At 71.7% G+C, this 56382-nt stretch carries 51 protein-coding genes (1 of these 51 running past the window's edge); 31 read left to right on the top strand and 20 right to left on the bottom strand.

Annotated features, from left to right (window positions below):
- Positions 1-350, top strand: the 3' end of a protein-coding gene (locus AB9M23_RS02535; RefSeq protein WP_372422194.1) for a hypothetical protein. 3478 nt of this gene lie to the left of the window's left edge; only the last 350 of its 3828 coding nucleotides appear in the window; its start codon lies beyond the left edge, outside the window; it ends in the stop codon at positions 348-350.
- Between the two features lie 6 nt (positions 351-356).
- Here the strand turns inward: AB9M23_RS02535 and AB9M23_RS02540 are convergent, their stop codons facing one another.
- Positions 357-1061 (bottom strand): glutathione S-transferase family protein, encoded by a 705-nt coding sequence (locus AB9M23_RS02540; protein ID WP_372422195.1) that lies wholly within the window; start codon positions 1059-1061, stop codon positions 357-359.
- 333 nt (positions 1062-1394) lie between these two features.
- Here AB9M23_RS02540 and glyA point away from each other — a divergent pair, with 333 nt between their 5' ends.
- Genes glyA through AB9M23_RS02570 form a run of 6 tightly spaced genes read left to right on the top strand, consistent with a single transcriptional unit; the run spans position 1395 to position 5751 of the window.
- Positions 1395-2699, top strand: a complete 1305-nt coding sequence (gene glyA / locus AB9M23_RS02545; protein ID WP_372422196.1) for a serine hydroxymethyltransferase — start codon at positions 1395-1397, stop codon at positions 2697-2699.
- A 16-nt stretch (positions 2700-2715) separates the two neighbouring features.
- Positions 2716-3261: a transcriptional regulator NrdR gene (gene nrdR / locus AB9M23_RS02550; RefSeq protein ID WP_372422197.1), complete on the top strand. Its 546-nt coding sequence runs from the start codon at positions 2716-2718 to the stop codon at positions 3259-3261.
- Positions 3258-4436, top strand: coding sequence for a bifunctional diaminohydroxyphosphoribosylaminopyrimidine deaminase/5-amino-6-(5-phosphoribosylamino)uracil reductase RibD (gene ribD, locus AB9M23_RS02555; protein ID WP_372422198.1), 1179 nt, complete (start codon positions 3258-3260; stop codon positions 4434-4436). The genes nrdR and ribD overlap by 4 nt, the downstream gene beginning before the upstream one ends.
- A 3-nt stretch (positions 4437-4439) precedes the next feature.
- Positions 4440-5066 (top strand): riboflavin synthase, encoded by a 627-nt coding sequence (locus AB9M23_RS02560; protein WP_372422199.1) that lies wholly within the window; start codon positions 4440-4442, stop codon positions 5064-5066.
- A gap of 54 nt (positions 5067-5120) precedes the next feature.
- Positions 5121-5363: a FitA-like ribbon-helix-helix domain-containing protein gene (locus AB9M23_RS02565; RefSeq protein ID WP_372422200.1), complete on the top strand. Its 243-nt coding sequence runs from the start codon at positions 5121-5123 to the stop codon at positions 5361-5363.
- On the top strand, positions 5347-5751 hold the full coding sequence (locus AB9M23_RS02570; RefSeq protein WP_372422202.1) for a type II toxin-antitoxin system VapC family toxin: 405 nt from the start codon (positions 5347-5349) through the stop codon (positions 5749-5751). Before AB9M23_RS02565 ends, AB9M23_RS02570 begins: the two co-directional genes overlap by 17 nt.
- On the opposite strand, the gene AB9M23_RS02575 is transcribed toward AB9M23_RS02570, so the two are convergent.
- The 6 genes from AB9M23_RS02575 to AB9M23_RS02600 all read right to left on the bottom strand — a co-directional run bounded on the left by AB9M23_RS02575 (position 5748) and on the right by AB9M23_RS02600 (position 10141).
- Entirely contained in the window at positions 5748-6800 is a 1053-nt protein-coding gene (locus tag AB9M23_RS02575) for a DUF2332 domain-containing protein (protein WP_372422203.1), read from the bottom strand. The genes AB9M23_RS02570 and AB9M23_RS02575 overlap by 4 nt on opposite strands.
- Before the next feature lie 31 nt (positions 6801-6831).
- The gene (locus AB9M23_RS02580) at positions 6832-7698 is read right to left on the bottom strand and encodes a tetratricopeptide repeat protein (protein WP_372422205.1); all 867 of its coding nucleotides are present in this window, start codon (positions 7696-7698) and stop codon (positions 6832-6834) included.
- Between the two features lie 148 nt (positions 7699-7846).
- Positions 7847-8077: a 30S ribosomal protein S21 gene (rpsU, locus tag AB9M23_RS02585; protein ID WP_029029311.1), complete on the bottom strand. Its 231-nt coding sequence runs from the start codon at positions 8075-8077 to the stop codon at positions 7847-7849.
- A 195-nt stretch (positions 8078-8272) separates the two neighbouring features.
- Complete coding sequence (locus AB9M23_RS02590) at positions 8273-9358, bottom strand: 5-(carboxyamino)imidazole ribonucleotide synthase (RefSeq protein WP_372422208.1); 1086 nt, start codon at positions 9356-9358, stop codon at positions 8273-8275.
- On the bottom strand, positions 9355-9897 hold the full coding sequence (gene purE / locus AB9M23_RS02595; protein WP_372422210.1) for a 5-(carboxyamino)imidazole ribonucleotide mutase: 543 nt from the start codon (positions 9895-9897) through the stop codon (positions 9355-9357). Before purE ends, AB9M23_RS02590 begins: the two co-directional genes overlap by 4 nt.
- Before the next feature lie 34 nt (positions 9898-9931).
- On the bottom strand, positions 9932-10141 hold the full coding sequence (locus AB9M23_RS02600) for a YdcH family protein (protein WP_372422211.1): 210 nt from the start codon (positions 10139-10141) through the stop codon (positions 9932-9934).
- Positions 10142-10359: 218 nt separating this feature from the next.
- On the opposite strand from AB9M23_RS02600, the gene AB9M23_RS02605 reads away from it, so the two are divergent.
- Complete coding sequence (locus tag AB9M23_RS02605; protein WP_372422213.1) at positions 10360-10551, top strand: YdcH family protein; 192 nt, start codon at positions 10360-10362, stop codon at positions 10549-10551.
- Positions 10552-10655: 104 nt separating this feature from the next.
- Here AB9M23_RS02605 and AB9M23_RS02610 read toward each other — a convergent pair whose 3' ends face one another.
- Positions 10656-12101 (bottom strand): protein adenylyltransferase SelO family protein, encoded by a 1446-nt coding sequence (locus tag AB9M23_RS02610; protein WP_372422215.1) that lies wholly within the window; start codon positions 12099-12101, stop codon positions 10656-10658.
- A gap of 69 nt (positions 12102-12170) precedes the next feature.
- The gene (locus AB9M23_RS02615; protein WP_372422216.1) at positions 12171-12470 is read right to left on the bottom strand and encodes a hypothetical protein; all 300 of its coding nucleotides are present in this window, start codon (positions 12468-12470) and stop codon (positions 12171-12173) included.
- Between the two features lie 231 nt (positions 12471-12701).
- Here AB9M23_RS02615 and AB9M23_RS02620 point away from each other — a divergent pair, with 231 nt between their 5' ends.
- Positions 12702-12908, top strand: coding sequence for a hypothetical protein (locus AB9M23_RS02620; protein ID WP_372422217.1), 207 nt, complete (start codon positions 12702-12704; stop codon positions 12906-12908).
- Positions 12909-12970: 62 nt separating this feature from the next.
- Positions 12971-13567: an SCO family protein gene (locus AB9M23_RS02625; RefSeq protein ID WP_372422219.1), complete on the top strand. Its 597-nt coding sequence runs from the start codon at positions 12971-12973 to the stop codon at positions 13565-13567.
- Positions 13568-13640: 73 nt separating this feature from the next.
- On the opposite strand, the gene AB9M23_RS02630 is transcribed toward AB9M23_RS02625, so the two are convergent.
- Together AB9M23_RS02630 and AB9M23_RS02635 are read right to left on the bottom strand one after the other, a co-directional pair.
- The gene (locus AB9M23_RS02630; RefSeq protein ID WP_372422221.1) at positions 13641-14273 is read right to left on the bottom strand and encodes a hypothetical protein; all 633 of its coding nucleotides are present in this window, start codon (positions 14271-14273) and stop codon (positions 13641-13643) included.
- A 116-nt stretch (positions 14274-14389) separates the two neighbouring features.
- Positions 14390-16297 (bottom strand): glycosyltransferase family 2 protein, encoded by a 1908-nt coding sequence (locus AB9M23_RS02635; RefSeq protein ID WP_372422223.1) that lies wholly within the window; start codon positions 16295-16297, stop codon positions 14390-14392.
- Between the two features lie 264 nt (positions 16298-16561).
- Between AB9M23_RS02635 and AB9M23_RS02640 the strand changes: the two genes are divergently transcribed.
- The 4 genes from AB9M23_RS02640 to AB9M23_RS02655 all read left to right on the top strand — a co-directional run bounded on the left by AB9M23_RS02640 (position 16562) and on the right by AB9M23_RS02655 (position 21270).
- Positions 16562-16870, top strand: a complete 309-nt coding sequence (locus tag AB9M23_RS02640; protein ID WP_372422225.1) for a helix-turn-helix domain-containing protein — start codon at positions 16562-16564, stop codon at positions 16868-16870.
- 55 nt (positions 16871-16925) lie between these two features.
- Entirely contained in the window at positions 16926-17792 is an 867-nt protein-coding gene (locus AB9M23_RS02645) for a transporter substrate-binding domain-containing protein (RefSeq protein WP_372422226.1), read from the top strand.
- 138 nt (positions 17793-17930) lie between these two features.
- On the top strand, positions 17931-18770 hold the full coding sequence (locus tag AB9M23_RS02650; RefSeq protein WP_372422228.1) for a PRC-barrel domain-containing protein: 840 nt from the start codon (positions 17931-17933) through the stop codon (positions 18768-18770).
- A 217-nt stretch (positions 18771-18987) separates the two neighbouring features.
- The gene (locus AB9M23_RS02655; RefSeq protein ID WP_372422229.1) at positions 18988-21270 is read left to right on the top strand and encodes an NADP-dependent malic enzyme; all 2283 of its coding nucleotides are present in this window, start codon (positions 18988-18990) and stop codon (positions 21268-21270) included.
- A 55-nt stretch (positions 21271-21325) separates the two neighbouring features.
- Here AB9M23_RS02655 and AB9M23_RS02660 read toward each other — a convergent pair whose 3' ends face one another.
- From AB9M23_RS02660 to AB9M23_RS02670, 3 genes are all read right to left on the bottom strand, one after another.
- Complete coding sequence (locus tag AB9M23_RS02660) at positions 21326-23566, bottom strand: TRAP transporter permease (RefSeq protein ID WP_372422230.1); 2241 nt, start codon at positions 23564-23566, stop codon at positions 21326-21328.
- Positions 23567-23696: 130 nt separating this feature from the next.
- Positions 23697-24677: a TAXI family TRAP transporter solute-binding subunit gene (locus tag AB9M23_RS02665; protein ID WP_372422231.1), complete on the bottom strand. Its 981-nt coding sequence runs from the start codon at positions 24675-24677 to the stop codon at positions 23697-23699.
- 370 nt (positions 24678-25047) lie between these two features.
- Positions 25048-25677: a CGNR zinc finger domain-containing protein gene (locus tag AB9M23_RS02670; RefSeq protein ID WP_372422233.1), complete on the bottom strand. Its 630-nt coding sequence runs from the start codon at positions 25675-25677 to the stop codon at positions 25048-25050.
- A gap of 306 nt (positions 25678-25983) precedes the next feature.
- On the opposite strand from AB9M23_RS02670, the gene AB9M23_RS02675 reads away from it, so the two are divergent.
- The 10 genes from AB9M23_RS02675 to AB9M23_RS02720 all read left to right on the top strand — a co-directional run bounded on the left by AB9M23_RS02675 (position 25984) and on the right by AB9M23_RS02720 (position 36274).
- Positions 25984-26682: an HAD family hydrolase gene (locus tag AB9M23_RS02675; protein ID WP_372422235.1), complete on the top strand. Its 699-nt coding sequence runs from the start codon at positions 25984-25986 to the stop codon at positions 26680-26682.
- Positions 26683-26707: 25 nt separating this feature from the next.
- The gene (locus AB9M23_RS02680) at positions 26708-27949 is read left to right on the top strand and encodes a transaldolase family protein (protein ID WP_372422237.1); all 1242 of its coding nucleotides are present in this window, start codon (positions 26708-26710) and stop codon (positions 27947-27949) included.
- A gap of 52 nt (positions 27950-28001) precedes the next feature.
- Complete coding sequence (locus tag AB9M23_RS02685; protein WP_372422239.1) at positions 28002-28754, top strand: sulfotransferase-like domain-containing protein; 753 nt, start codon at positions 28002-28004, stop codon at positions 28752-28754.
- Positions 28751-29482, top strand: a complete 732-nt coding sequence (locus tag AB9M23_RS02690) for an SDR family NAD(P)-dependent oxidoreductase (RefSeq protein ID WP_372422240.1) — start codon at positions 28751-28753, stop codon at positions 29480-29482. Before AB9M23_RS02685 ends, AB9M23_RS02690 begins: the two co-directional genes overlap by 4 nt.
- Before the next feature lie 45 nt (positions 29483-29527).
- Positions 29528-30676: a hypothetical protein gene (locus tag AB9M23_RS02695; protein WP_372422242.1), complete on the top strand. Its 1149-nt coding sequence runs from the start codon at positions 29528-29530 to the stop codon at positions 30674-30676.
- Positions 30677-30714: 38 nt separating this feature from the next.
- A complete protein-coding gene (locus tag AB9M23_RS02700) occupies positions 30715-31518 on the top strand; it encodes a class I SAM-dependent methyltransferase (protein WP_372422243.1) in 804 nt (267 codons plus the stop codon).
- Positions 31519-31575: 57 nt separating this feature from the next.
- Positions 31576-32862 (top strand): MFS transporter, encoded by a 1287-nt coding sequence (locus AB9M23_RS02705; RefSeq protein WP_372422244.1) that lies wholly within the window; start codon positions 31576-31578, stop codon positions 32860-32862.
- A 71-nt stretch (positions 32863-32933) separates the two neighbouring features.
- Positions 32934-33788: a sulfate adenylyltransferase subunit CysD gene (gene cysD / locus AB9M23_RS02710; protein ID WP_372422245.1), complete on the top strand. Its 855-nt coding sequence runs from the start codon at positions 32934-32936 to the stop codon at positions 33786-33788.
- A gap of 11 nt (positions 33789-33799) precedes the next feature.
- The gene (gene cysC, locus AB9M23_RS02715; RefSeq protein ID WP_372422247.1) at positions 33800-35680 is read left to right on the top strand and encodes an adenylyl-sulfate kinase; all 1881 of its coding nucleotides are present in this window, start codon (positions 33800-33802) and stop codon (positions 35678-35680) included.
- 99 nt (positions 35681-35779) lie between these two features.
- On the top strand, positions 35780-36274 hold the full coding sequence (locus tag AB9M23_RS02720) for a DUF1622 domain-containing protein (protein ID WP_372422249.1): 495 nt from the start codon (positions 35780-35782) through the stop codon (positions 36272-36274).
- 99 nt (positions 36275-36373) lie between these two features.
- On the opposite strand, the gene AB9M23_RS02725 is transcribed toward AB9M23_RS02720, so the two are convergent.
- Positions 36374-37054 (bottom strand): pyridoxamine 5'-phosphate oxidase family protein, encoded by a 681-nt coding sequence (locus tag AB9M23_RS02725; protein WP_372422251.1) that lies wholly within the window; start codon positions 37052-37054, stop codon positions 36374-36376.
- Positions 37055-37133: 79 nt separating this feature from the next.
- On the opposite strand from AB9M23_RS02725, the gene pdxR reads away from it, so the two are divergent.
- A complete protein-coding gene (pdxR, locus tag AB9M23_RS02730) occupies positions 37134-38579 on the top strand; it encodes a MocR-like pyridoxine biosynthesis transcription factor PdxR (RefSeq protein ID WP_372422253.1) in 1446 nt (481 codons plus the stop codon).
- 97 nt (positions 38580-38676) lie between these two features.
- Complete coding sequence (locus AB9M23_RS02735; protein ID WP_372422254.1) at positions 38677-40056, top strand: TIR domain-containing protein; 1380 nt, start codon at positions 38677-38679, stop codon at positions 40054-40056.
- A gap of 47 nt (positions 40057-40103) precedes the next feature.
- On the opposite strand, the gene AB9M23_RS02740 is transcribed toward AB9M23_RS02735, so the two are convergent.
- The 3 genes from AB9M23_RS02740 to AB9M23_RS02750 form a co-directional block, all read right to left on the bottom strand.
- The gene (locus AB9M23_RS02740; RefSeq protein WP_372422255.1) at positions 40104-43319 is read right to left on the bottom strand and encodes a PAS domain S-box protein; all 3216 of its coding nucleotides are present in this window, start codon (positions 43317-43319) and stop codon (positions 40104-40106) included.
- 82 nt (positions 43320-43401) lie between these two features.
- Positions 43402-44592, bottom strand: coding sequence for a hypothetical protein (locus AB9M23_RS02745; protein ID WP_372422256.1), 1191 nt, complete (start codon positions 44590-44592; stop codon positions 43402-43404).
- A 114-nt stretch (positions 44593-44706) separates the two neighbouring features.
- Positions 44707-46923 (bottom strand): VTT domain-containing protein, encoded by a 2217-nt coding sequence (locus AB9M23_RS02750; protein ID WP_372422257.1) that lies wholly within the window; start codon positions 46921-46923, stop codon positions 44707-44709.
- 165 nt (positions 46924-47088) lie between these two features.
- On the opposite strand from AB9M23_RS02750, the gene AB9M23_RS02755 reads away from it, so the two are divergent.
- The 4 genes from AB9M23_RS02755 (at position 47089) to AB9M23_RS02770 (ending at position 51337) form a co-directional block, all read left to right on the top strand.
- Entirely contained in the window at positions 47089-47613 is a 525-nt protein-coding gene (locus tag AB9M23_RS02755; protein WP_372422258.1) for a universal stress protein, read from the top strand.
- A gap of 939 nt (positions 47614-48552) precedes the next feature.
- Positions 48553-50715 carry a flagellar biosynthesis protein FlhA gene (gene flhA, locus AB9M23_RS02760; RefSeq protein ID WP_372422259.1) on the top strand — a complete coding sequence of 721 codons (2163 nt, stop codon included), beginning with the start codon at positions 48553-48555 and terminating at the stop codon, positions 50713-50715.
- 62 nt (positions 50716-50777) lie between these two features.
- Entirely contained in the window at positions 50778-51038 is a 261-nt protein-coding gene (locus AB9M23_RS02765) for a type II toxin-antitoxin system ParD family antitoxin (protein WP_372422260.1), read from the top strand.
- Entirely contained in the window at positions 51038-51337 is a 300-nt protein-coding gene (locus AB9M23_RS02770; RefSeq protein WP_372422261.1) for a type II toxin-antitoxin system RelE/ParE family toxin, read from the top strand. The genes AB9M23_RS02765 and AB9M23_RS02770 overlap by 1 nt, the downstream gene beginning before the upstream one ends.
- 15 nt (positions 51338-51352) lie before the next feature.
- Here AB9M23_RS02770 and AB9M23_RS02775 read toward each other — a convergent pair whose 3' ends face one another.
- Both AB9M23_RS02775 and hemN read right to left on the bottom strand, forming a co-directional pair.
- Entirely contained in the window at positions 51353-52405 is a 1053-nt protein-coding gene (locus AB9M23_RS02775; RefSeq protein ID WP_372422263.1) for an Acg family FMN-binding oxidoreductase, read from the bottom strand.
- A 40-nt stretch (positions 52406-52445) separates the two neighbouring features.
- On the bottom strand, positions 52446-53834 hold the full coding sequence (gene hemN / locus AB9M23_RS02780; protein WP_372422265.1) for an oxygen-independent coproporphyrinogen III oxidase: 1389 nt from the start codon (positions 53832-53834) through the stop codon (positions 52446-52448).
- 127 nt (positions 53835-53961) lie between these two features.
- Here hemN and gghA point away from each other — a divergent pair, with 127 nt between their 5' ends.
- The gene (gghA, locus tag AB9M23_RS02785) at positions 53962-56352 is read left to right on the top strand and encodes a glucosylglycerol hydrolase (protein ID WP_372422267.1); all 2391 of its coding nucleotides are present in this window, start codon (positions 53962-53964) and stop codon (positions 56350-56352) included.
- Positions 56353-56382 lie beyond the last annotated feature (30 nt).

Consider the following 56382-nt stretch of genomic DNA (forward strand, 5'->3'; position numbering starts at 1 on the left):
TCGATGCGCTGACGCAGGAGCGCGCCCGGCAGGCGGCGGAGGAGGAGGAGCGCCGCCGGCTCGCGGAGGAGGAAGCACGTCGGCGGGCCGAGGAAGAGGCGCGCCGCGCCGCGGAGGAAGAAGCGCGGCGGACCGCGGAGGAGGAAGCGCGCCGGGCCGCGGAGGACGAGGCGCGGCGTGCGGCCGAGGAGGCGGCGCGCGAGCCGCCGGCGCTCCCCAATCCGCAACCGCCGACGGGGGATGCGCGCCCGGAGCCGGCGACGTTCGACGCGGACGCGTTGCGACGCTTCCTGCGGGAGGGCGTGTTCGCGCCCTCGGCGTCCGAGGCGCCCTCGGTGGCGCCGCGCTGAGGCGGCTCAGCCCCGGGCGGGGATCGCGAGACCGCGCTGCACCGCCGGGCGGGCGAGGCCGCGCTCGAGCCAGGCGGGCGTGCGCGAGAGCGCGTCCCAGCCGACGATGTCGCCCGCCTCGTAGAACCCCACGAGGTTGCGCACCCAGCCCAGCAACGCGATGTCGGCGATCGTGTACTCCGCGCCCATGATCCAGTCGCGCCCCTCGAGCCGCGTCTCGATCACCTTCAGGAGCCGCTCGGCCTCGGCCCGGTAGCGCTCCTTGGGGCGCGGGTCCTCGATCTCGCGGCCCTTGAACTTGTGGAAGAAGCCGAGCTGGCCGAACAGCGGCCCCACCGCACCCATCTGCCACATCACCCATTGCACCGTCTGCCAGCGCGCGACTGGGTCGGCGGGCAGGAGGCGCCCGGTCTTCTCGGCGAGGTAGAGGAGGATCGCGCCCGATTCGAAGAGCGCGAGCGGCTCGCCCGCGGGGCCGTGCGGATCGATGATCGCGGGGATCTTGCCGTTGGGGTTCAGCGCCAGGAATTCCGGCGTCCAGGTCTCGTTCTCGCCGATGTTCACGAAATGCGGCTCGTAGGGCACCCCGGTCTCCTCGAGCATGATCGAGACCTTCACGCCGTTGGGCGTGGGCGTCGAGTAGAGCTGCAGGCGATCGGGGTGCTTCGGCGGGAAGCGGGTGGCGATCGGGTGGGTGGCGAAGTCGGTCATGGGGGGGGCTTTCCGTGCAAGCTGCGCCGTTTCGTCGCTTCGGCAGATGGTCGCGCCGCGGGCGGACGCAACGGACCGACGCGCCAGGGCGGGTTGGCGTGGGTGCAAGGTAGCGGGGGTAACGCCGCCCGAAATCCCGCACCCCCGTCGGTGCAACACCCGCTCCATGTCGCATCCATTCACGATTTGCCGGCCCTGTCCCCCCATGATAGACGCCCCATCTGAGACCCGACGGGCGCCGCAGCGCCCGCTCGCGCCCGCCGAGAGCGGCGGCCCCGGTGCGGGCGCGGGAGACACGGGACCACATTCGGGCCGACGAGAGCGAGGCGAAACATGAGCGCGAGCGAAGCGACCGGGACCCATCTGTCCAACTCCTTCTTCTCGGCCGGCCTCGCGGACGTCGATCCCGAGATCGCCGCCGCCATCGAGGCCGAACTCGGCCGCCAGCGCATGGAGATCGAGCTGATCGCCTCCGAGAACATCGTCTCCCAGGCGGTGCTCGAAGCGCAGGGCTCGGTGATGACCAACAAGTACGCCGAGGGCTATCCCGGCCGGCGCTACTACGGCGGCTGCCAGTTCGTCGACATCGCCGAGACGCTGGCGCAGGAGCGCGCCTGCCGGCTGTTCGACTGCGGATTCGCCAACGTCCAGCCGAACTCGGGCTCGCAGGCGAACCAGGCCGTGTTCATGGCGCTGATGCAGCCGGGCGACACGTTCATGGGCCTCGACCTCGCCGCCGGCGGGCACCTCACGCACGGCGCGCCGGTGAACGTGTCGGGCAAGTGGTTCGACGTCGTGAGCTACAACGTGCGGCCCGACGACAACCGGATCGACATGGACGAGGTCGCCCGCCTCGCCCGCGAGCACAAGCCGAAGATCATCATCGCCGGCGGCTCGGCCTACTCGCGCCATTGGGACTTCGCCCGCTTCCGCGAGATCGCGGACGAGGTCGGCGCCTGGTTCATGGTCGACATGGCGCATTTCGCGGGCCTCGTCGCCGGCGGCGCGCACCCCTCGCCGTTCCCCCACGCCCACGTCGCCACCACGACCACGCACAAGACCCTGCGCGGCCCGCGCGGCGGCATGATCCTGACGAACGACGAGGCGCTGGCGAAGAAGTTCAACTCCGCGGTGTTCCCCGGCATGCAGGGCGGCCCGCTGATGCACGTCATCGCGGCCAAGGCGGTCGCCTTCGGCGAGGCGCTGCGGCCGGAGTTCAAGATCTACGCCCGCGCCGTGGTCGACAACGCGCGCGCGCTCGCGGACACGATCAAGTCCGGCGGCTACGCCATCGTTTCCGGCGGCACCGACAACCACCTGATGCTCGTCGACCTGCGCCCGAAGGCGCTCACCGGCAAGGCCGCCGAGCAGGCGCTCGGGCGCGCGCACATCACCTGCAACAAGAACGGCGTGCCCTTCGACCCCGAGAAGCCGATGGTCACCTCCGGCATTCGGCTGGGCACCCCGGCCGCGACCTCGCGGGGCTTCGGCGTGGCCGAGTTCCAGGAGGTCGGCCGGCTGATCGTCGAGACGCTCGACGGGCTCGCGGCGAACGGCGAGGGCGGCAACGACGCCGTCGAGGCCTCGGTCAAGGCGCGGGTCCACGCGCTGACCGGCCGCTTCCCGATCTACGGCTGAGGAGACGCGGGCGCACATGCGCTGCCCCTATTGCGGAAGCCTCGACACGCAGGTGAAGGACTCGCGGCCGGCGGAAGACTCGGCCTCGATCCGGCGCAGGCGCGTGTGCCCCGATTGCGGTGGGCGCTTCACGACCTTCGAGCGCGTGCAGCTGCGCGAGCTCGTGGTGGTGAAGCGCTCGGGCAAGCGCGTGCCCTTCGACCGTGACAAGCTCCAGCGCTCGATCGACGTCGCCCTGCGCAAGCGCGAGGTCGATCCCGAGCGGGTGGAGCGCATGGTCAACGGCATCGTGCGCCAGCTCGAGTCCTCCGGCGAGAGCGAGGTCTCCTCCGAGCAGGTGGGCGATCTCGTCATGGAGGGGCTCAAGAACCTCGACGACGTCGCCTACGTGCGCTTCGCCTCGGTCTACAAGAGCTTCCGCGAGCCCAGGGACTTCGAGGAGCTGCTGATCGGGCTCGGACGCGCCGCGGGCGCCGGCACGGCCGCGGCCGCCGCCGCCCCCGCGCGGCCCGCAGAGGACGACGCCGCACCGGCGGATCCCGCCGTGGACGGCGTGCGATGAGCCCCGCCGCGGCGCGCGCGGCCGCCGCCGGCGGGACGCCCGCTGGCGATGCGCAGGCGCACCGAGACGTCGCCTACATGCGCAATGCGCTGGCGATCGGGCGGCGCAATCTCGGCCTCACCTGGCCCAATCCGAGCGTCGGCGCCGTGCTCGTCTCCTACGCCTCCGGCGCGCCGGTCGTCGTCGCACGCGGCGTCACCCAGCCCGGCGGGCGTCCCCATGCCGAGCGCGTCGCGCTGGACGCCGCCGGCCCGGCCGCGCGGGGTGCCACGCTCTACGTCACGCTGGAGCCCTGCTCGCACCACGGCAAGACGCCACCCTGCGCCGAGGCGGTGATCCATGCCGGCGTCGCCCGCGTCGTCTACGCGCTGGCCGATCCCGACCCGCGGGTGAGCGGGCGCGGCGCGGCGCTGCTGCGCCAGGCGGGCCTCGCCGTCACCGGCGGCGTCGCGGAGGCGGAGGCCGCGCGCAGCCATGTCGGGCACGTCACGCGGGTGACGAAGGGCCGCCCGGCGGTGCTGCTCAAGCTCGCCCGCACCGCCGACGGCTACGCCGCCGCCGCCTCCAACGAGCGGCTGATGATCACCGGCGCGCTGGCCAACGCCCGCGTCCACCTGATGCGCGCGCATGCGGACGCGATCATGGTCGGCCTCAACACGGTCGTCGCCGACGACCCGCGGCTGACGACGCGGCTGCCCGGCCTCGAGCACCGGTCGCCGGTGCGGGTCGTGGTCGATTCGCGCCTCGCCCTGCCGCTCGAGGCTGGGATCGTCCAGAGCGCGGGCGCGCCGCCGACCTGGGTGATCACCACGATCGATGCGCCCGCCGCCGCCGAGCGCCGGCTCGTCGACGCGGGCGTCGAGGTGATGCGGGTCGGCGCCGACGATCGTGGGCGGGTGCGGCTCGACGAGGGCCTGCGGCTGCTCGCCGTGCGCGGCATCACGCGCGTGTTCTGCGAGGGCGGGCCCGCGCTGGCCGAGGGGTTGGCGCAGGCCGATCTCGTCGACGCGCTGGCCATCGCGACGGGCCCGCGCCGGCTCGCTGCGCAGGACCCCTCGGCGCCCGGCCTCGCCGCCGTCGGCCCCGCGCTCGCGCGCCACGTCGAGACGCGCCTGCGGCTCGTCTCCGAGGAGCCGGCGGGCGCGGACGTGTTCCAGCACTTCGAGAGGGCGTGAGCCATGTTCACCGGCATCGTCACAACCATCGGCCGCGTCGTCGCGGTGGAGGACCGTACCGACCAGCGCCGGCTCACCATCGCCTGCGACGACGATCCCGGAACGATCGCCATCGGCGCCTCGATCGCCTGCTCCGGTCCCTGCCTCACCGTCGTGGCGCTGGGCGGCGTCGCGGGAGACATGTGGTTCTCCGTCGATGCGGCGGCGGAGACCCTGGCGCGTACCACGGTCGGCTCCTGGGGGGAGGGGACCCGCGTCAATCTCGAGCGCTCGCTGAAGATCGGCGACGAGCTGGGCGGCCACATCGTCACCGGCCACGTGGACGGGCTCGCAGAGATCGTCGCGCGCAGCGAGGTCACCGCCGAGGAGACCGGCTGGGGCGCCACCGCCCGCTTCGACCTGCGCGTGCCCGCCGTCCTCGCCCGCTTCGTCGCCGAGAAGGGATCGGTCGCGCTCGACGGCTGCTCGCTGACGGTCAATTCCGTGGAGGGCGACGTCTTCTCCGTCTTGCTCATACCCCACACGCTCGCGCACACGACCTTCGGCGACAAGGGCCCGGGCGAGCGGGTCAACCTCGAGGTCGACCTGATGGCGCGGTACGCGGCGCGGCTGGTGGAGGCGCGGGAGTGAGGATTGCAGCGGGAGGCGACCCGTGCTATCGTTTCGATATCAATGGAGCGATAGATGGTCGACATACTCGTGCGCAACGTGGATGACGAGCTGGCGGCGCGCCTCAAGGATCGAGCGCGCGCGCAAGGAACGTCGCTGAACGAGGTCGCACGAGAGGCGCTGCAGGCGTTCGCCAAGCCGTCACAAGCGGAATTCCTGAAGATCGCGGATCGCATCGCGTCCATGGGGCCCCGCTTTCCCGGGAGCAGCGTAGATCTGATCCGCGAGGACCGCGACAACGATGAGCCTTATCGTTGACGCGTCCGTCGCGGTTCCATGGCTGATCCGCGAGGACGGTTCGGATCGCGCGCGTTCGATTCTCGCTAGAGGGCACACCCTGATTGCGCCGGAGATGCTCTTGGCGGAAGCGGGCAACGCGTTCTTCAAGCGTGTCATCCGTAATGCGATGTCGGCGGAACACGCGGTCGAAGCGCTCCGAGCGGTCCGAATTCCCTTCTCCGATTTCGTTTCGACTTCGGTCCTGATCGAGACTGCGGCCCGGATCTCCTACGAATTCAGGCATCCCGTCTATGACTGCCTTTATGTCGCTTTGGCTCTGCGTACCGATTGCGGCCGTTTGGCCACCCTCGATCGAAGAATGATGGATGTTGCGGCGCGAGCCGGGGTTGTTTGCCACAATCTTTAGGCGTCTCGCCCCCACTCCACCCACCGCCCATGGAAATCCGCGCGCCCCAGCGCCCGCATCTCGCCGCCGGGCCACAGGCGGAGCGTGAGGGCGGCGGACCCGGGGGTGTCGTCCGCTTCCATGGCGACGTGGGCGAGGGGTGCGTCGGCGCGTGCGCGGCCCGCCGCGTCGGCGAGCGCCGCCTCGATGCGGGCTTTCACCGGGGCCGGCAGGTATTGCCAGACGATCGTGTGGAATACGACCGTGGTGACGCCGGCCCACGGCGCAGACGCGAGCCGCGCCTCGATCCAGTCGGCGGCATCGGCTCGTGCGACGCGCCAGGAAGCCGCGGCGGCGACGGCGAGGGCGGACGCGGTGGTCTCGAGCCGCTCGGGCTGGTCCGGCCAGATGTAGGAGAACAGCCGCTCGCGATCGGCGGGGTCGCCGGGGTCGAGCGGGTTGCGGTCGCAGCCCGCCCGGTCGATAACGGCGAGCGGCGTCGCGGGATCGGGATGGGCGCCGCGCCAGGCGCAGCGCACGAGGACCGGGCTCGCCCCCTCCCGCGTGCCCACGTCGAGCGCGTAGCCGTAGCGCTCGAGCCCGAGGTTGAGCCCGGCGCTCGCACCGATCTCGAGGAGCGACAGCGGCAGCCCGGTCTCCCGCGCCACGACGAGCAGCGCGCCCAGGATCGCGCCGGAGCGCTTGACCTCGTTGGTCTGCGGGGCTGAGTCGAGATAGCCGGCGAGGAAGGCGTCCTCCCGCGCGAGCGCCTGCGCGAGGGCGTCGCCGAGGCGGGCGGCGTCGAAGGCGGCGGGCGGGTAGGCGTTCGTCAGGGCCGGGACGCGGCGCGTGCGGGCGAGGGCGTGGAGCGCGCCGGCGGCGCGCAGGGCCAGCGCATCGGCCCGGGGATCGCCCTCCCAGGACCCGATCCGCCGCCCGAAGGCGCTCGCATCGTCCAGGCGCTCGGACAGGAGCATGCACAGGTCGGCGTTGAAGGACGAGCCGAGGCGGCGGCAGGCATCGGCCTGGCGCAGGAAGGCGGCGCGAATGGCGTCTACGAGCGCAGCCATGCCCGCGCCCTCCCGCCGTCACCGCGGGCGATCAGGCGCGCACGCGCCCGGCGCCCTCGCGGGCGATGGTGTTCGTCGCGTCGATGGAGAGCGCCCGGCGGTAGCTCTCGCGGGCCTCGTCCACCTGTCCGGAGCGCTCCAGCGCCACGCCGCGCCAGGCCCAGGCGTCGGCGTTCTGGGACTGCACGTTGAGCGAGGCGTTCAGATCCTCGATCGCCTTCGCGAAGTCGCCGAGCGCGATCAGGCTCTGGCCGCGGCCCTGGTAGGGGGCGGCGACGTAGGGGTTGCGGTCGATCGCGGCGTCGAAGTCGAGCACCGCTTCGCGGTGCTGGCCGAGGCGCTGGTAGACGAGCCCGCGGGCGTGGTGCGCCTCGGCGGATTCCGGGTAGACGCGCAGGGCCTCGTTGAGGTCGGTGAGGGCGGCGGCGGTGTTCCCGCGCGCGCGCAGCAGGTTGGCGCGGCCGATGCGCGCCGGCGCGTAGTCCGGGTTCGCCGCGAGCGCGCGGCTGAAGTCGGAGAGCGCGTCGTCGTCGCGCCCGGTCTGGCGCAGCGCCAGCGCGCGGTTGGTGTAGGCGGCGGGGTTCGACGGGTCGAGCTCGATCGCCCGCGTGAAATCCGCCAGCGCGTCGCGGAAGTCGCCGGCGCGCGCGTAGGCGGCACCGCGGGTGTTGTAGGCGGTGGCGTCGGTCGGGTTGTTGCGGATCACCTCGGTGAGCGAGGCGATGTTGGTGCCCGCGACCGCGCTGTCCTGGCGCTCGAGCACGGCGACCTGCTGAGCGGGGCCGCGCGTGGCCACGGTCTCGCAGCCCGCGAGCACGACGCCGGCCAGGAGGAGCCCCGTCAGCCGTACGCCGCGAAGCGTCCCGTCGATGCGCGTCCCCTCGATGGTCGTGATCATGGTCGCCTCTCCCCGGCGCGATGCGCGCCCGTCGTTCTGCGCCCGTGCCCGCTGCGCGCGACGTCGTACGGGTTCCCTGAGACACGAATGGGGCGATACCGGGCCCATTCGGAGCCGCGGATCGCCACAACGGTCCCGAAGGCGCGCCTCAGCGGGCCGGCTTGGGCTTCGACGGCAGCAGGCCCTCGCGCTGCATGCGCTTGCGCACGAGCTTGCGGGCGCGGCGGACGGCCTCGGCCTTCTCGCGCGCCTTCTTCTCGGAGGGCTTCTCGTAATGGCCGCGCAGCTTCATCTCGCGGAAGATGCCCTCGCGCTGCATCTTCTTCTTGAGCGCGCGGAGCGCCTGATCGACGTTGTTTTCACGGACGAGAACCTGCACGCGTCGAGTTCCTTCGGTTGATGCGCCGGCGATGTCGGATGCGGGGTATGCTACGGGAACCTGTACGGCCGAGCGCAGGCTCGCGCCTCTCGCGCGCCTCGACCGATCGACGCTGCGCTTAGCAGAATCGCCGGGGGCTGTCGAGGCCCGAGATCGGCCCGGACGCGGGCGGCGAGAACGCGCCCTCCCCCGGGTTCAACGCTCTCGCGAGAGCCGCGTCACGTGCCCCATCTTGCGCCCGGCCCGTGCCTCGCCCTTGCCGTAGAGCGTGAGCCGCGCGCCCTCGTCCGCGAGGAGGCCGCGCCAGGCGTCGGCGTCCGCGCCGATGAGGTTGTCCATCGTGACCACCGGCGCGCGACGCGTGGTCGGGCCGAGCGGCCAGCCGCAGACGGCGCGCACGTGCTGCTCGAATTGCGAGGTCGCCGCGCCGATGTCCGTCCAGTGCCCGGAATTGTGCACGCGGGGCGCCATCTCGTTGACGACCAGGTGCTCGCCGTCGGTGTCGCGCACGACGAACATCTCCACCGCGAAGACGCCGACGTAGTCGAGCGCCGCGGCGATGCGCGCTGCGACGTCCCGCGCCGCCGCCTCCGTCGCGGGCGAGATCGAGGCCGGAACGGTGGTGCGGGCGAGGATGCCGTTCTCGTGGCGGTTCTCGCACAGGTCGTAGACCGCGAGGCCACCGTCCGGCGCGCGGGCGGCGACGACGGAGACTTCCGCCGCGAAGGGCACGAAGCCCTCGAGGATCGCCGGTGCCGCGCCGATGGCGGCGATCGCGGCGGCGGGGTCGTCACCGTCGCGGATCACGACCTGGCCCTTGCCGTCGTAGCCGAAGCGTCGCGTCTTGAGGATCGCGGGCCGCCCGAGCTCCGCCAGCGCGGCGGCGAGGGAGGCCACGTCGTCGACGGCGCGGAACGGCGCCACCGGGATGCCGAGATCCGCGACGAAGCGCTTCTCGGCGAGCCGGTCCTGCGCGGTCGCGAGCGCCGCGAGTCCCGGCCGAAGCGGTGCCCAGCGCGCGACCGTCTCGGCGGCGGAGACGGGAACGTTCTCGAACTCGTAGGTGACCACCGCGCAATGGCGCGCGAACTCCGCGAGCGCCTCGCCGTCCGCGAAATCCGCGGTCGTGGTGCGGGCGGCGACGTCGAAGGCGGGGCTCGCCGGGGCGTCGTTGTAGACGTGGACGACGAGCCCGAGCCGCGCGGCCTCCGCCGCGATCATCCGCCCGAGCTGGCCGCCGCCGAGGATGCCGAGGACGTCGCCGGGCGCGACCGGGCTCATCGCACGCTCTCCACGAGCGGGGCGTCCACGATCGGCGCATCCACGGGATGCGCGGCCACGCCCTCGGACTGGCGGGCCCGCCACGCCTCCAGGCGCTGCGCGAGCGCGGGGTCGCCCAGCGCCAGGACGGCGGCGGCGAGCAATGCGGCGTTGATCGCGCCGGCCCGCCCGATCGCCAGCGTGCCGACGGGGATGCCGGCGGGCATCTGCACGATGGAATAGAGGCTGTCGACGCCCGCCAAGGCCTTCGATTCGACCGGCACGCCGAAGACCGGCAGCGGGGTCAACGCCGCCACCATGCCCGGCAGGTGCGCGGCCCCGCCCGCGCCGGCGACGACGACCTTCACGCCTTCGGCCTTCGCGCCCTTGGCGAAGGCGAAGAGCCGCTCTGGCGTGCGGTGGGCGGAGACGATCCGCGCCTCGTGGGCGACGCCGAGCGCCTCGAGCGTCTGCGCGGCGTGTCGCATGGTCGCCCAGTCCGACTGGCTGCCCATGACGATCGCGACGGGGGGCCGCGCGGGCGGGGTGGTGTTCGTCATGCGGATCCCTCGCGGGGGCGGGCGAGAACGCCCGTCAGGCGATGATGTCGGGGAGGATCTCGTCCTCGATCCGGCGGATGCGGTCGCGCAGGGTGAGCTTGCGCTTCTTGAGCCGCTGCAGCTGGAGGCGATCGTGCACCGGTGCCGATTCGAGCGCCTCGATCGCCCGGTCGAGATCGCGGTGCTCTTCCCTGAGCCGCGCGAGCTCGGCCTGCAGCTCGGCGGAATCGATCCCCTCGTCCACTCTCGCGCTCCACAGTGACCTGGCCGGCCACGACGAAACGGGCTGGCGCGTGTTCACGCATTCCACACCAAGAGCGACAAAACCCCGCCGCCGTCAAGGTCCGGCCCCTGCCATCTAACCCTTCAGGGTTGCGGCGCAGCACGAGAAAGCTTCGACAGGCGAATGATTCTGTGAGAGCATCGGGGCGTTCGAAGCGAACACTGGAAGGGAGACGACGCATGTCGCTGAATAGCCACTTGGCCGAGCTCGAGCGCAAGCACCAGGCCCTCGAGCAGGAGATCCAGAAGGCGGTGACGAGCCCTTCGTCGAGCGACGAGGAGATCGCCCGGCTCAAGCGCAAGAAGCTGGTCCTCAAGGACCAGATGACGCGCCTGCGCGACGGCGATCGCGGAGAGGAGACGCTCCACTGACGGAGCGGTCATCGCGTTTCGAGGCCGAGTAGACGGGGCGCGTCGCGCCCCGGGCAGCGTCGCCGCCGTTCGGGAGACCGAGCGGCGGTTTTTCGTTTCGCGGGTCAGGGAATCACGTCGCGCCGCATCGCCGAAAGCAGGGGCGCGTGAGCCCCCCGCATCTCCCCCACCTCATCAACCTTCCCCGCGAACACCCCCCAATCATCCCCCTCCGCGATCGCCGCCCACACCGCCTCCACGTCCTCGATCAGCATCGTCACCGGCGCCTCCCGCGAGAAATACGGGTGCGCGAGCGCCTCGTCGCGCCGCGGATGCGGGCGCGCTGCGCGCACCGCGGCCAGCGCCTCCTCCCATTCCGGGTCGCGATAGAGCGCGGCGTGGGGGCTCGCGGCGAGGCGGGCGGGGTCGGCGCCGCCGACGAGGTCGAACATCGCGCACTCGAAGGGCACCTCGGTGCGGGCCATGGCGCGGTAGACGAGCGCCGGCGCGTCCTCGCTTCCCGGGTCGTCGGGATCGAGCGCGAGCCGGGCGCGGGCGAGGCGGGAGAGGTGGGCGTCGAAGATCTCGCCGAAGGGGGTGAGCGCGGAGACGAGCGCGTCGTCGGGGGCGAGGTGGCGCAGGGAATCGGCCAGCCGGCACAGGTTCCAGTGCAGCGCCGCCGGCTGGCGGCCGAAGGCGTAGAGGCCGGTCTGGTCGAAATACGCGGCGGTGAACGCGGTGTCGAGGGTCGGCAGGAAGCGCCACGGCCCGTAGTCGAAGCTCTCGCCGGTGATCGTGGTGTTGTCGGTGTTGAGCACGCCGTGCACGAACCCCGCCTGAAACCACTCCGCCGCCATGCGCGCCACCGCGTCCGTCACCAGCGCGAGGAAGGCCACCGCGCGGTTCTCGGCCTGCGCCGCCTGCGGCCAGTAGGTCTCGATGCAGTAGTCGAGCAACCACTCGATGTTCTCGCCCTCGTTCAGGTAGAGGAAGCGCTGGAACGAGCCGATGCGCACGTGGCTGTGCGACAGCCGCACCAGCACCGAGGAGCGGGTGGGGGAGGGCTCGTCGTTGCGCGCGAGCGCCTCGCCGGTCTCGATCAGCGAGAACGACTTCGAGGTGTAGACGCCGAGCGCCTCCAGCATCTCGGTCGCCAGCACCTCGCGCACGCCGCCCTTGAGCGTCAGCCGCCCGTCGCCGAAGCGCGACCACGGCGTCCGGCCCGAGCCCTTGGTGCCGAGGTCGAGGAGCCGGCCGTCCTCCGCGTCGCGCATCTGCGCATAGAGAAAGCCGCGCCCGTCGCCGATCTCGGGGTTGTAGTTCTGGAACTGGTGGCCGTGGTAGCGCAACGCCAGCGGCTGCGGGATGTTGCCCGGCAGCGGCGCGAAGCGCGCCATTCGCTCGATCCACTCCACCTCGTCGAGCCCGTCGAGGCCGACCCGCGGCGCCCAGCGGTCGTTGCGCCAGCGCAGGACGGCGGCCGGGAAGGGAGCCGGCGAGACGGGATCGTAGAAGGCCCCGCCGAGGGCGAGGTGGCGCGGATCGGGATGGTAGCGTTCGGTGAGCGGCATCGCGCCATCGTGCCCGCCCGCGGCGCCCGGCGCAATGCGCCTGCGCCCGCCGGGCGCGAAGAGACGTCGTCAGGGTTTCCCGGGAGCGACTCCCGCCTGGTTCATCCAGCCCTCGAGCGCGTCGGCGCGCGAGGCGTCCTTCGCCGCGCGGCGCAGATGATCGAGGACGCGCTGCGCGATCTCGACGTCCGCCAGCGCCGGCGGTTCGGCCAGCACGATGTCGAGCGCCTCGTCGCGCTCGGCCTCGAGCCGCTCGACGAAGTCGCGCCTGCGGTCCGGACCGAGCCAGTCGAGGTCGGAATCGATCGTCTGCGCGATTTCGCGCAGGCGTAGTAGCATCTTTTGCTTCTGGGACAGGGCGCTCGACACGTCGACCTCGGTTCGATCAGGATGCCGATAAGATGCCATCGGGCAGATGATCCGTCATCTGCCGAAAAGTCGCAAGCACTACCATGATTACGGCGCGATGGGTGCTCGGAAACATTGCCGACGCATTCCTTAGCAGATGTAAAAATCCAGGGTTCGAGCGTGGTGTACTATCTCTTGCGACCAGTGCATCCTCGGTTGCTCACGCCTTCGGATGGCGGTAGGATCGTGCACATGATGAACCACGCGACCCATTCGACGCCCGGCGGAGAGGCGGGCGAGCGCCCGGTGCGGGAGACGGCCGCGTTCGGCCGCGCAGCCGCGGTTCTCGTCGCGCTCGGGGTCGTGGCGCTCGCGGGCGCGGGGCTGCTGATGTGGGCGTCGCAGGGGCCGGCGGTGTTCAACGAGGTCGTTCTCGCCGCATTGGCATGGTGCTTCTGAGGCCTTATCTCGGGAGCGTACCGGACGCGCACGTTCCGGAAGAGATGCCCGAGAGCCCCGTCATGACCGACCGCACCCGCCGCCTCGTCCTTCCGCTCGCCGCCTTCCTGTTCGGCGTCGTCGCGCTCGGCATCGCCGCGGTGCTGACGCTGACCCCTCAGGGCCGCGAGGTCGCGGCCTCGGACGTCGGCGGGCCGTTCACGCTCGTCGATCACTTCGGCACGCCCGTGACGGAGGCGAGTTTCCTGGGCGAGCCGCACCTCGTCTTCTTCGGCTTCACCCATTGCCCGGACGTGTGCCCGACGAAGCTCTTCGAGATCGCGCAGACGCTGGACGCGGTGAAGGAGCGCTCCGGCCGCGACATGCGCGCGCTCTTCATCACCGTCGACCCCGAGCGGGACACGCCCGAGCTCATGCAGGCCTACGTCTCGAGCTTCGACGACCGCATCCTCGGGCTGACCGGCACGCCCGAGCAGGTCGACGCGGCGGTCTCCGCCTACCGCGCCTTCGCCCGCAAGGTCCCCCTCGACGACGGCGACTACACGATGGAGCACACGGCGATCGTCTACATCATGGACGGGCAGGGCCGCTTCGTCGCCGGGCTCAACACGGCGAAGGCGCCGGAGGACGCGGCGCAGGAGCTGTTGGCGCGGATTTGAGGGGGCGGTGGACCACCGCCCTGGCTCGTCCGCACGTGGGTGCGGCACCAGAGGCGTTCCCGGAACGGCGCCTTCAACGGCAGTTGTCGACGAAGGCGCCGAGAGCGTCCCCCGACCCGGTCAGCGTGAAGACCTGCTCGCTCTCCATCCCGTACCAATGATGCAGCAGCACGCTTCGACCTCGCGCGAGCGCGCTCAGCAGCGGCGCATCCAAAGGCAGCACCTCGCGTGCGACGAAGACGTCCTCCGGCTCCCGGAGCTCGACAGGGAGGTCGTAGTTCTCGCCCGCGATCTCGAAGGAGGTCACGATGCCTTCGGCAGCCCAGTCCCTGACCCAGGAATCGACTCCTCCGCCGCCGCTCGACATCCACCCGGTCGTGAAGCCGATCCGCGCCGCTCCGTCGTCACATGCGATCCACAGCGCGATGCCGGAATCGGACACGGCCGCGAGCGGCACGGGTTCGACGGCGAATTGCCAGCGGCTGCCTCGAAACGCCGCGAGGTCTGGGACTTCGAAGCCGACCGCCGTGAGCGACGACGGTGGACCCGAACCCATCCCGCCGCGGTGGGGCGTCCCGCCCGCACCACCTCCGCCGACGTGGATGCCGCCCGAGGCGGCGACGGCATGTGCATCGGGGATTCCGACCCCGAGAACGCTCGACGCCGCGATGCACAGAACGATGGTGGACCCGAGCAGCGACGCCATCGTGCAGTCTCCGACGAACGTTGGAACGGATTCCAATTTCCAGTAGCTCACATCAATGAACTTCTCTCGAGCCGAGAACAACCTCGAATGTGCGACGCCGCATGGAGGTGTACCCTTCAGTCCGGCGCGCCCTCCCCCTCCCCTTGCCGCCCCGCACGCCTGCCCACCACCTGCCGCCACCGCGTCGCGATCCTCTCTCCGACCGTCGCGGGCGGGGGGAGGCCGTGGCTGGTCTTGTGCCAATGGTAGGGGCGGCGCACGAGGTCCTGGAGGCCGCGCCAGGCGGCGACGCTGACGAGGAAGAAGTAGAGCGGCATCGTCGGCACGAGCGCCAGCAGGTCGCGGCGGCGGCGACGGCGCAGGGCGAGGCCGGCGACCGCGAAGGTGGTGGCGAGGCCCCAGGCGCAGGTCGTCGTCGCGAGGATCGCGATCGGCAGCGGCAGCGGAGCGAGCGCCGCCTCGACCCAGGCCGGGTCCGGCCCCGGTGCCAGCGCCGCGCCGACCCCGCCCGCGGCGAGCGAGACGACGACGAACAGGGTCAGCGGATAGAGCAGCGCCGAGAGCACCGTGCCGCCGACGACGAGCCAGACGATCGCCACCCGCCGCGCCCCGAGCACGGCGATCGACCGGCGCGGCTCGCGGGTGTGGGTCAGCAGCGTCTGCATGAAGCCCTTCATCCAGCGCGAGCGCTGGTTCAGCCACTGCCGATGGCGCGTCGGCGCCTCCTCCCAGGTGGTGGACGGCAGGTCTCCCGTGCGCAGGCCGAGCGCCGCGAGGCGCAGGCCGATGTCGGCGTCCTCGGTCACGTTCCACGCGTCCCAGCCGCCGATCGCCCGCAAGGGCGCCGTGCGGAAATGGTTCGACGTCCCGCCGAGGGGGATCGGCAGGCCGAGCCGGATCAGGCCGGGGTTGATCACGTCGAAGAGGGCCGCGTACTCGACGGCGAAGGAGGCCGCGAGCCAGTTCTGCCGCGCGTTGTGGATCGACAGCCGCGCCTGCAGGCAGGCGAGGTCCGGGCCCTCCCGGTCGAAGGCCGCGACGGCGAGGCGCAGCTGGTCGGGCTCGGGCCGGTCCTCCGCGTCGAAGACGACGGTGAAGGCGCCGCGCGCCAGCGGCAGGGCGGCGTTGAGCGCGCGCGGCTTGGTGCGCGGCTCTCCGGCGGGGACGACGAACGCCTCGAAGGTGCCGGGCAGGGAGAGCGCGTCGATCGCCGCCGCGGTGGCGCCGTCGTCGGCCTCGACGAGGAGCTTGATGTCGAGCTTCTCCGGCGGGTAGTCGAGCGCGCGGAGCGCCTCGGTCAGGCGCGCAACGACCCGCGCCTCGTCGTAGAGCGGCACGAGGATCGTGTAGACCGGCAGGTCCGCGTCGGGGATGCGCGCAGACGGACGCGGCGGCGTCGTCGCGACGCTCTCGAGGCAGGTGGCGAAGCGGATCGTGGCGAGCACGATGAAGAGCAGGCAGGCGAGGGCGCCGAGGGCGACGACGACGCCGTCGAGCACCGCGGCCCCCGCGAGGACCGCCAGCGCGGCGAGGGCGAGGGTGCGCCGCTGGCCGAGGCTCGGGCCGTCGCGATAGGAGAAGTGCGGCGTGCGGTCCGCGAGGCCGTGGGCCGCGCGGCGGGCGACCGCCGCGCCGTGGAGCGCGAGCATCGCCTCGCGCAACGCCCGCGGCGTGGCGATGGCGAGGCCGTCCGGCGCGCGGCCCCGGGCGACGAGCGCGCCGACGGCGCCGCCGCGGGGCGCCGAGACGATCGTCGGCCCACCGGGCGGACCGGGAGCGAGCGGCGCGCGCCCGGCGAGCAGGCCCTCCGGCATGCGTGCGTGCGGGCCGAGGCGCGGCCGTGCCAGGAAGGGTGCGCGGACCTCCTCTGCCAGAGCGCGGTAGAAGCGCTCCTCGCCGATGAGGCCCCGGGCGAGGAGCACGTCGCAGGCGGGTACGGCGCTCCCCCGCGCCGCGGACGCTGCCGCGACCAGCATCGCATGCGGAACGCCGTGCCGCAGGAGGAACGCGATGTCACCGGGCAAGCCGTCCCCGTCCACGGCGCCGCCGGGCGTCGCGCTCCCCATTCCATGCATGATCGTCGCCCCAGCCTTCTTCGGTTGTGGTGCGATTATGAGAAACAGGCGACGTAATGCTACGCCTCTGAGCGTGCGGGGGGAGGGTGATTCGCGCCGGTGTATAGGTCGCCACCGGGCAATCCGACGATCCGATCGGCCGGAGACAATGAATTGCAATATCGTATATAAGGATTTCGCTTATGCGAGAATCGCATTCACAATGCCGCCGAAATGGTCCAGAAGAGCACCCATACGGCGGAATACGCGGCGATGCTTCGACTTCTCGTCGAGCGGCGCAAGAGCTTGCGGCTCCATCAGGCGGATGTCGCAGCAACGCTGCCGTTCAAGCAGCCGGAGATCAGCAAGATCGAGCGGGGCGAGCGGCGAATCGACGTCGTCGAGCTACGGATGATCTGCACGGCGCTGCACATGAGCTTGCCCGAGTTCGTCGCGAAGCTGGAGGAGCGCATCGCCGCGCTGCACGCCACCGAGAGCGCCGCTGATGCCCGCGCCGCGGAGCCCTCGGCGAAGGCCCGTTGACGGCGCGGGCACCCCCGCATTAGCTCGTACGCGCTTCACCGGAGGGCCCAGAGCCTTGCCTCGTCTCGTCGGCCGCGTCCTCGCCCGCCTCGCCCCTCTCCTGGCGACCCTCCTCCTCGCCTCCCCCGCGCCGGCGCAAGCCCCCGCGAGCACGCTCCCCGAGCCGTCGATCCCCAACTTCTGGGACCCGCGCGCTTCCCGCGAGCCGGTGGAGCTGCCCGCCGGGCGCACGATCCGCTTCCTCACGAGCCCGGACTTCCCGCCGCTGCACTTCCTCGGCGCGGACGGGGTGCCCACCGGCTTCGTGGTGGAGATCGCCCGGGCCGCCTGCGTCGAGGCGGGGGTCGCGTGCACCATCCAGTCCCGCCCGTTCGAGACGCTCCTGCCGGCGCTGGGGGCGGGGGAGGGGGACGCGGTCGCCGCCGCGCTGCGCGTGACGGCGGACCTGCGCGCGGGGCATGCGGTGACGGCCCCCTTCTTCCGCTTTCCGGCCCGGCTCGCCGCGCCGATTTCGGCGGCGGCGACCTTCGACGTGGTGACGGTGGAAGCGGCGCGGGTCGGCGTGGTCGCCGGCACCGCGCACGAGGCCTACGTCTCGACCTTCTGGCCCGGCGCAACGCGGGTGGCGGCCGAGACGCTCGCGGACGCGCAGGACGCGCTGCGCACGGGCGAGACGGATCTCCTCTTCGCCGACGGGCTCGCGCTCGCGCTGTGGGTCGGCGGGCGGGCGTCGGAGGGCTGCTGCACGCTCGTCTCGGGACCGTTTCTCGACAGCCGGTTCTTCGGCGAGGGGATCGGCTTCGTCTTCCGGCCCGGCGACGCGCGCCTGGCGGAGGCCTTCGACGCGGCGCTGGCGCGGCTGTGGGCGAAGGGAACGTACGCCGAGATCTACCTGCGCTTCTTTCCGGTCGGGCCGTTCTGAGGGCGCCGGAAGGTTCCCGCGCAATCCGGTCTGTTCATATGCGCAAGTGCGCACGGACCATCACGGAAACCGCGGCGGTTCGAAGATGTTGCCCGTGCGAGCTTCCACATCGTGGAGCATCCCCACAGGAGACGCTACATGTTCTCTAAGCACTTGGCTACCGCCTGCGCGCTCGGCGCGCTCCTCGCGGCCGCTCCTCTCGCCGCCCAGACGACCGATGGCCGGACCACCGAGGGCCAGGCCGCCCCCACGACCGCGCAGCCCCTCGACGGCCTGCAGCCCGCGCCGAACGGCGCCGCCATGCAGACCGCCGGTGCCTCGGAGCTCGAGCTCGAGGGCGGCTTCATCGCCCGCCAGGGCGAGAACCAGCTCATGGGTTCCGAACTGATGAACGCCAGCGTCATCACGATGGCCGACGAGTCGCTGGGCAGCGTCGAGGACGTGGTGATCGACGCCGACGGCCGCATCCGCGGCATCGTCGTGGGTGTCGGCGGCTTCCTCGGCATCGGCCAGAAGCAGGTCGCGATCCCGCTCGACTCGGTCCAGGTCCGCTTCGAGGCCGACATGCGGGCCGACGCCGCGGGCCGCATGGACGCGGACACCGCCGTCGTTCCGCAGGGCGGAATGGCAGCCACGCAGCCGGCGCCGGGCACCGCGACGCAGGCCGAGCGTACCGACATGGCGGCGACGACCATGGGGACGGACGGCGACGCCCGTCGCATGACCGGCGACAGCGGCTCCGGCCTCGCCATGACCGGCGGCGGCGACATCGAGCACATCGTGGTCGACTTCACCCGCGATCAGCTCGAGGCCGCCCCGGAGTTCGCCACGCTCGACGAGTGGCGCACCGAGACAGAGGCCACCGGCTCGATGCCCGCCACCGGTGAGCCGGCGCTCGGCACGCCCGGCGCGCGGCCGATGCCCGCGCCCGGCGCGACGGACGCCCCCGCCGACCCGGCCGCCCAGCCGCGTCAGTGACGGACGCACGCACGCGCCCGATGGGCGGGCGCGTGCCGTGGCCCCGATGGACCAGGAGAGCCGGACGGCGCACGCGCCGCCCGGCTCTTCGCGTGCGTGGCGGCGTCGAGCCCGGGCGGTGGCCTCCCCGGCTCCACCGAAGGCCTACCTTGCCCCCCACCGCCCCCCCGCGTAAGGTCCCGCTCCCCGTCGAACCCGAGCAAAAGCCGCCATCGCCATGACCACCCCGCCTCGCCGCCCGCGCCCCACCTTCACGGACCAGGAGGCGCTCGCGTTCCACAGCCAGGGGCGGCCGGGCAAGCTCGAGGTCGTGCCGACCAAGCCCATGGCGACCCAGCGGGATCTCTCGCTCGCCTACTCGCCGGGCGTGGCCGTGCCGGTGAAGGCGATCCACGAGGATCCGAGCCGCGCGTTCGACCTCACGGCGCGGGGCAACATGGTGGCGGTGATCTCGAACGGCACCGCCATCCTCGGGCTCGGCAACCTCGGCGCGCTCGCCTCCAAGCCCGTGATGGAGGGCAAGGCGGTGCTGTTCAAGCGCTTCGCCGACGTCGATTCGATCGATCTCGAGGTCGACACCGAGGATGCGGACGCCTTCGTGAACAGCGTGCGCTACCTCGGCCCGTCCTTCGGCGGGATCAACCTCGAGGACATCAAGGCGCCGGAGTGCTTCATCATCGAGGAGCGCCTGCGCGAATTGATGGACATCCCCGTCTTCCACGACGACCAGCACGGCACCGCGATCATCGCCGCCGCGGGGCTGATCAACGCGCTCCACCTCACCGGGCGCGACATCAAGGAGACGAAGCTCGTCGTCAACGGCGCGGGGGCGGCGGGCATCGCCTGCGTCGAGCTCCTCAAGGCCATGGGGTTCGCGCCGAACAACGTGGTGCTCTGCGACACCAAGGGCGTGATCTGGCGCGGCCGCGAGAGCGGCATGAACCAGTGGAAGTCGGCCCACGCGGCCGCCACCGACGCGCGATCGCTCGCCGACGCGCTGCAGGGCGCGGACGCGGTGTTCGGGCTCTCCGTGAAGGGGGCCTTCACGGCGGACATGATCGCCTCCATGGCGCCCCAGCCGATCATCTTCGCCATGGCGAACCCGGACCCGGAGATCACGCCGGAGGAGGTCGCGGCCATCCGCGACGACGCCATCGTCGCCACGGGCCGCTCCGACTACCCCAACCAGGTCAACAACGTCCTGGGCTTTCCCTACATCTTCCGCGGCGCGCTCGACGTGCAGGCGACGACCATCAACATGGAGATGAAGATCGCCGCAGCCGAGGCGCTCGCCGCGCTGGCGCGGGAGGACGTTCCCGACGAGGTCGCCGCCGCCTACCAGGGCTCGCGCCCGCGCTTCGGGCGGGAATACATCATCCCCGTGCCCTTCGATCCGCGGTTGATCTCCACGGTGCCGCCGGCGGTGGCGCAGGCGGCGATGGACACGGGCGTCGCCCGCCGGCCCATCGTCGACAAGCGCGCCTACCGCGCGCAGCTCTCCGCACGGCGCGACCCGGTCGCGGGTACGCTCAACCGCGTGTTCGAGCGGGTGCGCAAGTTCCCCAAGCGCGTCGTCTTCGCCGAGGGCGAGGAGGAGCAGGTGATCCGCGCGGCGCTGTCCTTCGCCAACCAGGGGCTCGGCACCGCGATCCTGGTGGGGCGCGAGGACCGGATCTACGAGACCGCGACCTTCGCCGGCATCGAGCTCGAGGGGCGCGAGCACATCCAGATCATGAACGCGCGCCTGTCGAAGCGCAACACGGCCTACGCGCAGTTTCTCTACGACCGGCTGCAGCGCAAGGGCTTCCTGTTCCGCGACTGCCAGCGCCTGATCAACCAGGACCGCAACCATTTCGGCGCCGCCATGGTGGCGCTCGGCGACGCGGACGCGCTCGTCACCGGCGTGACGCGCAACTACTCCACCGCCATGGAGGAGATCCGGCGCGTCATCGATCCCAAGCCCGGCCACCGTGTCATCGGCGTGTCGCTGTGCCTCGCGCGCGGCCGCGCGGTGCTCGTGGCGGACACCGCGATCCACGAGATGCCGTCCGCCGACGAACTCGCCGAGATCGCGGTGGAGGCCGCGGGCGTCGCCCGGCGGCTGGGCTACGAGCCGCGGGTGGCGCTGCTCTCCTTCTCCACCTTCGGCCAGCCCCGCGCCGAGCGCGCGGAGCGCGTGCAGGAGGCGGTGGAACTGCTCGAGAAGAAACGCGTCGACTTCGAATTCGACGGCGAGATGGGCGCGGACGTCGCGCTCAACGCCAACCTGCTCTCCGCCTACCCGTTCTCGCGCCTCAAGGCGCCGGCCAACGTACTGGTGATGCCAGCCTTCCACTCCGCGGCCATCTCGACGAAGATGCTCCAGGAGCTCGGCGGCAACACCGTGCTCGGCCCGCTGATCGTGGGCCTCGACAAGCCGGTGCAGATCGTCACGCTGGGCTCCACCGACGCCGACATCGTCAACATGGCCGCGCTCGCGGCGTTCAACATCGGCGGGTGAGGGGAGGGGGCATCGCCCTCTCTCCTCCGATGCGCGAAGCCCGAGGGTCGTCGGCTCAATCCGCCCCGCGCACGGGCACCGTCGCGGGGCCGTCGGCGCGGGGGCGCAGGAGCTTCTGGACGGCGAAGATCGCCGCCGCCAGCCCGACCCCGATCGCGTCCGTGGCGAGCCCGCCCTCGATCATGAACAGAGCCGCGACCGCGAGCAGCACCCGCATGTACCAGGGCGGGCGCGCGCCCAGGAACCAGCCCTGCACCGCCGCCGAGAGCAGGAAGACGCCCACGAGCGCGGTGGCGAGCGCGCGAAGGATCTCGATCGTGCCGCCGTCCATCAGGAGCGCGCTGTTGTAGAAGAACATGAACGGCACGATGAAGGCGGCGATGCCGATCTTGAAGGAGGCGACCGAGGTCTCCATCGCGTTCGCGCCGGAGATGCCCGCCGCCGCGTAGGAGGCGAGCGCCACCGGCGGCGTGATCGCCGAGACCACGGCGAAGTAGAACACGAAGAAGTGGGCGGTCAGGAGCGGTACGCCCAGCTGGACGAGGCCCGGCGCGACGACCGAGGCCGCGACCGCGTAGGCGGCGGTCGTCGGCATGCCCATGCCGAGCAGGATCGCGATGAACATCGCGAAGACCATGGCGAGCAGCTGGGAGGTGGCGGCGAGCCCGAGGAGCAGCGAGGAGAAGCGCGCGCCCACGCCCGTGAGGGAGATCACGCCGACGATGATGCCGGCGCAGGCGCACACCACGATGATCTGGATCGACATGATGCCGGCGAGCTCGAGCGCCTTGACGATCGAGCGGATGCCCATCCGGTAGGGCGTGAGCCAGCTCACCATCGCCGCCGCGGCGGTCGCGAGCGTGCCGGCCCGGATGACCGAGTAGCCCATGAACAGGGCCGCGATCAGGATGACGATCGGGATGAACAGGAACACCCGCCTGAGCATGACGGCGAGCTGCGGCAACTCGTCGTCGCGCATGCCGCGCATGCCGAGCTTCGCCGCCTCGAAGTCCACCATGAAGTAGATCGAGGCGAAGTAGAGCACCGCGGGAATGATCGCGGCGAAGGCGATCTCCGTGTAGGGGATGCCCGTCACCTCCGCCATGATGAAAGCGCCGGCGCCCATGATCGGCGGCATGATCTGCCCGCCGGTGGAGGCGGCGGCTTCGATCGCGCCGGCGGTCTTCTTGTGGTAGCCGACCTTCTTCATCAGGGGGATCGTCAGCGAGCCCGTGGCGACGACGTTGCCGGCCGACGTGCCGTTGATCATGCCCATCAGGCCCGACGCGAACACCGCGACCTTGGCCGGCCCGCCGCGGGAGCGCCCCGCGAGCGCGAAGGCGAAGTTGACGAAGTAGTCGCCCACCCTCGAGGCCTGCAGGAAGGCCGCGAAGATGATGAACAGGATGATGTAGGTCGAGGACACCGCCGTCGTCGGCCCGAGGATGCCGACGTCGGTGTAGATCTGGCTGAAGAAGCGCTGCCACGTCACCCGCGGCGCTTCCAGGAAGCCGGGCATCCAGGGCGCGACGAAGACGTAGGCGAGGAAGACGAAGGCGATCACGACGAGCGCCATGCCCGCGACGCGCCGCGTCAGCTCGAGGATGAGCAGCGTGCCCGCCACGGCGGCGAGCGACATCCCGATCGGCGCGAAGGGCGTGCCGGTCGAGTTGCGCATCAGGGTGCCGTAGATCGTGATCAGGTAGGCCGCGACCGCGAAGCCGCACACGGCGAGCACGAGGTCGGGGGCGGCCGTGCGCGACCGGTCGCGACGGTGGATCCAGGAGAGCACGATCGCGCCGACGGTGGCGAACAGGAGCGGCGCACCGAAGAGCCAGGTCTCGCGGAACCGGATCGTGGCGTCGATTCCGTTCCACATCACGCCGCCGGAGATCAGCGTGGCGAACCAGAGGGCCACGCCCAGCGCGAACAGGGCGGGGATCATCAGGACCCAGCCGACCGCTTCGAGGCCGCGCGTCTCGCGGCGGTCGCCGCCGGCGAAGGCGGCGCCGGCGAACATCACGAAGCCGAGCCCGAGCGCGCCTGCCACGTGGACGATGCGGAAGTTCCACGTCTCCATCGGCAGCCGCGGCAGGAAGGGGATGGAAATCCCGGTCCAGCGCACGATCGACAGGCCGTTGAGCGCCGCGATGTGGAAGCCCGCGTAGATCGCCGCGAGCGCGGCGACGACGAGGTAGAGCCGTGGCCCGAACAGGCGGAGGTTGCTCTCGATCGGCTCCTCGTCGACGCCCTCGGCCAGGATGAGGGTGTCGTCGGCCTTCTTCTCGTCCACCATGGCGCGTCCCCGATCCGGCGCCGGGCCCGGGGCCTCACGCGCGCGTTCGCCTCGTTCGTGGTGCTCGCTCTTCAGGAGCCGCCCGCGCGCGGGGCGCGCGGGCGGCGGTGTCCGGTCCCCGTGCGGACGATCAGCCGCCGTGGATCATGTCGTCGGGGATCGAGGCGCCGTTCTCGTTGAACCAGCGCGCCGCGCCCGGATGCCACGGCAGGACGTTGTTCTTGTCCCAGTTCTCGACCGTGGTGGTCTCGGCCGAGCGGTGGATGTTCACCATGCGGGCGTTGTCCGACATCACGACCTCGGTCGCCGCGTAGACGAAGTCCTCCGGCAGGTCGCAATTGGCGATCGCGAAGTTCCACATCGACACCGCGCGGGCGGGCTCCTGGAGCGTGGTGTAGGTGTCGGCCGGGATGTCGAACGCGGCGACCGGGAACGCGTCGACGATCGTCTGCTGCTCCTCCTCGGTGAAGCCGACGATGTTGACGCTGGTCTGCACCTCGAGCTGGCTCACCGCCGGGATCGGGATACCGGCCGCGAAGGCGATGACGTCGAGGAGCCCGTCCTGGAGCTGGCCGCCGAGGTCGTCCCAGCCGCCGTTGCGGCGCTCGAAGTTCACGCCGAGCGCCTCGAGCATCGCCGGGAAGTAGGTGTCGGAGGACGAGCCCGCGGGGCCGAAGCCGATGCGCGCGCCGTCCGGGATGTCCGAGATCGCCTCGATGCCCGAGGAGGAGAGCGCCGTGATCGAGAACGGAGTTTCGTACATCGGGAACATGGCGCAGGCGTTGTCCATCGCCAGCCCGGGCGCGATCGGATTCGTGCCCTCGAGCGACTCGCGGGCCGGGCCGAGCGTGGTGAGGCCGAAGGCGGCCTCGCCGGTGTGGACGAGGGCCATGTTCTGCATCGGGCCGCCGGTGACCTCGGCCGCGCCGGACACGCCGAGCTCCTCCGAGATCAGGTTGGCGACGCCCGAGCCGTAGACGAAGAAGGTGCCGCCCTGGGAGGCGGTGCCCATGGTGAAGCTGGACGGCCAGCCCGAGCGGTCCTGCGCCGCGGCGGCGCCGGCCGTCAGCGCGAGCGCGGCGACGGTGCAGACGAGATGAGACGGCTTCATTGCGTTCCTCTCCTTGTCGTTTCGGTCCCGGTTGCGGAAGTCCCGGTCCCGCGGGTCTTCGATCGTGGCTCGGCCGTGCGCGGAGGAACGGACGCACGCGCACACCCCGCGGGACGAGACGTCCCACGGGCGTGACGGCGAACCGGACCTGGGCACCTCGTCAAGCGCGGCGTCCCCCCCCTCGCCGGGCGTTCCCCCACGCCCGTCTGGACGCGCGGTTCACCCGGTCGCATGAGCGCAGGCCGCAGCGGTGCGTGCCGCCGTCGGCCGAGCTGTCGGCACGATAGGAGGGAATACGAGGTGGCGGCAAGCCTCATCGGCGCAATTGCGCGTAATCGCTCTCGACGCCTCGCCGCGTCCTCTCGCCGCGTCAGGCGGCCCGCTCGCGCTGCAAGCGCCGCCGGCCCTTCTCGCGATTGCCGCACACGTCCATGCGGCACCAGCGGCGGGAATTGTTCTTCGACGTGTCGAGGAACAGCCACTCGCAGGTCGACGAGCCGCAGGTCTTGACGCGCATCAGCCGATCCGCGGTGAGGAGCGCTTCCGCCGAGGCGACGATCGGCGCGAGCGCGTCGGCGAGCGCGAGCTCGCGCGTCTCCGGCTCGGCGCGCGCGAGGCCCTGCGGACCCCAGACGAGCCGCGCGGGTGCTGGCCGCGCCGTCGGCCCGCGGGCCGCCAGGAGGGCGAGGTCGGCCTCCTCCGGCACGGTTCCCACGATCGCCGCGTGGAAGATCCGCTCCAGCGCCCCACGCAGCAGGCGCACGTCCTCCATGAACGCGTCGGAGGCCGCCTGGTCGGAGGCCGCGATGCGCATCAGGGCGCGAAAGCGGACCTCGTCGAAGGCGTCCCTCTGCCGGAGCCAGCCGAGGGTCGCGAACGCGTCCGTCAGCGAGTCCTCCCAGCGGCTGCGCCCGCGGCTGCGCCCGGTCGTGCTGTTCACGAAGTCCAGCACGAGGGCCCCGGATTCGAAACGCGGATCAACTTCTGATCGCTCAGTCATGCGCTGACGCCTCGTTAGGTCGATGATTTCAAAGGCATTTTGCCATCTTAACCGCCTAAATGCAACAGTGAGGATAATTAACCCCTAAAAACTGATTGACAGGTTAAAGGACATCGATGAAAGTACGTACACAACCAGCCCATGCAGGGCTTAGTCACGGTTGCGTGTGGTCGCGCCGTCCCCTGCATCGGCCAGGCCTCGGCGCGAGGCGGGCCCCCCCTCGCGCGCCGACGCCCGCGTGCATCGAATCGCCGTCCGGAGAGGGCGCGGCCGAAAGGCCGCCGGCCCGCAGGGAGATCGTGTGCCATGGCGGATGGATTGGTCATCTTCGATTGCGACGGCGTGCTCGTGGACAGCGAGATCGTCAGCGCCCGCGTCCTCGCCGCCATGGCGCCGGACCTGGGCCTCGCCTTCGAGCCGGCGGAGGCGCTCGCCTTCCTGCGCGGCCGCAAGGTCGCCTCGTGGGTGGCCGAGCTCGAGGCGCGCGCCGGCCGCGACTTCGCCGAGCACTTCGTTCCCGCCTTCCGTCGCCGCGCGGCGGAAGCGTTCGAGCGTGAGCTCCGGGCGGTGCCCCGGGTCGAGGAGGCGCTCGACCGCCTCGCCGGCCCGTTCTGCACCGCGTCGAGCGCGCCGCTCGAGAAGATCCGCCAGACGCTCGGCCTCACCGGGCTCCTGCCGCGCTTCGAGGGGCGCATCTACAGCGCCTACGAGGTGGGGCACTGGAAGCCCGATCCGGGCCTGTTCCTGCACGCGGCGGACGACATGGGCTTCTCGCCGCGCGACTGCATCGTGATCGAGGACAGCCTCGTCGGCGTCCAGGCCGGCGTCGCCGCCGGCATGACCGTGCTCGCCTACGCCCCCGGCGACACGGCGCCCCTCCTCGCCGACGCGGGCGCCTCGCCCTTCTCCTGCATGACGCAGCTGCCGGATCTCCTCGCCGCCTGGCGGGACGGCACCGTCCTGCCGGTCCCGCCCGCCGCACGTCCCCTCGCGGTCGCCGTCTGAAACGCCCGAAACCGGAGTGCCCTCAATGCCCGCGCCGTCCGTTCTCGAGAAGCTGCAAGCCGCCGCCCCGGATGCCGAGATCTGGTGGGATTCCTCCCCGCTCGTGTTCCCCGCCTTCAAGGAGCGGGTCCTCGCCGAGGCGCCCGACGGCGCCGGTCGTGCCCGCTGGGGCGCTCAGCTCGGGCGTTTCCTCGACACGGCGCAGCCGGCGGGCTCGCTCGTGCGCGGCGTGACGACGAACCCCTCGCTCGTCGCCAAGAGCATCATCGACGCGCCGCAGACCTGGGCGCCGGAGGTGCGCGAGGCGCACCTGCGCCAGGCGCGGCCGGACGTGCACCAGACCTACTGGATCATCTACCAGGAGGCGCTGCGCCGCGCCGCGCAGGTGATGCTGCCGCTCTGGCGCGCCTCGAACGGGCGCTACGGCTGGGTCTCCGGCCAGCTCGACCCGCGCTGCATCTTCGACGCCGACGCCATGCTGGAGCAGGGCCTGCAGCTCGCCCGCATCGCGCCCAACCTCATGGTCAAGGTGCCCGGCACCCGCCAGGGCTACGAGACCATCCGCAGGCTCGTCGCTCGCGGCATCTCGGTGAACAACACGCTCTCCTACTGCGTGCCGCAGTTCGCCGCCTGCATCCGCGCCGTCGAGGCGGGCCGCGCGGAGGCGCGCCGGCAGGGCGTCGACCTGACGCGCTGGCGCGCGGTGATCACCCACATGATCGGCCGCTTCGGCTCGCAGGGCGATCTCCTCGACGAGGCGGCTGCGCGCGGCGTCTCGCTGGACGCCCGCGAGGTGCGCTTCGCCGAGATCGCGATCCTCAAGCGCATCCAGCGCACCATCGTCGAGAAGGGTCATCCCGTGATGATGCTGCTCTCCTCGCTGGAGACCGACGCTCCCGAGACCGGGGCGCTCTCCATGCACCTCGAGGAGACCGCGGGCGCGGCCATCGCCTACACCTGCAAGCCCGGCTTCATCGCCGACCTGATGCGCCGCGAGGGGGAGCTCGGGGAGCTCGACCCGCACGCGATCGACCGCGAGGTCCCGGCGGCGATCCTGCGCAAGCTCGAGCGGCTGCCCTCCTTCGCCAAGGCCTACGACCCCGACGGCATGCCGCCGGAGGACTTCGCCAACTACGGCGCCTTCATCACGACCTACGCGGAGGTGGCGCGCAACGCCCGCCGGCTCGTGGACTTCGTCGCGCGGCACGCCGCCGACGTGGAGGCGCAGCCCGGCCACGAGCCCGCCTTCGCCACCGCCGCCGAGTGAGCCGCGCCGACCGCGCAGCCACCCTTCGTCCCGCGCTCGACGGAGCCGTCCCATGCATCTCTCGATCGCCCTGTGGGGCCACCCTCGCTCGATGTCCACCGCGCTGGAGCGCTCCTTCATGGAGCGCGGCGACTTCAAGGTCTTCCACGAGGCCTTCAGCTACGTCTACTTCGTCCACGAGGGCCGCACGACGCTGCCCCACCAGAACCCGGACCCGGACCACCCGCGCACCTACGCCGCCGTGCGCGACATGATGGAGCGCGCGCGCCGCGAGGCGCCCGTCTTCCACAAGGACTTCCCCTACCACGCGCTAGAGCACCTGCTCGGGGATCCGGACTATCTGCTCGGCCAGGTCAACACCTTCCTCATCCGCGACCCGGAGGAGGCGGTGCTCTCCCACGCCAACGTCCACCCCGACGTGACCCGCGACACGCTCGGCTACGAGCAGCAGGCGCGGCTGTTCGACTTCGTGCGCGACCTGACCGGCGCGACGCCGCTCGTGATCAACGCCGCCGACCTCGCCGACGACCCGGAGGGGACGATCGGCCTGTTCTGTGCCCGCACCGGCATCGATCTCGTGCCCGAAGCGCTGCGCTGGGACGCGGGCTCTCGTCCGGAATGGTCGACCTGGGAGGGCTGGCACACGGACGTGATCGGCTCGAGCGGCATCGGCAAGCCGACGCGCAAGTATCGCTACACGTACGAGGACCTGCCGCATCTGCGCGACTACGTCGCCTATTGCCGGCCCTTCTACGAGCACCTCGACCAATACCGTGTCAGCCCGATCAAGGAGGCCGCAGAATGAGCGTCTCGACCGTCATCGTCACCGGGGCCGCCGCCGGCGTCGGCCGCGCCCTCGTGGGCCTGCTCCTCGATCGCGGCATGACGGTGATCGCGAGCGACATCGACGAGCCCGGGCTCGCCAAGCTGCGCGAGGCCCATGCCGGGCGCCCGCTCGCGGTCTCGACCTGCGACGTCGGCGTGCGCGCGGACTGCGACGCCTTCATGGAGCGCACCCTCGCCGAGTTCCCCGAGGTGGACGGCCTCGTCAACAATGCCGGCCTGTACCTCGGGCGCCCGGTCTGGGAGTACGACGACGAGACGATCGAGCGCGTCATCGCCGTCAACGTGAAGGGTCCCGTGTGGCTCTCGCGCGCCTTCGCCGGGCATCTCCTGCCGCAGAAGCGCCGCGGCGCGATCGTCAACCTCGCCTCGGTCGCGGGGGAGGTGGGGTCCTCCGACGCGCTCTACGGCGCGGTGAAGGCCGGGGTCATCGGCCTCACCAAGTCGAACGCGATGAACTTCGCGCCGTGGATCCGCGTGAACGTCGTCTCGCCGGGGCTGATCGTGAACACGGCGATCGCCGACCGCATCCCCGAGTATCGCTACAAGGAATACAAGCGCCAGGAGATGCTCGACTACGACATCCTCCCCGAGGACGTCGCGCGCATCTGCGCCTACGCGCTCTCCGACGACGCGCGCTCGATGACCGGCGCGGTCCTGCGCGCCGACAACGGCTGCTACCCGCGCTGACGACGATCCGCTCGCACCCGCCCGCATCACCCGAGGAGGCGAACCATGCGCCGCATCCGTACCGAGGACGACAAGCCCACCATCATGATCGTCGGCATGGGGGACCTCTCCTGCAACGTCCTCTCCCTGCTCGCCCGCGATCCGGACACGAACCGCCTCGTCGTCGCCGCCCGCGATGTCGAGACCGCGCGCCGGCGCGCCAACCTCGTGCGCTTCACGATGCACAATCTCGGCCACGTGCCCGAGATCGAGGCGGTGCGCGTCGACCTCGACGACGTCGACGCGACCGCGGAGACGCTCGCCGAGGTGCGCCCGGACATCGTCTTCATGGGCGCCTCGCTGCAGTCCTGGCGGGTGATCACGGCGCTGCCGAAGGCCGTGTTCGAGGCCCTCGACGAGGCGCAGTTCGGGCCCTGGCTGCCGATGCATCTCGTCCTGAACCACAAGCTGATGCGGGCCGTCCGTCGCTCCGGCGTCGACACGCGCGTCGTCAACGCCGCCTTCCCCGACGCCGTTGGCCCGGTGCTCGCCAAGGTCGGCCTCGCGCCGACGATCGGCATCGGCAACGTCGCCAACATCGTGCCCGCGCTGAGCTACGGCGTCGCGCACCTCACCGGCAAGGACGTCGCGGACGTCGAGCTGCGCCTCGTCGCGCAGCACTACTTCAGCCACTACGTGCCGCGCTTCGGCGAGGCGGGCCGCGGCGCCTACCACCTCACCGCGCGCGTGGGCGGCCAGAAGCTGAACGGCGAGCTCGACCACGCCGCGGTCTTCGCCCAGCTCGACGGGCGCCTGAAGCGGCTCGGCGGCGTCGCCGGGCAGCTGCTCACGGCGTCCTCGGCCGTGCGCGTCGTCGAGGCGATGGCCACCGACAGCGGCATCCTCGCCCACGCCCCGGGCCCCGCCGGCCTGCCCGGCGGCTATCCCGTGCGGGTCTATCGCGACGGCGCGGTGCTCGATCTCGACGAGAGCCTGACCCGCGAGGAGGCGATCCGCATCAACGAGGATTGCCAGCGCGCCGACGGTATCGAGGCGATCGAGGCCGACGGCACCGTCGTGTTCACCGAGCCCGAGATGGCGATCATGAAGTCGATGCTCGGCTACGAGTGCCGGCGCATGACGCTCGCCGACGCGCCCGGCTGGGCCGAGGAGCTCGGCTCGAAGTACCGCGCCTTCGCCGCGCAATACGCCTGAGCCCCAGCCCCCTCACCGCAGCCGACAGGAGAGCCGTCATGGCCGACACCTCTTTGGCAGAAACCTCGACCCTCGCGTCGCCGGAGCCGCCCGCGCGCCCCGCGCCGGAGAACTTCGCCGAGCAGTACGTCCCGCGCTTCGTCGACAAGTGGGACGCCCTCATCGACTGGGACCGGCGCAAGGCCGCCGAGGCGGGCTTCTTCGTCGAGCGGCTGCGCGCCGCCGGCGCCCGCCGCGTCCTCGACGTCGCCGCCGGCACGGGCTTCCACTCGGTCGCGCTGATCGAGGCGGGGTTCGAGGTCGTCGCCGTCGACGGCAGCGCGGCGATGCTGGAGCAGGCCCGCGCCAACGCGGCGCGGCGCGGGCACGCGCTCGACGCCGTCCACGCCGACTGGCGCAGCCTCGGCGAGATGGTCGACGGCACCTTCGACGCGGTCGTGTGCCTCGGCAGCTCGTTCCCGCACCTGTTCGCGGAGGCGGACCGCCGGCACGTGCTCGGCGAGTTCTCGCGGCGCATCGCGCCGGGCGGGCTCCTGATGCTGGACCACCGCAACTTCGACGCCGTTCGCGCGCATCGCTACAAGTCGAGCGGCAACTACTATTACTGCGGCACCGGGGCCAAGGTGAGCGTCGATCATGTCGACGAGAGCCTCTGCCGCTTCCGCTACGACTTCTCTGATCGCGAGACCTACACGCTCGAGGTCTACCCGGTTCTGAAGGACGAGATGCGCGGGCTGCTCGAGGACGCCGGCTTCGCCGAGGTCGAGACCTTCGGCGACTTCAAGCCCGTCTTCGACGTCTTCTCCACCGACTTCGTGATCCACGTCGCCCGCCGTCCCTGACGGCGCGCGGGCCTTTCCCACGCACCCTCACACACTGGACACGCGAAAGGCATCGCCATGACCAGTCATGCATCCGACACCGGCGGCGGCGCGAACGCGCTCGCCGGCGTGCTCATCACCGTGCTGCTGACGAGCTTCGTCGCCGCCACCTACGGGTTCGGCTTCTACCTCTTCTCGCAGCTCGTCCCGGACATGCGCGCCGACCTCGGCTTCGACATGACGGTGGTCGGCATGATCACGGCGGCCGGGCAGCTCGGCTTCCTCGCCTTCGCGATCCTCGGCGCCTGGCTGGCACCGCGCATCGGCGGCGGGCAGGTCGTCATCGGCTCGGTCGCGCTGTGCGCGGCCTGCCTCGTCGCTCTGCCGATGACGGACTCGATCCTCGTCGTCGCCGCCCTCCTGACGATCCTCGGCGGCACGGCGGCCTCGGTGTACGTGCCGATGGTCGAGATCGTCTCGCGCGCAATCGGCTACCGGCACCGCGGCAAGGTGCTCGGCCTCGTGTCGAGCGGCACGAGCTACGGCGTTTTCGTCAACAGCCTGCTCGTGCCGATCTTCGTCGTGAGCGGGGACTGGCGCGGGGTGTGGTTCACGGTGGGCGCGGGCACGTTCGTGGTCACCGCGATCGCCACGCTCACCTTCTGGAAGCTCGGCCTCTTCCGCCACACGCCCGAGCCGGCGCCGGCCGGGGGCGAGCGCGGGTTCTTCGCCGGCATGGGCGCGGTGATGGTGCCGTGGGTGCTGATCATCTGGGCGATCACCTTCCTCAACGGCTTCTCGACGCTGCCCTTCCAGAACTACCTCTCGCCCTACCTGCGCGAGGAGCTCGGCTTCTCGGTCGCCTTCGCCGCCTGGGTCTGGGGCGTGATCGGCTTCATCGGCATGTTCGCCGGGTTCGTCGTCGGCTGGATGTCGGACAAGACGGGCGTGCGCCTCGCCCTGCTGTTCACCTACGTCTGCGTCTTCGCCGCCTCGGCCATCCTGGTCGTGGCGCCCACCGAGACGCTGGCGATCGGCGCGGGCGTGCTGTTCGCGGTGGCCTTCTACCCGATCTTCGGCCTCGTCCCCGCCTACGTCGCGAAGACGGCGAAGGGCGCGCAGGCGACCGTGATCTTCGGCGTCGCCAACGTGACGCTCGGGGTCGGCGGCATGGTCGGCAACTACGTCTTCGGCGTCGTCGCCAACGTGACCGGGACCTTCGTGTGGATCTACGTCACGATCGCCGCGACGGCGGTCGTCCTGGCGATCCTCTCCGTGGTCCTGCCGACGGAGGGCGCCGCCGAGGAGACGTCCGGCGCGCCCGATGCCGGGACGGACGGGTGCAAGCTCGACGCCGCCGAGTGACCCGCGTCATCCGCGCGCCGGCTCCAACCGCGCCGGCGCGCTCCCTCACCACAGCGACAGGAGACGAGGACATGGCCGCGACCCTCGCGCCGGAACGCACCAATCTCGCCGACGCCTTCGACGACGACACCGCCGCCCATCTCGCCGAACTCGAGGCGCGCACGATCTACATCCTGCGCGAAGCCTACGCCCGGGTCTCCCCGCTCGGCATGCTCTGGTCGATCGGCAAGGACTCGAACGCCCTGCTCTGGATGGCCCGCAAGGCCTTCTTCGGGCGCGTGCCCTTCCCGCTGATCCAGCTCGACACCGGCATGGAGCTGCCGGAGGTCTACGCCTTCCGCGACGAGATCGTCCCGGCCTGGGGTCTCGACCTGCGCGTCGAGCACTGCCCGCCGGAGGAGGACATGGACCAGACGCTGCCGCCGGCGACCCGCGCCGCGGCGCGCAAGACCGTCGGCCTGCGCAACGCGCTCGCCCGCGACAAGTACCGCGGCGTCATGGTCGGCATCCGCCGCGACGAGCAGGCGACGCGTGCCAAGGAGCGCGTGTTCTCGCCGCGCGCGCTGGACGGCGCCTGGGACTTCCGCAACCAGCCCCCCGAGTTCTGGGACCAGTACAAGACCGACTTCCCCGACGGCGTCCACGTGCGCATCCATCCGCTCCTGCATTGGAGCGAGATCGACATCTGGCGCTACACGAAGGCGGAGGGCATCCCGGTCGTGCCGCTCTACTTCGCGCGCGACGGCGAGCGCTATCGCTCGCTCGGCGAGAAGAACATCACCTTCCCCGTCGCCTCCGACGCCGCGACGATCGACGAGATCATCGCGGAGCTCATGGTCACCAAGGTCTCCGAGCGCGCCGGGCGCACGATGGACAAGGAGACCGAGGACAGCTTCGAGCGCCTGCGCTCCAGCGGCTACATGTGAGGGCGAACGTCATGACGATACGTCTCAACCCCATGAAGATCGTGGTCGTCGGCCACGTCGACCACGGCAAGTCCACGCTGATCGGGCGTCTCCTGCACGACACCGGCAGCCTGCCGGACGGCAAGCTCGAGGAGCTGACCGCCATGGCCGAGCGCCGGGGCATGCCGCTCGAGTGGTCCTTCGTGCTCGACGCCTTCCAGGCGGAGCGCGACCAGGCGATCACCATCGATACGACGCAGATCAACTTCGAGTCGGACGCGCGACCCTACGTCATCATCGATGCGCCGGGGCACCGCGAGTTCCTCAAGAACATGGTCTCGGGCGCGGCCTCCGCCGACGCCGCCGTGCTCGTCGTCGACGTGGCCGAGGGGGTGCGCGAGCAGTCGCGGCGCCACGCCTTCCTGCTGCGTCTGCTCGGCCTCAGCCAGGTGGTCGTCGCCGTGAACAAGATGGACCTCGTCGGCCACGACGAGGCGCGCTTCCGCGCGGTGGAGGCGGAGGTGCGGGCCTATCTCGCCGAGATCGGGCTCTCGCCCGACGCCGTCGTGCCGGTCGCCGCGCGCGCCGGCGAGAACCTGGCGAGCCGCGCCGAGACGATGCCCTGGTGGGATGGCCCGACCCTCGTCGCCGCCCTCGACGCGCTGGCGCCGCTGGCGCCGCCGCTCGAGCGGCCGCTGCGGCTGCCGATCCAGGACGTCTACAAGTTCGACGAGCGCCGCATCCTCGTCGGGCGCGTCGAGGCCGGCTCCTTCCGCGTCGGCGACGAGCTCGTCTTCTCGCCCTCGAACCGCCGGGCGCGGGTGCGCACCATCGAGAGCTGGAACGCACCGGTGGCCAAGCTCGAGGCCCGCGCCGGGGAGGTCGTCGGCTTCACCCTCGACGAGCAGATCTTCGCCGAGCGCGGCGACGTCGCGAGCCACGAGGCGTCCGCGCCCAAGCTCACCAACGTCTTCCGCGCGACGCTGTTCTGGCTCGCCGAGCGCCCGCTCGTCGTCGGCGACACGCTCAAGCTGAAGGTCGGCCCGGACGAGGCGAACGTCACGGTCGAGGCGATCGAGAACGCCATCGACACCCAGACGCTCGGCCGCGCCCCGACCGACGCGGTGGGCCACAACGAGGTCGCCGAGGTGGTGCTGCGCACCCGCGAGATGCTCTCCCTCGACGATCATCGCGCCAACCCCGCCGGCGGCCGCTTCGTCCTCGTCGACGGCTTCGACACGGTGGCCGGCGGCGTCGTCTCGACGGAGGGCTATCCCGACCAGCGCGAGGCCATGCGGGTCAAGGGCACCAACCTCTACGAGGTCGACCACCTGCTGACCGCCCAGGGCCGCGCCTTCCGCAACGGTCACCGCGGCGGCGTGATCTGGATGACGGGGCTCTCGGGCGCCGGCAAGTCGACGCTCGCCATGCGTGTCGAGCAGCGGCTCTTCGCCAAGGGATACCAGGCCTTCGTCCTCGACGGCGACAACGTCCGCAAGGGGCTCAACGCCGACCTCGGCTTCTCGCCGGACGACCGGGCCGAGAACATCCGGCGCGTCGGCGAGGTCGCCGCGCTGTTCGCGGAGGCGGGGGTGATCGTGATCACGGCCTTCATCTCGCCCTACCGGTCGGACCGGGACCGGGCGCGCAGCGCCGCCGGCGAGGCCTTCCACGAGGTCCACGTCGCCGCCGACCTCGCCACCTGCGAGGGGCGCGACCCGAAGGGTCTCTACAAGCGCGCCCGCGCCGGCGAGATCGGCGAGTTCACGGGCATCTCCGCGCCCTACGAGCCGCCGGAGGCCCCGGAACTCGTGGTCGACACCTCCAAGCAGGCGATCGAGGCCTGCGTCGACGCGATCGTGGCTCATGTGGACGCGCGGCTGGCCGTGCGCGCCCGCGCCGTGGGCGCCTGACGCGCGACGCGCGGATCGGGTTCGGACGCGCCCGCATTGGACGGCGGGCGCGTCCGTGTCCTATCACTCCCCGCGGGCGCGACGCCGAAGGGGGAGCGGATGAGACGAAGCACGATCGGGAGCCTCGCCGTAGCCGGCATCGCCGTGGCGGCGGTCGCCGTCGGGACGGCGCGCGCGCAACTCGGCCAGGAGGACGCGGGCGCGACGGTGGAGGCCGTGGACCTGCCGGGCATCGTCCTCGACTGGATCATCCGCGGCCTCGAATACGGGGGGATCGCCGTCATCGTCGTGGGCCTCGCCGTCGTGACGGTCTCCTATTGCTACAAGAAGCTCGCCGGCGTGCGCGGAGGCGATCCCTACGACGAGTACCGCGCGGGGCTCGGGCGCTCGATCCTGCTCGGGCTCGAGTTCCTCGTCGCCGCCGACATCATCCGCACGGTCGCCATCGAGCCCACCCTCGACAGCGTCGTCGTGCTCGGCGGCATCGTGCTCATCCGAACCTTCCTGTCCTTCGCGCTCGAGGTCGAGATCGAGGGCCGCTGGCCCTGGCAGAACCATCGCGCACACGCGGGGAGCAAGCGGGAGGGAGCCTAGAGCATCATCCCGGCGAGTGGATACCGGTCGCAGGAAAAATGATGCGACAAGACAAAGACCTAGAGTGCCCGACCTGACCCTGTCAGGTCGGATGGCGCTCTAGAGCACCACCTCCTCGGCGGTGGCGAACCGCGCCCGTGCCGCCGCGAGCGAAGCCGGCTCCGGCGTGCCTTCGGGCGTGTGGTCGTCCGGCTCGCCCGCGCCGAAGATGGTGACGATCGGCAGCACGCCGCCCCAGGTGCCGCCGGCGCGATCGGACTCCGGGTCGTTGGGCGGGCCGGTGCGGACCTTCAGCGTCACGTGCTCCGCGTCGAGCGCGACCACCCCCGTCGCCTTGCGCTCCTGGTCGGTCATCGCGCGCACCTCGCCGGTGCGCCCGGGCAGGAGGTGGTCCGTGATCAGGTCGAGCGCCCGGTCCAGTTCCGCGCCCTCCACGGCGCGGCCCCGCCCGTGGACGATGCAGGTGGCGTAGTTGACAGAATGCGCGAAGCCCGAGCGAGCGACGACGAGCCCGTCGACCCGCGTCGCCTCGAGGCACAGCTGCGCGCCCGCCCCGAGCGTGACGATCCGCGTCTTGGAGGCGCCGTGGAGATAGAGCGTGTCGCCCGCGCGCGCGAACGCCATCGGCACCACCATCGGCCGCCCCTCGTGGATGAAGCCGATGTGCGCGAAGAGGCTCGCGTCGAGCAGCGCATAGGCCGCGGCGCGGTCGTCGACCGCGCGCTTGGCGACGCGGATGCGGGCCCAGGACGGGGGGCGGGGCGTGGCTCTCGTGTGCATGGCGCGTCGAACTCCTGGTGACACGGGCGCATCTTCACGCGATGCTGGTTCCAAGGAAGCTCCAGGACAGCGCGATTTCATGGAACCAGCAGCCCTGCGCAGCCTCGTCGAGGCGATGGCCCCGGATGGCGAGACGATCGTCGCACGGCTCTTCCGGGCGCTGCGCGAGGGCGTCCGCTCGGGGCAGCTGGAGCCCGGCGTCGTTCTGCCGTCGAGCCGGCGGGCGGCGGCGGCGCTCGGGGTCTCGCGCAACTCCGTCGTCGCCGCCTACGAGCTCCTGCGGGCGGAGGGGCTCGTCGCGGTGGACGGCCGCCGCGCGCCGGTCGTCGCACGCGTCGAACGTCTCGCCGATCCCGTGGGCGCGGCGGGCGAGGGGCCGGCGCTCTCCGCGCGCGGCGCGATCCGGTGCCGCGACCCGCGCGCAGGCCTCTACGCCCACGCGTCGGGACGCTTCCGTCCTGGCGCGCCCGACGAGCCGCTCTTCCCGCGGGACGTCTGGGCGCGCGCGCTGCGCCGCGCCGCGCGCACGCCGCTCGGACCGATGCGCGCCTACGAGGACTACGCGGGCGTGCCCGTGCTGCGCCGCGCGCTCGCCGATCACCTGCGCCGCGAGCGCGGTCTCGTCGTGGCGCCGGACGAGGTCGTGGTGACTGGGAGCGCGCAGGCGTCGCTCTCGCTCCTCGCCGCGTGCCTGTGCGACCCCGGGGAGACGGTGCTGATCGAGGAGCCGGGCTATCTCGGCGCCCGCGCGGCCTTCGAGGGCGCCGACCTGCGGCCCGCGCCGATCCCCGTCGACGAGGCGGGCGCCGACATCGACGCCGTGTCGTGCCGCGCGGGCGCGCGGCTCGCCTACGTCACGCCCTCGAACCAGTACCCGCTGTGCACGCGCATGAGCCTGCCGCGCCGCGCGGCGCTGATCGCCTGGGCGCGGGCCGAGCGCGCGACGATCGTCGAGGACGACTACGACGGCGAGTTCCACTGGCGCGGCCAGGAGGCGGGCGCCATGCAGCCCCTCGCGCCCGACGCCGTCGTCTATCTCGGCTCGGCCGCGAAGAGCCTGCTGCCGGCCCTGCGCGTCGGCTGGCTCGTCGCGCCGCGCCCGCTCGCCGCCGCGCTCGCGCACGCGGTGCGCAACGCCGGCTGCGCCGCCAACGTCCACGCCCAGCTCGCGCTGGCGGAGCTGATCGAGAGCGGCGCCTGGAAGCTCCATCTGCGCCGCGTCACGCGCGTCTACGAGACCCGCGCGCGCCTGCTGATGGAGGCGATCCGCGCGGCGGCGGGCGATCGCGTCGAGGTGGCACTGCCGCCGGGCGGGCTCCAGCTCGCGGTGCGCATGGAGAACCTCGCCGACGAGGCCACGGCCGTCGCCGGTCTCGGCGCCGCCGGCTGGGCGGTCGCACGGCTCTCCGGCTTCAGCACGCGCGAGGCGCCTCCGGCCGGGTTGCTGGTGAGCTTCGCGGAAGCCGACGGCCCGCGCGCGCGGGCCTTCGCCGCGGCGCTGGGGCGGGCGCTGGCGCCGGCCTGACCGTCGCGCCCTCCATGGCCGACGGGGGTCCCGAGGAGGCTTGCACCGGGTCCCGCTCGCCTCCTAGGATCGTGGCCCGGAAGGCGAGGATCGAGCAGTGGACGATCACTACGACGTAGCGGTTTCCTACGCGTCGAAGGACATCGATACCGCCGAGCAGTTCGCCGCACGGCTTCGGCAGGACGGAATCCGCTGCTTCTACAATCCGAGCAAGCTGCACAAGCTCCTCGGCATGCCGTTGACGACCGAGCTGACGGCCATATTCGAAGCGCGATCGGAAGTGGTTCTTGTTCTGCTATCGCGGCACTATGTCGAAAGTCGGTGGGCGTGTCTGGAATTCGCGGCCGCCATCCGGGGCGGAAGTGATCGTATCATCGTCGTCCGGCTCGACGATGTCCCCTTGCCGACCAGCGTCGACGGGACCGCAGTCCCGGAGGGGATTTTCGACAGTTCGTTCCTGGAGAGTGTAATTCCAACTGAAATCGCTGCGAGGATCGTATCCGCGGCCGTGTCGGAGCGCATCGGACCAAAGCTGATCAGGTCCGAGCCCCAAAATCTGTCGTCGAATTTGATGTGCATTGATCATCCCACGCTACCTTATGGCTTGGATGATGTGCATTTCCTCGACTCGGGTGAGGATTTCATCATCGACTTGCACGGGGAAGTGACGGACTCACTCGCGAGTCGCTTGAGTTGGCTGGTCGAGCGTTCCGACATCGAGACGGCGATGTCGCGTGTCCGCGCGAGCTCCAAGGAGCGTGAGGAAGCCGGATGGCCGATCTTCAACGGTGGAAAATTCGGTGTAAAGCAAATATTGAAAAGGAGAGATCCCGAATCCGAGCGACATCGGCTCGATTTCATTTTGTATAGGACCGACTATCACACCCATTTGATCATGAGACACATCTACAATTCGTCGCGTAGGAAGGCATTCTTCATCGATACGTTCCGGAAGGATGAGAAGATGGTCAGCCCTCTGCTGACCTCGTTCGGGTTCTGTCTTCTCTTGTTCGCGCAGCACGACGGGAGGCCTCATGTTCTGCTGACGAAGCGTTCGAGCAATGTCGCTCAACCTTCGGACGTGCCGCTCTGGCACGTCTCGATGAACGAGGGTCTCAGCTCGAGCGACAGATGGTCGGAGGACTTCTCGGCGTTGCCCACGGTGTTTCGCGGCTTCGCGGAGGAGCTCAACCTGCCCCGGTCCGGTTTCGCCCGCGTCGAGCTTCTCGAGGCGATCCTCTGGAAGGCGAAGTTCGAGATCGGCATCCTCGGGGTCGCCTACAGCACGCTACCCATGGAGGACATCATCGGCCTCGCGCAGACGGCGGGCGACCGTTTGCTCGAGATCGACGACCTGCGCATCCTCCGCGCCGACGAGCGAACGATAGCGGACTTCCTCCACGATCCGAACGCGTCGCGTACCGACCTTCTCGAAGGGCTTCTCTCTTCGATCCTCCGCAGAAACATGCTCGCCTGAGAGCTCGGAGCGGGCGACACGCCCCGTCGGATACGGGCAGCGGCCCCTCATGCGTCCGGCCCGTGCTCGAAACCCACCCGCGCGAGCACCCGCATCAGCTCGTCCTGCCCGAAGGGCTTGGCGAGCCGCGCGTCGACCGCGCTCTCGGCGCCCTCCGGCAGCTCGGCGTAGCCCGTGGCGAGGACGAGCGGGAGGCGCGGGCGGCGGGCGCGCACGGCCTGGGCGAGCTGGAGCCCGGTCATCCCCGGCATCGCCTGGTCCGTCAGCACGACGTCGATCGGCGTGCCGGCGTCGAGGATGGCGAGCGCCGCGGCGCCGGAACCCGCCTCGATCGGCTCGTGGCCGAGGTCCTCGACCATCGTCGAGGATCCCATCAGCACGAGGGCGTCGTCGTCGACGACGAGGACCCGCAGCCGCCGGCCCGCGACCGCCGCCGGCGCGGGCTCCGGGGCCCGGACGGGCTCGGCGTCGAAGGGGGCGTGCGCGATCGGCAGCAGGATCTCCGCCGTCGTGCCCGCACCGGGCGCGCTCGCGAGCGCGAGACGCCCGTTCGACTGCTCGGCGAGGCCGTAGACCATGGCGAGGCCGAGCCCGGTCCCCTTGCCGGGGCCCTTCGTGGTGAAGAAGGGCTCGACGGCACGCGCGAGGGTCGCCTCGTCCATCCCGGCCCCGGTGTCGGAGATGCGCACGCGCACGAAGCGCCCCTGCGGCGGCTCGTCCTCGGCCGCGCGGGTCACCGCGTCGACGGCGATCGTCAGCACGCCCCCCTCGGGCATGGCGTCGCGCGCGTTGACGGCGAGGTTCACGAGCGCGAGCTCCAGCTGGTTGGGGTCGACGAGCGCCCTCGGTGTGCCCTCGCAGAAGCGCGTCTCGATGCGGACCTGCGGGCCGATCGAGCGGCGCAGGAGGTCGGTCATGCCCACGACGAGGTCTGGTACCTCCACCGCGGAGGGCGCGAGCGTCTGGCGCCGGGCGAAGGCCAGCATGCGCTGGGTGAGCGACACACCGCGCTCGGCCCCTTCGATCGCGTTGGCGATCAGGCGCTCGGCCCGCGGATCGTCGGCGAACCGCTTGCGCAGCACGCCGAGAGAGGACATCACGGCCATCAGCAGGTTGTTGAAGTCGTGGGCCACGCCGCCGGTGAGCTGGCCCAGGCTCTCCATCTTCTGGAGCTGGACGAGCTTGGCGGCGCCCTCCGCGACCCGCGCCTCGAGATCGGCGTTGAGCCGCTCCAGCGCCGCGCGCGCCTCGCGACGCTCGGTGATGTCGTAGTTCACGCCGATCATGCGCACCGGCCGCCCCCGGGCATCGCGCACCACCTCGCCCCGCCCGGCGAGCCAGCGGGCGCCCCCCTCGGGGCGCAGGATGCGGAACTCGACGTCGAACGGCGCGCGTCCCGCCAGCGCCGCCTCGATCGCCGCCGCCACGCCGTCGCGATCCGCCGGATGCGTCCGCTCCATGAAGGCGTCGTAGCGCGGCGAGGGAGCGCCCGGCGGCAGGTCGAGCAGGGTCTCCATCGGCCCGGTCCAGGTCACGTCGCCGGTCGCGATGCTCCATTCCCAGGTGGCGATGCCACCCGCCTCCTGCGCGAGCCGCAGGCGCTCCTCGCTCGCGAGCAGCGCCTCCTCCGCGCGCTTGCGCTCGGAGACGTCCTCGAAGGTCGAGACCGCGAGCACGATGGTGCCGTTGGCGTCGCGGATCGGCGCGGCGGAGACCTCGAGGTCGGTGAGGCTGCCGTCGCCGCGGCGATAGACCATCGGCTCGCGGTCGACCACCTCGCCGGCCAGGAGCGCGCGGGCGATCGGATACTCGTCCGGCGCGTAGCGGCTGCCGTCGGGGTGTCGCGCGCCGTAGGCGGCGTAGCCGCTCGTATCGCCCGAGCGGATCAGGCTGTGGCCGAGGATCTCCTCGCCCTTGGTGTTGTGGAACAGGAGCTCGCCCGAGGGCGCCTGGGCGACGGAGACGCCCGTCGACATCTGCTCGAGCACCGCGCGCAGGCGCGCCTCGCTCTGCGCGAGCGTCGCGGCGGTGCGGCGCTCCTCCGTCACGTCGCGGAAGAAGATCGTCAGCCCCTCCGCCGATGGGTAGGCGTTGGCCTCGAACCAGGTGTCGAGCGGCGCGTAGAACGCGTCCGCCCGCGTGGGCCGGCCCGTCTCCATCGCCCGGGTGTAGGCGTCGAAGAACGGCCCCCCGAGCGCGCCGGGGAAGACGTCCCAGATCCGCTCGCCGACGAGCGAGCGCCCGCCGCCGATCTGGGCCGCGGCGCGGGCGTTCAGGTAGGTGAACCGCCAGGCGCGGTCGAGCACCATGACGCTGTCCGTGGTGCTCTCGAGCACGTTCGACAGGCGCGCCTGCGAACGGCGGATCCCCTCGGCGCCGCGACGCTCGTCGGCGATGGCCGCGAGGACCAGGGTGACGAGCGCGGTCGCGGCCGAGAAGTGCTGGGCCAGCACGACGCGGTCCTGCGCGGAGTCGGCGAGGAGGTCGAAGGGCCCGCGCCCGAAGGTCGCGCCGATGGTCGCCGCGCCCGCGACCGCCACGAGGGCGAGGCTCGCGCCGCGCACCTGGAACGCGAGCGCCGCCCAGATCAGCGGCGGGTAGATCAGCCACGTGCCGAGGTCGCGGGCCGCCTCGTTCAGGAAGACGTGCCCCGCGAGCGCCCCCGTGACGGCGAGGACGGCGGCGAGGTGGAGGACGTCGAGCGGAGCGCGGCGCAGCGCCGCGCGCTCGCCGTTCGAGAAGCCGCTCCAGGCGAGGATCGGCGGCGCCAGCGTGATCGCGCCGACGAAGGCACCGAACCACCAGAAGGCGGCCGTGGCGAGCGCGAAGTCCGTGCCGAGACCCATCGACAGCCACAGCGCGCCCGCGCCGAAGCCCGCCGAGATCAGCGCGCCGACGCCCGCGGCGAGCGCCAGCGCGAGGATGTCGCGCATCGCTGCGAGCCGCCGGTCGAGGCCGAACCAGGAGACGAGCGCGAGGGCCGGGAGCGCGGCCGAGGCGGCGTTGCCCAGCGCGATCACGACCTCCACCGAGATCGGGTGCGTGCTGCCCACCGTCAGCCCGGCGGCGAGCCGCGCGACGACGATCGCCGGCCACAGCCGCACGCCGCCGAGCACGAGCCCCGCGAGGCCCACGCCCGCTGCCGGCCAGACCGGCGAGCCGGCGCCGCCGACCGCGGCCCATTGCAGGCCGATCACCGCCGCGACGTAGTAGGCGAGGCCGAGAACGGCGGCCGCCGCGAGGGTCTTCGAGTCCGATCGCACCGATTGTGTCCGTTCCGCGCTCTCGCGCCGTTTGCCGTACGACCCTACCGCATCGCACGGCGGCGCACGAGCCGACGCGCGGTCAACCGCCGATGTAGCCCCGCTCGCGCAGGTGCCGCTCCAGCACGTCCGGGAACGCGGCCGGCCGCTCCGCGCCCGCGGGGCAGGTTCCATCCGCGGCCGCGGGCGCCTCGCAGATGGTCAGCGGCCAGTCGCTCGAACGATCGAAGGACGCCTCGATCCGCGCACGCGCCTCCTCCCAACGCCCGAGCCGCGCCATGGATGCGGCCCAGGCCGCGAGAAACCCGTTCTCGCGCCACAGCGCCGGCTCGCTCCGCGCTGCCGCCTCCATCCAGGCGAGATCGTCGGCGACGGCTCCGCGGAAGCGCGGGTCGCCGGAAACGTCGACGACCTCCTTGCCCGCGTAGCGTTCGATCACGATCGGCGCGAAGGAGGCCGCATACGAGGCGTAGGCGTAGAGAAAGGACTGATCGATGCCGACGAGCTCGTAGATGCCGTCCCCGTCGAGGTCGCGCACGGCGTAGCCGCTGTCGCCGTCGAGCGTGGCGCCGGAGATCACGTGCCAGCGCTCGCCGAGCCGCCCCGCGATGCGTGTCACCGCGCAGCAATGCGCGCCGCCGGTGAACGCGCTCGCCACGATCTGCCGTGCCCCGGGCGCCTGCGGGTCGAGCGGCGCGATCGTCAGGCGTGCCCCCGCGGAGAAGGAGGCGGCGTCCTCGAAGGCGATCGAGAAGGCCACCCGGCGGCCCTCGTAGGCGTCGATCGTCGGGTAGGCGAGGTCGGTGTCGTCGCGGGCGGCGTCGAGCAGCAGGGTGAGCCCGTCCGCCCCGAAGGCGAGCGGCGCATCGCCGTCGAAGCGCAGGCGCTCGAGGCGCGGCGCGTCCGACGTCCAGAACGGGTCGGAGAAGCGCGCGCCGTCGGAGACGAACAGGTCGTCCGGCAGCCCGGGCTCGGCGCGCAGCCGCGCCTGCAGCGCGCCGGGATCGCCCGGCGTCACGGGACCCGCGACGACCGCGTGCCAGCCGTTCGCGGAGGTGAGGACGTGCGTCGCGTCGAAGCGCTCGCGCCAGCCGCGCGCGAGATCGATCGCCTCGGCCGGATCCTGCCGGCTCGCCAGAACGATCCAGCGCTCGCCCGCCGACGGGCCGCTCTGCGCGGTGGCGGGCTCGGTCGCCACCGGCCCGACCCATGCCAGCGCGGAGAGAGCGATCGCGAGCGCGCCCGGCGCACGATGTGAAGACAGCGTTCCCATGCGCCCAGAGTGGCCTGCGCACGCGGCGTCTTCAAGCCGCATCGCCGCACGGCGTGGGTTTCGTGGTCGCGCCACGAACACGTCGTGCCCTGGGAACGCCGCGCGAGCGCCGGCTCACGCGCCGCGCGCGGCACGGCGCTTGCGCTTGATCCGGTAGACCAGGACCTGCATCCCCAACGAGAGCGCGATCCAGGCGAGGACCGCGAGCCCGAGCAGCGCCAGCGCCCACGGGTCCGGCGAGGCGAGAACCTCGGCGAGGCGGGTGCCCAGCAGGGTCAGCATCACGAGCCCCGGAGCCATGCCCAGGAGCGTGCCGACGAGGTAGTCGACGAGGCCGATCCGGCTCGCGCCGACGACGAGGTTCACCACGCTGAAGGGGGCGACCGGCAGCATCCTCAGCGCCGCCACCGCGATGACGCCGCTGTCGGCGAGCGCCTTCGAGACGGCGCGGGTGCGCCGCCCCATGCGCCGCTCGAGCGCGCCGCGCCCGATCGCGCGGCCGAGCGCGTACATCAGTGCGGCGCTGAGCATCACCCCGGTCGTCGCCACCGCGAGCGCGGTCACCGGCGCGAACATCATGCCCGTGACCGTGATCAGCACCGTCACGGGGAAGACGACGAGGCCGCCCACGACGAAGGCGAGGACGACGAGGAGCGGCGCGAGCGGCCCCGTGCCGAGCGCCTCGAGCCGCGCCACGAGCGCGGCCGGATCGGTGAGGTCGGCGGCGGGGGAGAAGCGCCAGAGCGCGACCACGGCGAGCACGGCGAGCGCGAGGAGGACGAGCTTGCCCGTGCGCATCAGCGAGCGCTGCGCCGGCTGGCCCGCGAACATCTCCGCGCCGAAGGCGGGCGTCGCGATCGGCGTCTCGGGGTCGGCGAGTTCGCCGATGCGCCTCGCGAGCTCGCCGTCCTCGGCGTCGCCGAGATCGATCGGCGCGAGCCGCCGGCCCTCCGGCGGCGGGACCGCTCGCTGCAGGGCGTCGAGCGCGGAGAGGAGCGAGCCCTCCCGGTCGATCGCCGCGCTCACCCGCTCGGGGGCGACGCCCGAATGCTCGGCGACGAGCCCGTCGCGGATGCGCCGGATCGCGGCGCGCTCGTCCTGCGTGCGCGCCTCGATGGCGAGATCGCACTCGCTGTCGAGGCCCATCGAGCGATTGTTCAGGTTGGCCGAGCCGATGCGCAGCAGGCGGTCGTCGACGATCGTCAGCTTGGCGTGGACCATGACGCCCTCGCCGGTCGGGTCGCCCGGCAGGGCGGGATGGACGAGCCGCGCCCGGTCCGCGAGACCCGCCTCGCGCAGGATCGCCATGAAGCGCCGGCGCCCGGCGTTCATCGCGTGCTCCTCGAGCCAGCTCTGGTGGACGTTCGGCCCCACGAGGACGACCTCCAGCGCCGGCACCTCCCGCATCCGGGCGACGAGCGCCTTCGCCACGCTCTCGCGGGTGAGGAACTGGTTCTCGATGTAGATCGTCCGCTCCGCGGCGGAGACGGAGGCCTCCCAGAGCGCCTCCACCTCGCGGATCGCCGGCGCGCCGGCGAAGGCGGGGCGGGTGCGGGCGATGCCGACGCCGACGTCGTGGAAGTCGGGCACGACGTCGGCCGGCCAGAGGTCTTCCGGCCGCTTCGCGGTGCGCCCGCGCAGCGCGAAGCGCGTGTGCGCGTCGGGGGCCTTGCGCAGTCTCGGCGCAGCCGCGTATCCGCCCTCGGCCTGGCGCCAGCGCGCCTCGGCCAGCGCCGAGAGGGCCGCGGCCGCCTCGCCGTCGACCATCATCTGCGCGTCGTGGAAGGGCCGGTAGGGCGCACCGTCCGGGTCGCGCCGGCGCGGGTCGTCGAGCGCGTGCGCGCGGGTGTCCCAGCGCCGGATCGCGAGGTCGAGCCCGCCGCAGAAGGCGAGCGCCCCGTCCACGACGACGATCTTCTGGTGGTGGCTCGCGCCGATCGGCAACACGTCGTCGAGCCGCGCGCGGATGCGCCGGGGCATCGACCAGTCGAGCTTCACCTCCGGCAGGAGCTCGCGCTCGAGCCCGTAGAGCAGCGCGTAGTCCCACAGCAGGAGATCGACCTTCAGCCGCGGGCGCCGCGCCACGAGCGCGCGCAGGAAGGGGCCGAGCTCGCGGGGAAGCCCGTCGGAGGGCTCGTATTCCTCACCGACGAGGGGCGTGCGGCTGTCGATGTCCCAGCCCACCACGAGGATGCGCGAGCGCGCCGCGCGCATCGCCGCGCGCATGGCGCCGAACGTCGCCGCCGCGTCGACGAGCACCGCCGCGCGCGGCGCCCGCGCGACCGTCCACACCGTCTCCCCCGGCCTCAGGATGCCCCCGGTCTCGCTCAAGCGCGTGCTCCTCGTCGTGCGAACCTAACGCATCGGAGCGGATTTGCGCATGCCCGCGGGTCCCTTCCGGTGTTTCCGGGATTGCGCACGGGGGCGGGGCGCGGCACCGTCCGTCGTGGCGCACCGTTCGCGCGCGCACTTGCCCCGCGAGGAGAGGACCCCGCCATGATTTCGACCATCGTCGTCGCCGTGGACGGCTCGGAGCACCAGGACGCCGTCGTCGCGCTCGCCGCCGAGATCGCCCAGGCGCGCGGGGCGCGGCTCGTGCTCGCCCATGCGCTGCTGCGGGGCGTGCCCTACGGCGAGCTCTACGCGGTGGCCGAGCGCCTCGGCTTCCTCGACCGGGTGAAGGCGGAGCTCGACGAGGCCTCCGCCACGCCGGTCATGCCCGCCGCCGCCATGGGCGGGGCGATCCCCGTGATCATGGTCTCGCCCGACACGCTCCGGCACGTGTCCGACGAGGTGATCGCCGCCGCACGCAAGGCCCCGGAGAGCGCCGGCGTGACCGTCGAGGCGCGCATCGCCGACGCGCCGCCGGCCCAGGCGATCGTCGAGATCGCCCGCGAGGAGGGCGCCGACCTCCTCGTCATCGGCAGCCGCGGCCTCGGCCGCCTCCAGGGCCTGATCCTCGGCAGCGTCTCGCAGAAGGTGGTCCACGACGCGCCCTGCGCGGTGCTCGTGGTGAAGTGAACGCCGGGGCACCACTCCCCCTGTCACCCCGGTCGCGAAGCGGGACCGGCGCCCGGATCCGCAGGGGTGTGCTCAGCGTGCGCGAAGCGCGCGCGTCCATGAGATGCCGATGGAGGCGTCGCGCGCCATCGCCCGCACCGCACGCGCTGGTCGGCGCACGCGGCCGCTTCATCACAACCAAAAAACATCAATCTTGACAGTACACACCCGATAGCCTCCCCTCCCTTCGCCCGTGCGAAACACCAAGTCAGGGCCAGCGGCTCGTGTCGGGGATGGGCTCCGGCGCCTTCGGGCGAAAGCCTCGCTCGGTCAACGGAGGACGTGCCATGTCGTGGCTCTTGCCGCGCATCCGCGTGTCCATCAGCCTCCGCGTGGTGCGGAAGGCGAGCTGGTCCCTCGCCTTCCGCTTCGCCATCGGCGGCTGATGAAAAGGAGGGGGGAGAGGAAACTCTCCCTCCTCACTCCGCGAATGATACTACCACATCCGCCGTCGCTCTCCAATCCGTTCTCATGCGCCGGCATCGCGGGCGCGGGACGCGTGCGCTTTCGCGCACGCTGAACCAATCGCCGGAGGTTCTCGGTCCCGGATCTGCTTCGCAGTCCGGGATGACAGCCCCCCGGATCTTCCCCAAACACCCACCTTGCCCCCCACCCCCACCTCCCCCCGCGTAAGGTCCCGCTCCCCGCCACGCCCACCAAAAAAGCCGCCACCGCCATGTTCACCCCGCCCCGCCGCCCGCGTCCCACCTTCACCGATCAGGAGGCGCTCGCGTTCCACAGCCAGGGGCGGCCCGGCAAGCTCGAGGTGGTGCCGACGAAGCCGATGGCGACGCAGCGCGACCGGTCGCACGCCTCTGCGCGGCTCCGCCGAGCCCCTCCATCAACCCTTCCTTAACCATCCCCCCGGCAGAACTTGCCTAGTTCGGCGAGAGGACCGGGATGAGCGAAGCGGGCGCGGCGGCGACGGACGTGGCGGGGGCGGCTTCGGGGCCGTCGCGGGGGGCGGCGGGGCTGTCGGCGCTGGGCGCGCTGACGCGGCGCACGGACCTGTTCCTGGCGCTCGGCGTCACCGGCATCCTCGTGGTGCTGATCTTCCCGCTGCCGGCGGTCGTGCTCGACATGCTCCTGGCGATCTCGATCATCTTCTCCGTGCTGATCATGATGACGGCGCTCTTCATCGAGGAGCCGCTCGAGTTCTCGTCCTTCCCCACGATCCTGCTCATCGCCACCATGCTGCGGCTGGCGCTGAACCTCGCGTCGACCCGGCTCATCCTGTCCTACGGCCACGAGGGCACGGACGCCGCGGGCCACGTCATCGAGGCCTTCGGCGGCTTCGTGATGGGGGGCAACTTCGTCATCGGCGTCGTCGTCTTCGCGATCCTGGTCCTGGTGAACTTCGTCGTCATCACCAAGGGCTCGGGCCGCATCGCCGAGGTCGCGGCGCGCTTCACGCTGGACGCCATGCCCGGCAAGCAGATGGCGATCGACGCGGATCTCTCGGCGGGCATCATCGACGACAACGAGGCCAAGCGCCGGCGCACGAAGCTCGAGGACGAATCGAGCTTCTTCGGCGCCATGGACGGTGCCTCGAAGTTCGTGCGCGGCGACGCCATCGCGGGCCTCCTGATCACGCTGATCAACGTGATCGGCGGGATCGTCATCGGCGTCGCGCAGATGGGCATGAGCTTCGGCGACGCGGCGCATTCCTACACGATGCTGACGGTGGGCGACGGCCTCGTCTCGCAGATCCCCGCGCTCATCGTCTCGACCGCGGCGGGCCTCCTCGTCTCCAAGGCCGGCGTGAAGGGCGCCGCCGACAAGGCGCTCGGCAAGCAGCTGGCGAACTACCCCAAGGCGCTGGGCATGTCGGCGGCGGTCATGGGCATGATCGCCCTCCTCCCGGGCATCCCCTTCATCCCCTTCATGACGCTCGCCGTCGCCGCCGGCTATGCGGCCTGGTACTTCGGCAAGAAGGGCAGGGAGCGCGCGGCGGAGGAGGCGGCGCAGGCCGAGGCCGCGCGCCGGGAGGCCGCCGCCGAGGGCGGCACCGCGGCCGGCGAGCCGCCGATCTCCGAGACGCTCAAGATCGACGACGTCAAGATCGAGATCGGCTACGCGCTCCTGCCGCTCGTCAACGGCAAGACCGCGAGCGGCGCCGATCGCCTCACCGAGCAGATCAAGGCCCTGCGCCGCCAGCTCGCCGCCGAGCTCGGCTTCGTCATGCCGAGCGTGCGCATCCTCGACAACGTCCAGCTCGACGCCAACGCCTACGTCATCCGCGTCAAGGAGATCGAGGCCGGGCGCGGCGTGGTTTTCCCCGACCAGTTCATGGCGATCGACCCGATGGGCGGGCAGGTGCAGCTGCCGGGCCAGCACATGCTCGAGCCGACCTTCGGGCTGCCCGCCACCTGGGTCGACGCCGGCCTGCGCGACCAGGCGCAGCTCAAGGGCTACACGGTGGTGGACGCCGCGACCGTGCTCTCGACCCACCTCACCGAGGTGATCAAGGCCAACATGGCCGAACTCCTCTCCCACATCGAGGTGCAGAAGCTCCTGCGCGACCTGCCCAAGGAGCACGCCGACCTCGTCAAGGAGATGGTGCCCTCGCAGATCACCGCGACGGGCATCCAGCGCGTGCTCCAGCTGCTGCTCGCCGAGCGGGTCTCGATCCGCGATCTCGGCACGATCCTCGAGGGAATCTCGGAGGTGGTGGGCGCCACCCGCGCGCCGCGCGAGATCGTCGAGCACGTCCGCCAGCGCCTCGCCCGCCAGGTCTGCGCACAGTACACCGGCCCGAACGGCACGCTGCCGATCGTCACGCTCTCGCCCGCCTGGGAGGCGGCCTTCCTCGAATCGATCGTCGGCCAGGGCGAGGACCGGCAGCTCGCGATGCAGCCCTCCAAGCTCGGCGAGTTCGTCAACGCGGTGCGCGACCGCTTCGAGGACGCCGCGCGCCAGGGCGAGATGCCGGTGCTCGTCACCTCCGCCCAGGCGCGGCCCTTCGTGCGCTCCATCATCGAGCGTTTCCGCCGCGAGACGCCGGTGATCAGCCAGGCGGAGATCCACACGAGGGCGCGGCTGCGGACGGTGGGGAGCGTGTGAGGGGCGCGGGTGCGTTGATCGGCACGGACCGTTCTGCTTAAGTCCGTGGACGGAGGTCTCACATGGCCGTCAACGCAGATCTCGGACCGCAGATCGAAGCCATCGTCGCGGAGCTCGTCAGGACCGGTCGATTCCGGTCCGAGGTGGACGTGCTGCGCGAGGGAGTGCGTCTCGTCCAGGAACGCGAGGCGCGTCTGGCCGCCCTCGACGCCGCCATCGAGCAGGGGGTCGCCAGCGTGCGCGCCGGTCGGACCAAGCCGGTCGACGCGGTTTTCGATCGCCTCGAGGCCAAGTATCGCGCGAAAGCGACTGCGAAGCGCTGATGCTGGTGCGGATTTCCGATGACGCGGAAGCCGATCTGGAGAGCATTGCTGATTTCCTGGCCGAGACGGACCCGGTCCGTGCGCTGGATGCCGTCGTGAGGCTGCGAGCCGCCTGCTCCGCCCTAGGCCGCTTTCCTCGCCGCTATCCCCTCGTTCCCCGGTACATCCACCTCGGCGTCAGGCGGCGCATCAGCGGAAAGTACCTGATTTTCTATACCGTCGGCGACGGGAGCGTCGACATACTACGCATCGTTCACGGTGCGACGGATTACGAGGCGACGCTGTTTCCAGGCTGGTGAGTTGATCGACACCTCCTACCCCGCCAGCACCTCCTCCACGGGCCGCCTGAGCGAGCGCGGCATCGCCGGGGCGAAGCCGACCCGCAGCACCAGGTTCGGGCGACGCTCGCCCAGCCCGAGCAGGCCGCGCAGCGCCGCGCGCTGCTCGGGCACCTCGACGCACTGGTTGACGAAGGCGAGCCTCGCGCCGGCGGCCGTGGCGGCGAGCGCCACGCGGCTGTAGGCGCGCCCGGCCGCCGCCCAGCCGGCGGGATCGTTCGTCGGCGCGACGAGGACGAGGAGGCCCGCCGAAGAGCGGATCTGCCGGGCGACCTTGTCGTTCTCGGGTCCGGCGCGGAAGACGAGGTCGAACATCCGCCGCCCGAGCCAGGGCGGCAGCGTCGGGCTGCCGGCCGCGGCGGCGTAGAGGCCGTCGTTGTCGCGTGCCGCCTGCGCCGCGTCGAACCGCAGCCAGGACTTCAGCTCGGCGACGAAGGCGCGGTCGCCCATCTGCGCGGCGTTGCCGGCGAGCACGAGGGCGAGCACCTCATCCACGCGAGGGCCGCGCGGAAGCCACAGGAGATCGACGCCGACCCGCGCCGCCTCCGCCGTCATCCGCTCCACGACCGGCGCGGGAAGTGGGCGGCCGTCGTAGAGGCCGCGGGTCGATTGCCGCTGCGGGATCGCGGCGAAGAGGTCCGCCTCCTCCGCCGGGCGCGCGCCGCCGGGCGCGAGATCGACGGCGATCGCCTCCTCGCCGCCCTCCGTGGCGAAGCGAACCTCGGCCGAGAGCCCCCGGGCGCGGGCCGCGATCGCCAGCGTCTCCGCCGCGCAGCCGAGACTCGCCCAGAGGTGGTGGTCGTCCGGGTCGACGACGGGCGTACGCCGTTCGAGATCCGGCAGGATGTCGACGCCCTCGGCGCGGGAGCGGAAGCGCCAGGGCTGGGTGTTGTGCCCGCTCGCCGCGAGCGTCGCGAAGCGCAGGAGATCGCGGGTGCCGGCGGGGTCCGGCAGGGGTGCCGTCATCCGCGACAGGCGCTCGGCATAGGCGGACCGCTTGCCCCTGCGGCGACCGAGCGAGAAAGCCATGCGCCGTCTCCTGCCTCGGGGCGTGATGCCGCGTGCGGCCTCACACCGCCCGCGAATGCCGCGTCGCCGCCGGCACCCAGTATCCGTCGAGCCGGGCGGCGACGTTGCGGACATGGAAGCGCGCGTGCGGCGGGACGCGCACGCGCCGATCGTCGATGGTGCACAGCCCATCGGCCGCGAGCGGCTCGAGGCGGGCGATGTCGGCGTCGAACGTGTCCTGCGAAAAACCCCGCTCGGCGGCGAGCCGGCCGAGATCGACGTCGAACGCGCTCATCAGCGCGTAGATCCCGGCGCGCCGCAGCGCGTCCTCTTCGCTCACGGGCACGCCGCGCACGACCGGGATGCGCCCCTCGTCGATCGCCTGCGCCCACCTGCCGAGATGCGGCTCGTTCTGGGCGTAGCCCATGGGCAGCGCGCCGATGGCGGAGGCGCCCAGGCCGATCAGCGTCTCGGCGGTGTCGGTCGTGTAGCCCTGGAAGTTGCGCTCGAGCGTGCCGTCGCGCGCGGCGACGCCGAGCGGGTCGTCGGGCCGCGCGTAGTGGTCGAAGCCGACCTCGACCCACCCCGCCTGCGCGAAGGCCTCCGCGGCGGCCTGCGCCTGCGCGAGGCGCTCGGCGGCGCCGGGCAGGAGCGTGGCGTCGATCGCCGCCTGGTGCTTGGCGAACCAGGGCACGTGCGCGTAGCCGAATACCGCGGCCCGGTCCGGCTCCAGCGCCAGCACGGCGGCGATGCTGGCGCGCACGTGCGCGACGGTCTGCGTCGGCAGGCCGTACATCAGGTCGACGTTGATGCGCATGATCCCGTGGGTCCGCAGCAGCGCCACGGCGGCAGCCACCTGTTCGGTGGGCTGTTCACGATGGACGAGGCGCTGGATCTGCGGGTCGACGTCCTGCACGCCGAGCGAGACGCGGTTGACGCCGGCCCCGGCGAGGGCCGCCGCCATCTCCTCGGTGAGGGTCCGCGGATCGATCTCCACCGCGATCTCGGCGTCGGGCGCGAAGGGGAAGGCGTCCTTCAGCCGGCCGATCACGGCGGCGAAGTCCGCCGGCGCCAGGATCGTGGGCGTGCCGCCGCCGAAATGCAGGTGCGCCACCGGCCCCTTGCGCGGCATCGCCGCCGCGACGCGTTCCGCTTCCGCCTCCAGCCGGCGGGCGTAGCGGGCGATGCGCGCGTCGTCGTTGAGCACGCTGGTGTGGCACCCGCAATACCAGCACAGCGCCCGGCAATACGGCACGTGGACGTAGAGCGACAGCGGCGTCGCCCCGTCGAGATCCGCGAGCCAGCGCCGATAGAGCGCCTCGTCGACGCCGGGCCCGAACTGGGCCGCCGTCGGGTAGCTCGTGTACCGCGGCACGGTCTCGAGCGCGTAGGCGGCCGGGATCGCGGCGGGGGAGGGTGGGGCGGAGCGGGGGAGGGTGGTCGTGCGCATGGATGCGAGTGAAGCGCGGCTCGGGCGGCGCGTCGTTGATCTGGCGCAAGAGGCCCGCGCTGCGGGCGTCGCCCCGGGGTGGACATCTCCGGCTGCGCCGCTACCCTCCCCGGCGAAGGAGAAGCCCATGGATGCCCCCACCCGGACGCCCGTGCCGGCGCTCGATCGCGCCGCCACGGACCGCCTCGTCGCCTGGCTTTCGGAGGAACTGCAGACCCATCGCCCCGCCTTCGAGACCGCGCGCGTCGTCGCCGCGCGGCTCGGCGCGCGGCGGGCGGGGGACGTCTGCGAGGTGATCTTCTGGGCGCCGGAGCTGCTCGAGCGCCGGGTGCCGGAGGGCGACGTGTTCGTCGAGGTGCTCGATCCCGAGGAGGAGCTCGTCCTCGCCCGCGCGCGCCAGTCCATGGCGTTCCGGCGCACGCGCGTTCCGATCGTGCGCATCGAGAACTACTGTGTCGCCGCGATCGAGGGCATGCGCCCGGGCTCGCGCGAGCGCGTGGGCAGCTTCTACTCCCTCGTCTGGCGCGACGCGGAGAACACCTGGTCGCGCGTGCTGGATCCGCTCGCCGCCTCGCTGCCCTTCGGCGTGTTCGCGCCCGCGGAGTACTACGACGTCGAGGCGATGCTCGCCGCGCGCACGGACGCCGCATACTGGGCCGCGCTGCCCGAGGGCGATCCCGTCAAGCTCGGGCCGGCGGCGAACATCCTCCAGATCCACGCCCCCACCGCCACCGCGTCGATGACGCTCGCGGGGCTGACGAAGCACATCGAGACGCTGGGCGAGCGCGTGCGCCACGACGTGCCGCTCGCCCCCGCGGACCGCATCTTCCTCGGCTACGAGGCGATCCAGCTGCTGCCGGTCGAGCCGACCACCGTCTACGAGGCCGGTCCCGCCTTCTGGGCGGAGGAGGAGGGGCCCGACGGCGACACCGACGAGCGCGTCGTCGTCGACCTGCGGCGCCCCGACACCACGAACTGGGGTTACGACATCGTGATCTCGGGCATGGCGGCGGTGAACCCGGCGCTGCTCGAGACGGGGCGGCCGGACGAGCTCGTCGACCTCGCCTGCGCCCTGCACAACTTCCCGGGCCGGCCGAAGAAGCTCATCATCGACGTGGTGTTCGGCCATTCCGACAACCAGGGGCTGGACGTCCTGAGCCATCACTGGTTCGCCGGCCCGAACATGTACGGCCAGAACGTCAACTATCGCAACCCGATGGTGCGCGCCATGCTGCTCGAGATGCAGCGGCGCAAGGTGGCCTACGGCGCGGACGCGGTGCGCGTCGACGGCGCTCAGGACTTCAAGTGGTGGGACGCCGACGCGCAGGTGCTTCGCCACGACGACGACTTCCTCCAGGAGATGGCGGACATCGTCCAGGAGGTCGGCGGCCGGCGCTACCGCCCGTGGTTCATCTTCGAGGACGGCCGGCCCTGGCCGGAGGAGGACTGGGAACTGTCCTCCACCTACCGTGCTGTGATCGAGAGCCAGCGCGACGACGACGTGTTCCAGTGGGGGCCGCTGACCTTCGCCCACAACACGCCGTTCCTGTACACGTTCTGGCTGACGAAGTTCTGGCGCATCGAGGAGATCCTGCAGCACGGGCAGAACTGGATCTCGGGCTGCGCCAACCACGACACGCTCCGCCGCGGCACGCAGATCAACCCAAAGCTGAACATCAACACCCGGCTCGGCGACACCCGGATGGAGATCCTCGACAAGGCCTACGACCATCCCGCCGCGCAGATGCTCACCTACGCCGCCTTCCCGGGCGTGCCGATGGACTTCCTCAACGCCATGGCGCGCGCCTCCTGGGGCTTCATCCGCAACCAGGACGATCGCTGGGGCGTGAAGATCGTGGCCGAGGAGGCGATCTCGCTCGGCTGGCAGGTGGACGACTACACCTACTCGATGCCGGGCTCCTTCACCCGGCTCAAGGAGCTCGGCTTCGGCGATCGCGAGGGGCTGGCGCGCTTCTTCAAGATCCTGGAAGCGCTCGTCGAGGTCACCGATTACGACCTCGACGTCATGGCGAAGCTGCTCGACGCGGTCGACCCGCCGCTGGAGGGTCCCGCGCCGTTCACGGCGCGCGTGCTCAAGCAGGTCGCCCGTGCCTGGATGGACGACATGCACGACTATTGCAACGTGTCGAAGTATCTCGATTCGCTCGGCGAGGCGCACACGGAGTACATGCTGGCCCTGCGCGAGTTCCGGCTCGCGCGGCCGTGGCTGCGCGGCGCGCTCGGGCCGCGGGACCATTTCGACTACCAGGCGCCCACCCGCGGCTCCGTGGCCTTCCGCTCGCTGCGTCACGGGCCGGACGGCGAGCAGGTCTTCGCCATCGCGCATCTGGAAGGCAAGCCGCTCCTCGGGATCGTGCCGACGGAACTCGACATCCCCGGCCTCGCCGGCGGCGGCTGGGAAGTGGCGCTCGCCTCGCCCCCGATCGGCGCGGACTACCGCGGCGGCACCATCGACCTGCACGACGGCATGGCGGTGCTGTACACGCGCCGGCTGTGACCTCCCGCCCCGTCGGGACGGGGATCCGGC

The organism is Salinarimonas chemoclinalis, assembly GCF_041514305.1.
Taxonomy (GTDB): Bacteria; Pseudomonadota; Alphaproteobacteria; order Rhizobiales; family Beijerinckiaceae; genus Salinarimonas; species Salinarimonas chemoclinalis.

Coding starts and splice junctions, on each gene's coding strand:
- AB9M23_RS02570 (WP_372422202.1), top strand. CDS start 5,347: ATGAGCCTTATCGTTGACGCGTCCGTCGCGGTTCCATGGCTGATCCGC.
- AB9M23_RS02695 (WP_372422242.1), top strand. CDS start 29,528: ATGCGCCGCATCCGTACCGAGGACGACAAGCCCACCATCATGATCGTC.
- AB9M23_RS02745 (WP_372422256.1), bottom strand. CDS start 44,592: ATGGGAACGCTGTCTTCACATCGTGCGCCGGGCGCGCTCGCGATCGCT.
- AB9M23_RS02725 (WP_372422251.1), bottom strand. CDS start 37,054: ATGCACACGAGAGCCACGCCCCGCCCCCCGTCCTGGGCCCGCATCCGC.
- AB9M23_RS02765 (WP_372422260.1), top strand. CDS start 50,778: ATGGCCGTCAACGCAGATCTCGGACCGCAGATCGAAGCCATCGTCGCG.
- AB9M23_RS02775 (WP_372422263.1), bottom strand. CDS start 52,405: ATGGCTTTCTCGCTCGGTCGCCGCAGGGGCAAGCGGTCCGCCTATGCC.
- AB9M23_RS02690 (WP_372422240.1), top strand. CDS start 28,751: ATGAGCGTCTCGACCGTCATCGTCACCGGGGCCGCCGCCGGCGTCGGC.
- AB9M23_RS02625 (WP_372422219.1), top strand. CDS start 12,971: ATGACCGACCGCACCCGCCGCCTCGTCCTTCCGCTCGCCGCCTTCCTG.
- hemN (WP_372422265.1), bottom strand. CDS start 53,834: ATGCGCACGACCACCCTCCCCCGCTCCGCCCCACCCTCCCCCGCCGCG.
- AB9M23_RS02620 (WP_372422217.1), top strand. CDS start 12,702: ATGATGAACCACGCGACCCATTCGACGCCCGGCGGAGAGGCGGGCGAG.
- cysC (WP_372422247.1), top strand. CDS start 33,800: ATGACGATACGTCTCAACCCCATGAAGATCGTGGTCGTCGGCCACGTC.
- AB9M23_RS02540 (WP_372422195.1), bottom strand. CDS start 1,061: ATGACCGACTTCGCCACCCACCCGATCGCCACCCGCTTCCCGCCGAAG.
- AB9M23_RS02630 (WP_372422221.1), bottom strand. CDS start 14,273: ATGGCGTCGCTGCTCGGGTCCACCATCGTTCTGTGCATCGCGGCGTCG.
- AB9M23_RS02665 (WP_372422231.1), bottom strand. CDS start 24,677: ATGAAGCCGTCTCATCTCGTCTGCACCGTCGCCGCGCTCGCGCTGACG.
- AB9M23_RS02720 (WP_372422249.1), top strand. CDS start 35,780: ATGAGACGAAGCACGATCGGGAGCCTCGCCGTAGCCGGCATCGCCGTG.
- AB9M23_RS02560 (WP_372422199.1), top strand. CDS start 4,440: ATGTTCACCGGCATCGTCACAACCATCGGCCGCGTCGTCGCGGTGGAG.
- AB9M23_RS02565 (WP_372422200.1), top strand. CDS start 5,121: ATGGTCGACATACTCGTGCGCAACGTGGATGACGAGCTGGCGGCGCGC.
- AB9M23_RS02685 (WP_372422239.1), top strand. CDS start 28,002: ATGCATCTCTCGATCGCCCTGTGGGGCCACCCTCGCTCGATGTCCACC.
- AB9M23_RS02610 (WP_372422215.1), bottom strand. CDS start 12,101: ATGCCGCTCACCGAACGCTACCATCCCGATCCGCGCCACCTCGCCCTC.
- ribD (WP_372422198.1), top strand. CDS start 3,258: ATGAGCCCCGCCGCGGCGCGCGCGGCCGCCGCCGGCGGGACGCCCGCT.
- AB9M23_RS02755 (WP_372422258.1), top strand. CDS start 47,089: ATGATTTCGACCATCGTCGTCGCCGTGGACGGCTCGGAGCACCAGGAC.
- glyA (WP_372422196.1), top strand. CDS start 1,395: ATGAGCGCGAGCGAAGCGACCGGGACCCATCTGTCCAACTCCTTCTTC.
- AB9M23_RS02675 (WP_372422235.1), top strand. CDS start 25,984: ATGGCGGATGGATTGGTCATCTTCGATTGCGACGGCGTGCTCGTGGAC.
- flhA (WP_372422259.1), top strand. CDS start 48,553: ATGAGCGAAGCGGGCGCGGCGGCGACGGACGTGGCGGGGGCGGCTTCG.
- AB9M23_RS02660 (WP_372422230.1), bottom strand. CDS start 23,566: ATGGTGGACGAGAAGAAGGCCGACGACACCCTCATCCTGGCCGAGGGC.
- AB9M23_RS02770 (WP_372422261.1), top strand. CDS start 51,038: ATGCTGGTGCGGATTTCCGATGACGCGGAAGCCGATCTGGAGAGCATT.
- purE (WP_372422210.1), bottom strand. CDS start 9,897: ATGACGAACACCACCCCGCCCGCGCGGCCCCCCGTCGCGATCGTCATG.
- AB9M23_RS02650 (WP_372422228.1), top strand. CDS start 17,931: ATGTTCTCTAAGCACTTGGCTACCGCCTGCGCGCTCGGCGCGCTCCTC.
- AB9M23_RS02580 (WP_372422205.1), bottom strand. CDS start 7,698: ATGATCACGACCATCGAGGGGACGCGCATCGACGGGACGCTTCGCGGC.
- nrdR (WP_372422197.1), top strand. CDS start 2,716: ATGCGCTGCCCCTATTGCGGAAGCCTCGACACGCAGGTGAAGGACTCG.
- AB9M23_RS02575 (WP_372422203.1), bottom strand. CDS start 6,800: ATGGCTGCGCTCGTAGACGCCATTCGCGCCGCCTTCCTGCGCCAGGCC.
- pdxR (WP_372422253.1), top strand. CDS start 37,134: ATGGAACCAGCAGCCCTGCGCAGCCTCGTCGAGGCGATGGCCCCGGAT.
- AB9M23_RS02670 (WP_372422233.1), bottom strand. CDS start 25,677: ATGACTGAGCGATCAGAAGTTGATCCGCGTTTCGAATCCGGGGCCCTC.
- AB9M23_RS02605 (WP_372422213.1), top strand. CDS start 10,360: ATGTCGCTGAATAGCCACTTGGCCGAGCTCGAGCGCAAGCACCAGGCC.
- AB9M23_RS02680 (WP_372422237.1), top strand. CDS start 26,708: ATGCCCGCGCCGTCCGTTCTCGAGAAGCTGCAAGCCGCCGCCCCGGAT.
- gghA (WP_372422267.1), top strand. CDS start 53,962: ATGGATGCCCCCACCCGGACGCCCGTGCCGGCGCTCGATCGCGCCGCC.
- AB9M23_RS02655 (WP_372422229.1), top strand. CDS start 18,988: ATGACCACCCCGCCTCGCCGCCCGCGCCCCACCTTCACGGACCAGGAG.
- AB9M23_RS02705 (WP_372422244.1), top strand. CDS start 31,576: ATGACCAGTCATGCATCCGACACCGGCGGCGGCGCGAACGCGCTCGCC.
- AB9M23_RS02700 (WP_372422243.1), top strand. CDS start 30,715: ATGGCCGACACCTCTTTGGCAGAAACCTCGACCCTCGCGTCGCCGGAG.
- cysD (WP_372422245.1), top strand. CDS start 32,934: ATGGCCGCGACCCTCGCGCCGGAACGCACCAATCTCGCCGACGCCTTC.
- AB9M23_RS02590 (WP_372422208.1), bottom strand. CDS start 9,358: ATGAGCCCGGTCGCGCCCGGCGACGTCCTCGGCATCCTCGGCGGCGGC.
- AB9M23_RS02640 (WP_372422225.1), top strand. CDS start 16,562: ATGGTCCAGAAGAGCACCCATACGGCGGAATACGCGGCGATGCTTCGA.